Annotated in this window: 44 protein-coding genes, 2 tRNA genes, 2 rRNA genes and 4 pseudogenes (2 of these 52 cut by a window edge); 28 read left to right on the top strand and 24 right to left on the bottom strand. The window is 60.2% G+C overall.

Annotated features, from left to right (window positions below):
* The 8 genes from R1T40_RS19685 to R1T40_RS19650 form a co-directional block, all read right to left on the bottom strand.
* Nucleotides 1–298, bottom strand: partial view of a TRAP transporter substrate-binding protein gene (locus R1T40_RS19685; protein ID WP_317385351.1) — the 5' portion only. It extends 680 nt beyond the left edge of the window; the window shows 298 of its 978 coding nt (coding positions 1–298); its start codon is at nt 296–298; its stop codon lies beyond the left edge, outside the window.
* 36 nt (nt 299–334) lie between these two features.
* A complete protein-coding gene (locus tag R1T40_RS19680; RefSeq protein WP_317385350.1) occupies nt 335–1,582 on the bottom strand; it encodes an NAD(P)/FAD-dependent oxidoreductase in 1,248 nt (415 codons plus the stop codon).
* 233 nt (nt 1,583–1,815) lie between these two features.
* Nucleotides 1,816–2,730 carry an energy transducer TonB family protein gene (locus R1T40_RS19675; protein ID WP_317385349.1) on the bottom strand — a complete coding sequence of 305 codons (915 nt, stop codon included), beginning with the start codon at nt 2,728–2,730 and terminating at the stop codon, nt 1,816–1,818.
* On the bottom strand, nt 2,727–3,122 hold the full coding sequence (locus R1T40_RS19670) for an ExbD/TolR family protein (protein WP_317385348.1): 396 nt from the start codon (nt 3,120–3,122) through the stop codon (nt 2,727–2,729). Before R1T40_RS19670 ends, R1T40_RS19675 begins: the two co-directional genes overlap by 4 nt.
* A gap of 4 nt (nt 3,123–3,126) precedes the next feature.
* The gene (locus R1T40_RS19665) at nt 3,127–3,519 is read right to left on the bottom strand and encodes an ExbD/TolR family protein (protein WP_317385347.1); all 393 of its coding nucleotides are present in this window, start codon (nt 3,517–3,519) and stop codon (nt 3,127–3,129) included.
* Nucleotides 3,519–4,199 carry a MotA/TolQ/ExbB proton channel family protein gene (locus R1T40_RS19660; protein WP_317385346.1) on the bottom strand — a complete coding sequence of 227 codons (681 nt, stop codon included), beginning with the start codon at nt 4,197–4,199 and terminating at the stop codon, nt 3,519–3,521. Before R1T40_RS19660 ends, R1T40_RS19665 begins: the two co-directional genes overlap by 1 nt.
* On the bottom strand, nt 4,196–4,642 hold the full coding sequence (locus R1T40_RS19655; RefSeq protein WP_317385345.1) for a hypothetical protein: 447 nt from the start codon (nt 4,640–4,642) through the stop codon (nt 4,196–4,198). Before R1T40_RS19655 ends, R1T40_RS19660 begins: the two co-directional genes overlap by 4 nt.
* 13 nt (nt 4,643–4,655) lie before the next feature.
* Complete coding sequence (locus R1T40_RS19650; protein WP_317385344.1) at nt 4,656–6,647, bottom strand: TonB-dependent receptor domain-containing protein; 1,992 nt, start codon at nt 6,645–6,647, stop codon at nt 4,656–4,658.
* A gap of 254 nt (nt 6,648–6,901) precedes the next feature.
* On the opposite strand from R1T40_RS19650, the gene R1T40_RS19645 reads away from it, so the two are divergent.
* The 4 genes from R1T40_RS19645 to R1T40_RS19630 are packed head-to-tail and all read left to right on the top strand — an operon-like array spanning nt 6,902 to nt 10,676.
* Nucleotides 6,902–7,957: a hemin-degrading factor gene (locus R1T40_RS19645; RefSeq protein WP_317385343.1), complete on the top strand. Its 1,056-nt coding sequence runs from the start codon at nt 6,902–6,904 to the stop codon at nt 7,955–7,957.
* Nucleotides 7,957–8,805, top strand: coding sequence for a heme/hemin ABC transporter substrate-binding protein (locus tag R1T40_RS19640; protein WP_317385342.1), 849 nt, complete (start codon nt 7,957–7,959; stop codon nt 8,803–8,805). Before R1T40_RS19645 ends, R1T40_RS19640 begins: the two co-directional genes overlap by 1 nt.
* Nucleotides 8,806–8,808: 3 nt before the next feature.
* Complete coding sequence (locus R1T40_RS19635; protein ID WP_317385341.1) at nt 8,809–9,897, top strand: FecCD family ABC transporter permease; 1,089 nt, start codon at nt 8,809–8,811, stop codon at nt 9,895–9,897.
* The gene (locus R1T40_RS19630; protein ID WP_317385340.1) at nt 9,894–10,676 is read left to right on the top strand and encodes a heme ABC transporter ATP-binding protein; all 783 of its coding nucleotides are present in this window, start codon (nt 9,894–9,896) and stop codon (nt 10,674–10,676) included. Before R1T40_RS19635 ends, R1T40_RS19630 begins: the two co-directional genes overlap by 4 nt.
* Before the next feature lie 88 nt (nt 10,677–10,764).
* Here R1T40_RS19630 and R1T40_RS19625 read toward each other — a convergent pair whose 3' ends face one another.
* The 5 genes from R1T40_RS19625 to R1T40_RS19605 all read right to left on the bottom strand — a co-directional run bounded on the left by R1T40_RS19625 (nt 10,765) and on the right by R1T40_RS19605 (nt 17,434).
* Nucleotides 10,765–13,209 (bottom strand): ATP-binding protein, encoded by a 2,445-nt coding sequence (locus tag R1T40_RS19625; protein ID WP_394805003.1) that lies wholly within the window; start codon nt 13,207–13,209, stop codon nt 10,765–10,767.
* 265 nt (nt 13,210–13,474) lie between these two features.
* Complete coding sequence (locus tag R1T40_RS19620) at nt 13,475–14,293, bottom strand: ABC transporter ATP-binding protein (protein WP_394805002.1); 819 nt, start codon at nt 14,291–14,293, stop codon at nt 13,475–13,477.
* Entirely contained in the window at nt 14,290–15,339 is a 1,050-nt protein-coding gene (locus R1T40_RS19615) for a FecCD family ABC transporter permease (protein ID WP_317385339.1), read from the bottom strand. The genes R1T40_RS19620 and R1T40_RS19615 overlap by 4 nt, the downstream gene beginning before the upstream one ends.
* Nucleotides 15,336–16,313 carry a FecCD family ABC transporter permease gene (locus R1T40_RS19610; RefSeq protein ID WP_317387006.1) on the bottom strand — a complete coding sequence of 326 codons (978 nt, stop codon included), beginning with the start codon at nt 16,311–16,313 and terminating at the stop codon, nt 15,336–15,338. The genes R1T40_RS19615 and R1T40_RS19610 overlap by 4 nt, the downstream gene beginning before the upstream one ends.
* 83 nt (nt 16,314–16,396) lie before the next feature.
* Nucleotides 16,397–17,434: an iron-siderophore ABC transporter substrate-binding protein gene (locus tag R1T40_RS19605; protein ID WP_394805001.1), complete on the bottom strand. Its 1,038-nt coding sequence runs from the start codon at nt 17,432–17,434 to the stop codon at nt 16,397–16,399.
* Nucleotides 17,435–17,777: 343 nt separating this feature from the next.
* Between R1T40_RS19605 and R1T40_RS19600 the strand changes: the two genes are divergently transcribed.
* Entirely contained in the window at nt 17,778–19,877 is a 2,100-nt protein-coding gene (locus R1T40_RS19600; RefSeq protein ID WP_317385338.1) for a TonB-dependent siderophore receptor, read from the top strand.
* 40 nt (nt 19,878–19,917) lie between these two features.
* Here R1T40_RS19600 and R1T40_RS19595 read toward each other — a convergent pair whose 3' ends face one another.
* On the bottom strand, nt 19,918–20,661 hold the full coding sequence (locus tag R1T40_RS19595; protein ID WP_317385337.1) for a helix-turn-helix domain-containing protein: 744 nt from the start codon (nt 20,659–20,661) through the stop codon (nt 19,918–19,920).
* Between the two features lie 630 nt (nt 20,662–21,291).
* Here R1T40_RS19595 and R1T40_RS19590 point away from each other — a divergent pair.
* A complete protein-coding gene (locus R1T40_RS19590; protein ID WP_317384545.1) occupies nt 21,292–21,519 on the top strand; it encodes a transposase in 228 nt (75 codons plus the stop codon).
* A gap of 96 nt (nt 21,520–21,615) precedes the next feature.
* Complete coding sequence (locus tag R1T40_RS19585) at nt 21,616–22,215, top strand: IS5 family transposase (protein WP_317387004.1); 600 nt, start codon at nt 21,616–21,618, stop codon at nt 22,213–22,215.
* Here R1T40_RS19585 and R1T40_RS19580 read toward each other — a convergent pair.
* The 3 genes from R1T40_RS19580 to R1T40_RS19570 form a co-directional block, all read right to left on the bottom strand.
* The gene (locus R1T40_RS19580) at nt 22,120–22,686 is read right to left on the bottom strand and encodes a 3-hydroxyanthranilate 3,4-dioxygenase (protein ID WP_317385336.1); all 567 of its coding nucleotides are present in this window, start codon (nt 22,684–22,686) and stop codon (nt 22,120–22,122) included. The genes R1T40_RS19585 and R1T40_RS19580 overlap by 96 nt on opposite strands.
* 45 nt (nt 22,687–22,731) lie before the next feature.
* A complete protein-coding gene (locus R1T40_RS19575; protein WP_317385335.1) occupies nt 22,732–24,162 on the bottom strand; it encodes an NAD-dependent succinate-semialdehyde dehydrogenase in 1,431 nt (476 codons plus the stop codon).
* Nucleotides 24,163–24,289: 127 nt separating this feature from the next.
* Complete coding sequence (locus R1T40_RS19570) at nt 24,290–25,000, bottom strand: GntR family transcriptional regulator (protein WP_317385334.1); 711 nt, start codon at nt 24,998–25,000, stop codon at nt 24,290–24,292.
* Between the two features lie 107 nt (nt 25,001–25,107).
* On the opposite strand from R1T40_RS19570, the gene kynU reads away from it, so the two are divergent.
* The 7 genes from kynU to R1T40_RS19535 all read left to right on the top strand — a co-directional run bounded on the left by kynU (nt 25,108) and on the right by R1T40_RS19535 (nt 32,509).
* Nucleotides 25,108–26,358, top strand: coding sequence for a kynureninase (gene kynU / locus R1T40_RS19565; RefSeq protein WP_317385333.1), 1,251 nt, complete (start codon nt 25,108–25,110; stop codon nt 26,356–26,358).
* Nucleotides 26,359–26,548: 190 nt separating this feature from the next.
* On the top strand, nt 26,549–27,496 hold the full coding sequence (locus R1T40_RS19560; protein WP_317385332.1) for a tripartite tricarboxylate transporter substrate binding protein: 948 nt from the start codon (nt 26,549–26,551) through the stop codon (nt 27,494–27,496).
* Between the two features lie 61 nt (nt 27,497–27,557).
* A complete protein-coding gene (locus tag R1T40_RS19555; RefSeq protein ID WP_317385331.1) occupies nt 27,558–27,980 on the top strand; it encodes a tripartite tricarboxylate transporter TctB family protein in 423 nt (140 codons plus the stop codon).
* 12 nt (nt 27,981–27,992) lie between these two features.
* Nucleotides 27,993–29,498 carry a tripartite tricarboxylate transporter permease gene (locus R1T40_RS19550; RefSeq protein WP_317385330.1) on the top strand — a complete coding sequence of 502 codons (1,506 nt, stop codon included), beginning with the start codon at nt 27,993–27,995 and terminating at the stop codon, nt 29,496–29,498.
* A 143-nt stretch (nt 29,499–29,641) separates the two neighbouring features.
* Nucleotides 29,642–30,622 carry a TRAP transporter substrate-binding protein gene (locus R1T40_RS19545; protein WP_106165589.1) on the top strand — a complete coding sequence of 327 codons (981 nt, stop codon included), beginning with the start codon at nt 29,642–29,644 and terminating at the stop codon, nt 30,620–30,622.
* Between the two features lie 94 nt (nt 30,623–30,716).
* The gene (locus tag R1T40_RS19540) at nt 30,717–31,250 is read left to right on the top strand and encodes a TRAP transporter small permease (RefSeq protein ID WP_317385329.1); all 534 of its coding nucleotides are present in this window, start codon (nt 30,717–30,719) and stop codon (nt 31,248–31,250) included.
* Nucleotides 31,250–32,509, top strand: a complete 1,260-nt coding sequence (locus tag R1T40_RS19535) for a TRAP transporter large permease (protein ID WP_317385328.1) — start codon at nt 31,250–31,252, stop codon at nt 32,507–32,509. Before R1T40_RS19540 ends, R1T40_RS19535 begins: the two co-directional genes overlap by 1 nt.
* On the opposite strand, the gene R1T40_RS19530 is transcribed toward R1T40_RS19535, so the two are convergent.
* Both R1T40_RS19530 and R1T40_RS19525 read right to left on the bottom strand, forming a co-directional pair.
* Nucleotides 32,504–33,451 (bottom strand): LysR substrate-binding domain-containing protein, encoded by a 948-nt coding sequence (locus R1T40_RS19530; protein ID WP_317385327.1) that lies wholly within the window; start codon nt 33,449–33,451, stop codon nt 32,504–32,506. The two genes, R1T40_RS19535 and R1T40_RS19530, sit on opposite strands and share 6 nt — an antisense overlap.
* Before the next feature lie 19 nt (nt 33,452–33,470).
* The gene (locus R1T40_RS19525) at nt 33,471–34,265 is read right to left on the bottom strand and encodes an aspartate dehydrogenase (protein ID WP_317385326.1); all 795 of its coding nucleotides are present in this window, start codon (nt 34,263–34,265) and stop codon (nt 33,471–33,473) included.
* 186 nt (nt 34,266–34,451) lie between these two features.
* On the opposite strand from R1T40_RS19525, the gene R1T40_RS19520 reads away from it, so the two are divergent.
* The 14 genes and pseudogenes from R1T40_RS19520 (at nt 34,452) to R1T40_RS19455 (ending at nt 52,446) form a co-directional block, all read left to right on the top strand.
* Nucleotides 34,452–35,405: a dihydrodipicolinate synthase family protein gene (locus tag R1T40_RS19520; RefSeq protein ID WP_317385325.1), complete on the top strand. Its 954-nt coding sequence runs from the start codon at nt 34,452–34,454 to the stop codon at nt 35,403–35,405.
* 133 nt (nt 35,406–35,538) lie between these two features.
* Nucleotides 35,539–36,420: a DMT family transporter gene (locus tag R1T40_RS19515; RefSeq protein ID WP_317385324.1), complete on the top strand. Its 882-nt coding sequence runs from the start codon at nt 35,539–35,541 to the stop codon at nt 36,418–36,420.
* Between the two features lie 214 nt (nt 36,421–36,634).
* A complete protein-coding gene (locus tag R1T40_RS19510; RefSeq protein WP_317385323.1) occupies nt 36,635–38,386 on the top strand; it encodes an LVIVD repeat-containing protein in 1,752 nt (583 codons plus the stop codon).
* A 430-nt stretch (nt 38,387–38,816) separates the two neighbouring features.
* Nucleotides 38,817–39,050, top strand: a pseudogene (locus R1T40_RS19505) (transposase); the annotation flags it as partial.
* 455 nt (nt 39,051–39,505) lie between these two features.
* Nucleotides 39,506–39,616, top strand: a pseudogene (locus tag R1T40_RS19500) (IS110 family transposase); the annotation flags it as partial.
* A 268-nt stretch (nt 39,617–39,884) separates the two neighbouring features.
* Entirely contained in the window at nt 39,885–41,096 is a 1,212-nt protein-coding gene (locus R1T40_RS19495; RefSeq protein WP_317385322.1) for an ABC transporter substrate-binding protein, read from the top strand.
* Nucleotides 41,093–43,045, top strand: coding sequence for an ATP-binding protein (locus tag R1T40_RS19490; RefSeq protein WP_317385321.1), 1,953 nt, complete (start codon nt 41,093–41,095; stop codon nt 43,043–43,045). The genes R1T40_RS19495 and R1T40_RS19490 overlap by 4 nt, the downstream gene beginning before the upstream one ends.
* On the top strand, nt 43,042–44,292 hold the full coding sequence (locus R1T40_RS19485; protein ID WP_317385320.1) for a sigma-54-dependent transcriptional regulator: 1,251 nt from the start codon (nt 43,042–43,044) through the stop codon (nt 44,290–44,292). Before R1T40_RS19490 ends, R1T40_RS19485 begins: the two co-directional genes overlap by 4 nt.
* A gap of 159 nt (nt 44,293–44,451) precedes the next feature.
* Complete coding sequence (locus R1T40_RS19480; RefSeq protein WP_317385319.1) at nt 44,452–45,750, top strand: ABC transporter substrate-binding protein; 1,299 nt, start codon at nt 44,452–44,454, stop codon at nt 45,748–45,750.
* A gap of 85 nt (nt 45,751–45,835) precedes the next feature.
* The gene (locus R1T40_RS19475) at nt 45,836–47,590 is read left to right on the top strand and encodes an ABC transporter permease (RefSeq protein WP_317385318.1); all 1,755 of its coding nucleotides are present in this window, start codon (nt 45,836–45,838) and stop codon (nt 47,588–47,590) included.
* A 21-nt stretch (nt 47,591–47,611) separates the two neighbouring features.
* The gene (locus R1T40_RS19470; protein WP_317385317.1) at nt 47,612–48,664 is read left to right on the top strand and encodes an ABC transporter ATP-binding protein; all 1,053 of its coding nucleotides are present in this window, start codon (nt 47,612–47,614) and stop codon (nt 48,662–48,664) included.
* 22 nt (nt 48,665–48,686) lie between these two features.
* Nucleotides 48,687–49,307 carry a histidine phosphatase family protein gene (locus R1T40_RS19465; protein ID WP_317385316.1) on the top strand — a complete coding sequence of 207 codons (621 nt, stop codon included), beginning with the start codon at nt 48,687–48,689 and terminating at the stop codon, nt 49,305–49,307.
* Nucleotides 49,308–49,535: 228 nt separating this feature from the next.
* Complete coding sequence (locus tag R1T40_RS19460) at nt 49,536–50,411, top strand: IS110 family RNA-guided transposase (protein ID WP_317385315.1); 876 nt, start codon at nt 49,536–49,538, stop codon at nt 50,409–50,411.
* A 660-nt stretch (nt 50,412–51,071) separates the two neighbouring features.
* Nucleotides 51,072–52,446, top strand: a pseudogene (locus R1T40_RS19455) (IS1182 family transposase).
* Between the two features lie 241 nt (nt 52,447–52,687).
* Here the strand turns inward: R1T40_RS19455 and R1T40_RS19450 are convergent.
* From R1T40_RS19450 to R1T40_RS19430, 5 genes and pseudogenes are all read right to left on the bottom strand, one after another.
* A pseudogene (locus R1T40_RS19450) lies at nt 52,688–53,451 on the bottom strand (IS5 family transposase).
* A 537-nt stretch (nt 53,452–53,988) separates the two neighbouring features.
* Nucleotides 53,989–54,065 (bottom strand) — tRNA-Met (locus R1T40_RS19445).
* 48 nt (nt 54,066–54,113) lie between these two features.
* Nucleotides 54,114–54,228, bottom strand: a 5S ribosomal RNA gene (gene rrf / locus R1T40_RS19440).
* Nucleotides 54,229–54,353: 125 nt separating this feature from the next.
* Nucleotides 54,354–57,188: ribosomal RNA gene (locus R1T40_RS19435) — 23S ribosomal RNA — on the bottom strand.
* Between the two features lie 447 nt (nt 57,189–57,635).
* Nucleotides 57,636–57,671 (bottom strand) — tRNA-Ile (locus R1T40_RS19430); it runs 41 nt beyond the window's last position.

The raw sequence follows: 57,671 nt of genomic DNA, 5'->3' as shown, positions 1-57,671 counted from the left end.
GCAAAGGCACCTCATTGGCGTGCGCAGACATGAAACGTTCGCCAATTGGGGCCTGCCCGGTCTGTACCGCACGCTTGATCTCGCCCCCTTTGAAGAGGGATCCGCCGGGATGCACGGTGATGTCGATCTCACCATCGGTGTACTCACGCACCTTGTCGGCAAAGACCACGCCCATCTCGGAATGGAAGTTCGAGGACGCATAGGCCATCGGCATATCCCATGTCTCGGCCTGCGCGGCGCCAGCGGCAATGACGACCGCAAAACCGGCAACGGTGGTCCTCAAAAGTGTCTTGTTCATAGGTTCGGTTCTCCCGTGTTGAATAGTTTTTTATCGTTATGTCTTGGCAAAGCGCATCGGGTCAAAGGCGCTCACATCGGCATTGGGCCAATTGCCCGCAATCATGTCGGCCACCAGTCGGCCTGTCTTTGGGCCACCTGTCAACCCGATGTGGTGATGCCCGAAGGCGGTGTAGACGCCGCTGCCCCGCACCTCGCCAATCAGCGGCAGACTGTCCGTGGGCGCAGGCCGGAAGCCCAACCACTCTTCCTCGGTCGTATAGTCGAGGTCGGGAAAGGTCCGCGCCACCGTGCGCCGCAGCATCTCGAGCGGTTTTCTGGATTTCACATCGCTCAGGCCGCCGAATTCGACAATGCCGGCACAGCGCAGACCCTGATCCATGGGCGTGGCGACAAATTTGCCTTCGGTCAGCATCATCGGATTGTTGGGACGCTGGCTCGGGTTCTTGAAGATGATGTGATAGCCGCGCTCCGCCTCCAGCGGCACCTCAAGCCCCAGTTTCTTCATCAACGCGCCAGACCAGACCCCGGCGGAGAGAACCGCCTTATCGCACACGAGGCGTCCCTGATCGGTCGCGACAGCAGTGATCTGGCCGCCCATAAGTTCAAAATCTTTGACCTCGGCCTGCAGAAAGCGCCCGCCCATCCCCTCAAACTGTGTCACCAGATCCTGCACATAGCTGCCCGGATTGAGGATGAAGCCGTGATCCTTGTTCACGGCCAGAAGACGCATGTCCGGCGACAGGATCGGCTCGCGCTCCCGCACGGCGTCGCCTTCGATGATCTCTGGGACAAACCCGGCCTCGCGGCGCAAGGCCCATGTATAGGCATCCGCCTCAAACGCGGCCCGGTCGCGATAGACAAAATTATACTCGCTGTCCTGTATCCATTTCGCAGCGGGCATGCCGTCGGTCAGCGCCTTGTGTTGCTCGACACTGTCCCCCACGACGGTGGCCAGCCCTTTCGAAATCCGCCGGGTGTCTGCGTCATTGGCGTTTTTCAGATATTTGGCCAGCCAAGGCAGCAACCGCGGCAAATAGGACCAGCGCATGAACAGCGGAAAGTTCGGATCGAACAGGTAACGTGGCCCTTTGGGGATCAGACCTGGCGTCGTGACCGGCACGATGGCGCTGCGCGCGAGGATACAGGCATTGCCATATGAGGCCCCCATGCCCGGCGCGCCTTTGTCCACCAGCGTCACCTCCAGCCCCGCCCGACGCAACCAGATGGCGCTGGCCGCGCCCACGATCCCCGCGCCAACCACCACGATATGCTGAGTTCCCATGTCTCTATCCTATGTCCTGTTGCGGATCAGATTGTCGGGAACCACACATCATTTCAAATACAAATCATCCGCTCACCGATCACAGGAGATGATAGAGCCGACGCAGTGCCGCTTGCATCAAATCCGGGCGCTTCATGACATCCGCCGCGCTCCTGGCCTGCCGAGCACTTCCATCGCGCGCTTTCTCACATGCGATCAGGCCAGCTTGATGCACCGCAGGCAAGCCGCAGACCCTAGCGCCCTTTTATGGCAATGGTGAACCGGGTCCGCGCGCCTGCGGGGGGCGGCGGAAACGGGCCCGCCCGTCGTATTTGCTGCACCGCCAGCTGATCCAGCTCTGCAGATCCGGAACTCTTTGCCACCCGCACCGTGGTCAACTGCCCTCCGGCCCCGATGGCAAAGGCAATATGCGCCACCCCGCGCGCCGAGGTTCGTGGTTTCCGCTGACGCGAGATCTTGCGCATGACTTGGCCCGGATAATTGGATGCAGCCGCATTGCCAGCATCCGTCGACTTGCCCGCGCGCGCACTGCTTGCCCGGGCAGCACGCTGATCTTCCGCCCCGCTTTCGGTTCCCGCCCTTGCGTTGGTGGCACTGTTCCCGCGAGGCGCTGCCGTCGCCGGTTTCACAACAGGCTTTTCAGGCTGTTTGGTCGCCTCCACCGGGGGCGGCGTCGGGCGCTCGGGGGGGCGCGGACCACTGTCGGGCGCAAGGTCCGACTGCGGGACCGCAGCAACCTTCGCCACCGGCACGGACGCCACCACAGAAACGGCATCGGTGGGGGAAACTGACGTAGATGCAGCAGCCGAGAGTGCGGGCTGTTCGACGGGTGCGACCGCTTCGGGAACAGGCGTCACTGCGGTCACGTCCTGTGCAGGCGACGTCGGCGCGGCTGTCGGTTGCGATGTGGTTTGCGTCGGCGGCACCGGCTCTGTGACCTGCTGGGTGTCAGGCAACGTCTCTGCCTCCACCGGCGATGCGCGGCCCTGCGCGAGGTCGGCGAAGCTGCTGCCCAATGCCGCTGGCGCGACGCTGCCACCGCCCTCAATCTCGACAGAGGCCGCCCCCATATCCACAAGGAACGCCGCATGCGCCGCGAGCGCCACACAGACCGAAAGGCTGGCAATGAGTGGTGACCGAGGGATCATGGCATATTCCGTTCCGACAACAGCGAAATGCGGGAGGCCCCCAGTGCGCGCAGTTCCTTGGCGACACGCAACAGCTGCGCGGCAGGCAGGGCACGATCCGGAACAAGCCGCGCCGCAAAGTTCTCCTGCTCTTCCCACACGATGCGCACATAGGCCTCGGGCGAGGTCAGTTCTGCACCCCGAAAACTCAGACTGCCGTCAGCGCGGATCACCAGCGCATCTGGTGGTGGGCTGGCCTCCAGGTCAGAGGCTTCGACCAGACGCACGGCCGGATCCATCGATGGCGCAAGCGAGCCCGCAACCATGAAGAACACAAGCATCAGGAACACCACATTGATCAGGGCAATGGTCGGTTCACGATGGCTTTTGTTTGCGCGACGGCGTGACAGCATGGCCCTACCCCAGCACCGTCACGGCCAGTTTCGGCTGCTGACGCAGAACCGCCAGTACATCGACCAACCGCTGAGAGGTCACCGTGCCAGCCAGACTGACCAGTACTTGGGTTTCTTCGGCGTCACGGTCTGACCTGAGAGAAACCAACCGCGCCTCTATCGCGTCAACCGCCACCACCTCACCGTTGAGGGAAATCTGGTCTGGCGTAAGTCTGAGAAACAGCGAGCGGGTCTCGCCCGATGTGCCCTGCGCGGCCTCCGCTGCCATCAGGTCAACGGTGCCGAACCGGGAAAATGTCGACGACAGCATAAAGAACAGCAGCAACAGAAAAATCACGTCGATCAGCGAGGTCATCGACAACCGCCGCGCATGCCGTTTGCTCAGTCGCAGTGCCATCAGGCCGCCTCGCGCGGGGTGTGCTGTGCCCCGCAGTCTGCATCCGGGGCGAAGGCCTGCCGCAGCGCCGTGTTGGCAAAGACCCGGTCCCGTTCAACCGCGCCGCTGAGCCAGCCGTGGACAGCCGCCACCGGCATCGCAACCGCAAGCCCCGCCGCAGTGGTCAGCAGTGCGACCCAGATACCGCCAGCAAGTACAGTGGGATCCACCGAGGTTCCCGCAGATTGCAGCCCCTGAAACGCCTCGATCATGCCCAGCACCGTGCCAAACAGGCCAATGAGGGGCGCGAGCTGTGCGACCATATCAAGAAAGCCCAGTCCGGTCTCAAGCCGCAGGAACAGCGCTTCGGCCTCTGAATCGCAGCGATCAGATACCGCAGAGGCATCATCAGCCGTACCTCCACGCAACGCCCGCTTCACCGGCGCGACAAGGTAGCTTTGCGAGTCTGACAAGAGTGCCTCCGCAGTTTTGCAGTCGCCACGCTCATAGGCCGCGAGAGCCAATTTGACGCGACGATGCCGCCCCACACCTGCGCGGCGGAACTGCCAGAATTTATAAAGCACCGTCGCCGCACTCACCACGGACAGGGCCAGCAGGAGGACAACCACGGGTCCACCGATCGCGATCACCTCCGCGAGCGACCCCAGCAGGCCAGACCAGACATCAGACAGGTGCATCATCCCAGAAGCTCCACGTCGGTGCGGCTTTTGAGGTCTAGCCCCGTTTCGCAGAGCGCATTGCCGCCATCCGCGATGCAGCTGCTGGCACCATTGATCAGAACCCGGCCCACATCGTCGCAGGCAATATCGGGCAGATCGAACTGCCGGACCCGCGGACGCCCCGCTGGCAGGTCGCGAAAATCAAACAGGGTGAAGGTCATCACGCCTCCGGACTGGTCGAAGAGGACGGTCTCGTAGACCGCCTCCTCGATATCCGTGGCGTGGGTGTTCTGCGCGAGAAAGGACAAGCGACACGCGCTGCCTTGATCCTGAAGCGCGTTCAGTTCGATCTGAACACCCGACTGTGGCGGGGTATCCTCCGCCCCGGCTGCAGATGCCCCCCCGAGGGAGGAAAGGACAGCTGCCGCAAGAGCAAAGGCATGGACCTGGCTCAGGTTAGTCATGACATCTACTCCTTTAGAAGGCTGCAGCCAGCGAGAGCTTGATATTGCGGCCAGACGCGGCACGGGTCGCCAGATGCGGCGTGTACTGCTTGTCAAAGATGTTCTCGACGCCCAGACGCAGCTCCGCCTCTTTCAGGAACCCGGTGTCGATGGCGTAGGTGGCGCGCAGATTGTGGACCGCATAGCCGGGCGTGCTGCGGATGTCCTTGGTCAGCACTGCTTCCCACGACAGATCCAGCGTGTCGTTGAACTTCTTACCGACGGTAAGGCCAAGGCTGTTGGCGGGCATGCGGGTATAGTCGGCGGTGGTGCCGTCCACATAGGACCACTCGCCACTGGACATATTCGCATTCATATCCACGTAGGCGCCGGAGCCATGACTGTAGGACGCCTCGATCTCCACACCCTCGGTGTTTACACGGTCAACACTCGCGTAGTCGGTGCCCGACGTGTAGTCCCATAGCCGGGTCTGCCAGAGGTTCACCTTCGCCCGCAGCGTGTCGTCACCGCTGAACACCCCGACCTTGTCGTAGGAGGCGCCCAGTTCATAGGTCACGGCCTTCTCGCTCTGGGTCATGTATGTTGCGTAGGTGGCATAGTCGAAATCATCGAGGATCGGCAGGCCAGCAGTATAAGCCACGGAGCCGAACACGGCAAAACCACTGTCAAAGGCGTAGCGCGCAGAGATCCCGCCCATCAACTCGCTGTTGTCGAAGCTTTCGCCTGCGGTGACATAGCTGCCGTCCGAGCTGGACCTGATGTCCTGTGTCTCGTAGCGCATCGCCGGGGTCAGGCTGAACCCATTGCCAAAGTCGATCTCGTCGATCGCAAACAGGGCAAACCGCTTGTCAGTACCGCCCGGCGCGGAGGAGGCATCGAGACGTTCCTTGCGGATGATCTCCCCGCCTGCCCGCAGATTGTGCTCCGCACCAAAGGCATTGAAAAGCGAGGTGTTTTTCACCGTCAGCTTGGTGGTCTCATACCGATGGTCGGCGTTGAGCAAGGCAGAGCCGGTGCTGCCGACCTCATCCTGTTCGATATACTGATCAGCGTAGGACAGGGTCGCGGTCAGGTCGACCAGATCGTTGCCCAGCGGGTTGTAGGCATATTGCAGGCTGGTTGTTGTGGTCTCGGTATAGCGGTCCACATTGCCAAACGGGATGCTGGCGAAGGCGTCATAGGGCACGTCCTTCTCATCCGAAGTCGTCTGCGAATGCGAGAACGTCAGCGACTGGTTGGCGTTGTCGCCAAAGCTGTACCGCCCCTTCACCAGATAGGATGGCAGCTCGTAGCCGGTGTTGGCCACCTCGTTGCCATCGCCATCGGTATAGTTGCCCTGCTCGCGGTAGGTGTAGTTCAGCAGGAATTCCAGATTCTCGGTCGGCTGCCAGCCAAGAATGGTGGAGCTGACGCGGGTGTTGGCGTTGCCGTAATACTCAAACGTTTGCCGCCCGGAGAGGCCGATCTCGCCCTCGGTCAGATCAGCGGCGTCAATGGTCTCCAGGTTCACCACCCCACCGATCACGCCAGAGCCATACTCGTAGGACCCCACGGTGCCGCGGATCACCGAAACCTCGCGAAACAGGGCCGGGTCGGTATAGAGCTGAGTGCCGATGCGATAGAGTTCTTCGGACCCCATCGTCGCGCCATCAAGCTGGATTTGAACCTTTTGGTTCGACCCGTAGGTGCCATCGGCGCCATAGCCGCGAATGTTGATCCCCGCGCCGGTGGGCGTGCCAGCGTTCACCAGCGTCACGCCGGGAACGGAATCGATAAGTTCGGCAACACTACCCGCCTGACGGTCCTGAATTTCCGCGGCGTTGATAACGGTTTCCGGCGTCGCGGTATCTGTCTGCACATCGCGCTTGTTGTTGCCAAGCACGAGCAGGCCGAGGAACCCGTCACCGTCATCCGGATCCTGTGCCGCACTGACGGTTGCAGTCACGGCCAGCGCCATGCCTGATGCAGAGCACAACAGTGCCCGGCGCATTTTGTTGATTTTCATGTCGTCCCCATAGGTCTGATGCAAGTCGATACCGCATGCTCGCCTTGGGGCTGGCTTGGTGTCTGGCGCGTTGAGTGGCCCGATTATTCTCTGTCACCAAGCCTTCGCACTTGCGGCGCCTAATTTAATTTACTATTTCTGTCAAGAAAAATCCCGATGCGCATATGACTCTCTCGCACCGGATGTCAGCCTGATCGCCCCATCCCATGGGCGCACGCCAGCAGTATCCCCAGACACAAGAATCGAGGACCCTGATGGATCAGGACAGACCCACTTCGGCAGAAGACATTCGCACTCTGCGCGCCGAGAAAGCCTCTCTGCGCGCACGGGATTTCTGCGACACCTACGGCTTGGCAGAGGCGCAGCTTGTTGCGGCCTATACTGGCCAAGGATCGACACGACTGACGGCACATCCTGCTGAGCTGATGCCACGCATCGAACGACTGGGCGAAGTGATGGCGCTGACGCGGAACGCCTCCTGCGTGCATGAGCGCGTTGGCACCTATGGCAACTACAAAAGCGGCCCGCATGCGGCGATGATCCTGCAACCGGAGATCGACCTGCGGCTATTCCCATCCCATTGGGTCAGCGCCTTTGCGGTGGAGACCGAGACCGACGCGGGCGTAAAACGCTCGATCCAGGTCTTTGATGCGGCGGGTGATGCGGTGCACAAGATCCACCTGCGTGACACCTCAAACCACGCGGCCTGGGCAGAAGTGATCGCCGAACTGGCCAATGGCGACAGCTCCGACACGCTGGAGGTCGCGCCCCGCAAGCCGGCCGAGACCCCGAAGGTCAACCATGACAAGCTGGACCTGCTGCGCAGCGAATGGTCCAAGATGACCGACACCCATCAGTTCCTGCGCCTGACCTCGAAGCTGAAGATGAACCGTCTGGGCGCCTATCGCCACGTCGGCGCGCCCTATGTTGATCGCCTCGACACCGGCGCCGTGGACGCAGCCCTGCAGGCACTGGCGGGCAGCGGCACCGAGGTGATGCTGTTTGTCGGCAACCGCGGCTGCATCCAGATCCACGGCGGCGCAATCGAAACGCTGAAGGCGATGGGTCCTTGGCAAAACGTGATGGATCCGCGCTTCAACCTGCATCTGCGGTTGGACCATATTGCCGAGGTCTACGCGGTCAGCAAACCGACCCAGCGCGGCCCCGCCCTGTCGCTGGAGGCCTTTGATGCCGAGGGAGGCATCATCCTGCAGATCTTTGGCCGCCGCACCGAAGAACTCGACAGCCGCCCGGCGTGGCAGGAAATCCTGTCCGCCCTGCCCCGCACTCAGCAAGAGGAGCTGGTCTGATGCGTCGTACGCTCCTCGCCGCCAGCCTGTCCGCCCTGCTCTGCTCTTCCTTCGCCGCACAGGCTGCGGATCGGGTGTTGTCCATCGGCGGCTCCGTCACTGAGATCATCTACGCATTGGGCGCCGGTGACCGGCTGATTGCCCGGGACACCACCTCCACCTACCCAGAGGCCGCCAATGACCTGCCGAACGTCGGCTACATCCGCGCCCTGTCGCCCGAAGGGGTGCTGTCGGTGGACCCGGACCTTATCATCTCAGAAGCTGGCGCTGGCCCGATGGAAACGCTGGAGGTGTTGACCCGTGCAGAAATTCCGTTTGTCGAAGTGCCCGATGGGTTTGATGGCGCGGGCATCCTCGCAAAGGTCGCAGCCGTTGGCACCGCGCTCGAGCTGGAAGAGGAAGCCGCCGTTCTTGCCGAGGACCTGAGCACCGGGCTGGACGCGGTTGCCGCAAAGACCGCATCGCTGCCGGAATCAGAACGCAAACGCGTGTTGTTCATCCTTTCCACCCGCGGCGGGCGCATCATGGCCTCGGGCACGCATACCGCTGCTGATGGCATTATCCGGATGGCGGGTGGCATCAATGCGCTGAGCGATTTCGAGGGCTACAAGCTGATGACCGATGAGGCCGTATCCCGGGCAGCCCCAGAGGTTATTCTGATGATGGATCGGGGCGGCGATCATGGTGCACCCGATGCCGAATTTTTGGCTTTGCCTGCCATTGTCACCACCCCGGCGGCCAAGACCAAATCCGTTGTGCGGATGAATGGCCTCTATCTGCTAGGGTTCGGCCCACGCACAGCCGACGCCGCGATGGATCTCGCCCGCGCACTTTATGAGGGGTTGTGATCCATGGTCGCGTTAAGTGAACCCAGCCCTCACAGCCTCTCAAATCAGGCGCGCCCCCTTGACCGCCGCATCCTGGCGCGACGGCTTAGCGTCCTTCTAGTTGGCCTGCTCGCCATCGCCGTTGTGGTCAACCTCGCGCTGGGGGCTTCAGACATCTCGCTGTGGGGGGCGCTTGGCAAATTTCTCTCGGGCGAGGAGCTGACGACGCTGGAGCGCGTGGTCCTCTGGGACATTCGCCTGCCTCGGATCATCCTCTGCGTCTTGGTGGGCGCGGCGCTGGCGGTTTCGGGCGCGGTGATGCAGGGGTTGTTTCGCAACCCTCTGGCGGACCCCGGACTGGTGGGCGTCGGGGCCGGAGCGGGACTGGGGGCGATCATCTCTATTGTTCTGGGCGGACTGTTGCCCGTTGGGCTGCAAAGCCTTTTTGGCAGCTACGTCACGCCCGTCGCAGCCTTTGTCGGTGGCTGGGGCAGCACTCTGGTCCTGTACAGAGTGTCCACCAGGGGCGGGCGCACTTCGGTTGCGACCATGTTGCTGGCCGGGATCGCCCTTGGGGCACTGGCGGGCGCAGTTTCGGGTATCCTTGTCTACATGGCGGACGATCAGCAACTGCGTGACCTGACGTTCTGGTCAATGGGGTCGCTGGCGGGCGCGACCTGGGAAAAATCCATGATCGCCGGTCCCGTGATCCTGCTGGCCATCGCGGGCTCAACCTGGCTGGCGCATGGCTTGAACTGCCTTGCACTGGGAGAAGCGGCGGCAGCGCATATGGGGATACCAGTCCAACGCATGAAGAATGCTGCCATCTTCTCGGTGGCGGCGGCCACGGGTGTCGCGGTTGCTGCAACCGGCGGCATTGGCTTTGTCGGCATCGTGGTGCCGCATGTGCTGCGCCTGGCGACAGGTCCGGATCACGGCACATTGCTCCCGAATGCGGCATTGCTGGGCGGAGCACTGCTGTTGGGTGCAGACTTGATCAGCCGCACAATCATCGCGCCGGCGGAACTGCCCATCGGCATTGTCACGGCCGTCCTAGGGGCGCCGGTGTTCCTGTGGATCCTGCTAAAGCGTCGGGGGCTGGTGGATCAATGACCATGCACGCAGATCACATCAGCCTGACCATCGGCAAGAAGCAGATCCTCGACGACGTGTGCTTCACCGCACGCCCCGGAGAGGTCTCTGCCATCGTCGGCCCAAACGGATCCGGCAAGTCCACCCTGCTGAAAGCCATGGTGGGAGAGTTGCCCTGCGACGGCAAACTCACCCTGAACGGGCGCAGTTTGCAGGGTTATAAACCGTGGGAACTGTCAAGCCTACGTGGGGTACTGCCACAAGCAACCACGCTGGCCTTTCCCTTTACCGTTTTGGAGGTTGTGCGCCTCGGGCTTGCCGCCGGGATCGACGCCAACCACCCTGATCGCCCGTTTGAAGCGCTCACCCGTGTGGACCTCGCCGGCTACGCCGGGCGCCTCTATCAGGAGCTTTCCGGCGGCGAGCAGCAACGCGTTCAGCTTGCCCGCGTCCTGGCGCAGGTTGGCCAACCCCGGCGTGATGGTCATCCGTGCTGGCTGTTTCTCGACGAACCGGTCTCCAGTCTGGATATCGCACATCAGCTGACGGTGATGGATCTGGCGCGGGAGTTTGCGCAGGGCGGAGGCGGGGTGATTGCAGTGATGCACGACCTCAACCTGACCGCAATGTATGCCGACCATGTGCATGTCATGGCCGCGGGACACACCGCAGGTGCTGGCCCGGTTGCCGAGGTCCTCACCGACGCGCGGCTGTCGGATGTTTACGGCTGCCCCCTGCGCACCGGGATCGTGCCGCCAGATGTGGGCGTATTTGTCCTGCCACAAACCGCAAGAACATGATCTGAACGCCCTGACACCGATGCCAAAGGCTCGCGCTTCACCACAGCCGGCCTTTGGTTTTTCGAAGCCCCAAGACCGCGCACCGCAATCAAGCCGACGCAACCTGGGACACGGTATCGGGCCCTGCCATCACCGAAGCCATGCAGCGCAGCAGATGCTGCTTGTTGATCGGCTTGGACAGGAAGGAATTCATGCCAGCCGCCGCGCAGGCCTCCCTGTCGCTGGCAAAGGCATTGGCGGTCAGCGCTACAATGGGTGGTTGAAAGCTCTGCTCGTTGCGGATCAAACGCGTGGCCGTGAGCCCATCCATCACGGGCATGGACATGTCCATCAGCACCACATCCGGCTGACAACTCGCGCAGAGCTCAACCGCCTCCAGTCCGTTCTGTGCCTCGATCAATTCAACCGACAGGTCAGAGAGATATTTGCGGATCAACAGACGATTTGTGCGATTGTCCTCCGCCAGGAGAACCTTGCTGCCGCGAATGCGGTCTAGATCGGGTTCCAACCTGGCCGCGGGTGCCTCCAGCTCGCCCACCGGCGGTTTGCACTGGACATGGAGTGAAAAGCAGCTGCCCTCGCCCGGCCGAGAGCACACAGTGATGTCGCCTCCCATCTGACTGGCCAGATGGCGGGAAATCGTAAGACCGAGTCCGGTACCACCAAACGCACGCGTCGTCGCTGCATCCGCTTGTGAGAACCGCTCAAAAATATTGCGCAACTGAAGTTGCGACAGCCCAATCCCGGTATCGTCGACATCAATGGTCAACGCATAGGGGTTGCCCTTGGCACGCATCACGCGGACATCGATCCGCCCGGAAGAGGTGAATTTGACGGCGTTCCCGACGAGGTTCACGAGGATTTGCCGCAACCGACCATCGTCCGTGCGCACCCGGTCCGGCAGGTCGGGCGCATAGTCGACGTTCAGCAAAAGCGCCTTGTCCTGCGCGACAGGCCGCAACAAGTCGACCGCGCTTTCGACACATGTTTCAAGGTTGAAATCCACATCTGTCAGCGACAGCTTACCCGACTCGAGACGAGACAAATCAAGGATATCATTGATAATCTTCAGAAGCGCCTTGGACGACGTGCGAATGACCTGCACGTATTGCTCTTCCTCTTCCGGCAGATCGGACTCCGACAGGAGATCAGCCATCCCGATGATACCGTTCATGGGCGTGCGGATTTCATGGCTCATGTTCGCAAGGAACTCGGACTTGGCGCGGTCTGCCTTTTCGGCGGCCAGCTTTGCATCGGCAAGCTCTGCCGCATTGCGTTTGGATGCGGTGACATCGCGTTCGATCCCGATCACCATGCGCAGTTCGCCAGTTTCATCCTGCACCGGCACAAGGTTTGTATCGACCCAGATTTTCTCGCCCGACTTGGTATAGTTCAGGATTTGCCTGTGCAAACGCTCACCGCGCGCGATATGTTCGGCGATCTCCCGAACCGTGGTCAGGTCGGTCTCCGCCCCGTTCAAAAGATCGCCCGGCCGCTGCCCCTTTGCCTCTTCGATGCTGTAGCCGGTCATTCGGGTAAAGGCGGCATTGACCCAAAAGATACAGCCGTCAGCTCCGGAAAGAATGATGCTGTCGGAGGCATTCTGAGCCACGGTCGACAGTTGCTCCAGCTCCACCTGCTTGTGCTGCAACTCCTGTTCGCGCGTGCGCAGTTTCTTGATCGCGCTGCGCCGGATAGCGGACAACCGGCAGGCCATATAGGTGGGAACGATGATCAGAACGCCAGCCGTGAGCAGGATCAAGCGCATAGGCCACAGATTCTGCGGCTCACTGGACCAGCCACCGCGCGGGGTCGCTGCCATTTGCCAGGTTCCCGTCGGCAGGGCGATATCCATCAGAACGGCATCGCGCTCAAAAATCGCCCCATCTCCGTAAAAGACGTCGCCTTGCTCTCCCATGCCATCACGTCCAGCCAAGGCGATATCGAGTGTCGCGCTTGCGTCGGTCAGTCCGGCATCCGCATAGACAATCTGGGCATCCACAACCGTTGAAACGATGCCCCAGAATCGCCGTTCGTCGCCTTCATCGACAAAGATCGGAAAACGACCGATGAACCCGCGCCCCCCCTGAACCAGCTCGACAGGGCCTGCCAGCACCACATTGTCAATGTCGCGCGCACGCAGTGCGGCTTCTCTTTGGGCATCGTTTTGATTGTAGTCCAAGCCGAGGGCGGCCTTGTTGCGTTCATACGGATAGACCATCGTCACCACGAGATCTGGCGCAACCGCGATGTTCAAGATTTCTGGCATGTCGCCGACGGCGATCGAGGCGATCTCGCTGAAACGCTCCTGTGACATGGTCCGATCAAGCGCCAGAACGGCCACCAGTCCCTTGATCAGCTGGAGGTCGGCATTCAGATGCCCTTCAAGGCGAGATCGGATCAAACCGGCCTCGCTCTGCACATCCGCGCGCAGGCTTTGTTGGTGGATCGTCCGGTTCTGTTGCTCTGCGAAAATCAGCGCGACAATGACCACAAGCAATGCGATCAATGTTGGCAGATAGGTCCGATTCACCACAGCCAAACCGGCTACTCGGCCCCAATGGCGCACCGCTTATGCCTCCGTGTCATAACAGGATCCTCAACAAGATGACTGGCTACATTCTCGCAGCTAAAACTTCCCGGATCGTTAACCCACAATCATTCCAGCGCCTGCCCCGAAGACATGCGAAACTTTGAAAGATTGAAATCTATTGAGCAAGAAACGTAAGAGATTGATCGGCATCAAGCGCAATGGGGGCGCAACGCCATGCCAATGCAACCCTAGACCGCGTGGGCGTTCACTGATCCCGGAGGACGCAATGACGCCCGATCGGAAGCATCATCGGCGCACCTGAGACCGGGTCGGAAACGACCTGACACTTCAGCCCGAACACCCGGCCAACCATTTGCGGCGTCAGCACATCAGACGGGTGCCCCATTGCTTCAAGCCGACCGGCCACCATCGCCGCGAGCCAATCGCAATAGCGCGCAGCAAGGTTCAGGTCATGCAACACCATGACGATGGTCGTGCCGCGCGTGCGATTGAGATCCACGAGAAGGTCAAGAACCTCAATCTGGTGATTGATATCGAGAAACGTTGTCGGCTCGTCCAGCAGCAGTATGCCCGTTTCCTGCGCAAGTGCCATCGCGATCCAGACCCGCTGGCGCTGCCCTCCAGACAGTTCGTCGACATCGCGGTCCGCAAGGTCGGCGATGCCCATGGCCTCCAGCGCCGTGGCGACGGCAGCGTCATCCTCCGCCGACCACCTTGCCCATAACCCCTGATGCGGGTGGCGCCCACGGCCAACCAAGTCGAGCACCGAAATACCGTCCGGCGCAACCGGGCTTTGTGGCAACAGGCCCAAAGCACGTGCCAGTTCCTTTGGCGGCATGCGGTGGATCGATGCCCCGTCAAGCAGAACCTCGCCTTTGGAAGGTCGCAGCAGACGCGACAGGCTACGCAACAAGGTGGATTTGCCACAGGCGTTTGCACCGACAATTGCCGTGATCTGCCCCTCCGGCACGGTAAAGTCCAGCCCCTCGAGTACGGCGCGGTCGCCGTATCGGGTCTCCAGTCCGGTCGCGATCAGGGATTTCCGTCTCAGATGCTGGTTCAAGACAGCGCTCCTTTGCGGTGCATGCGAATGAGAAGATAGAGCAGATAGGGTGCCCCCAATGCGCCGGTGACAATCCCGACCGGATAACGCGACGGCAAGAGAAACTGCCCGGCATAATCGGCAGCGAGCACAAGCACGGCACCCGTCAGCGCAGACGTCATTAAGAGCGGGCCACTGGCGCGTGTCATCCGCGAGGCAATCGGGCGAGACAGGAACGCAACAAAGGCGATCGGGCCACAGACGGCGGTGGCAACCGCGATCACCCCTACCGCCGACAGAACGACAAGCAAGCGGGTGCGCGCCACTGAGACCCCAATGGCTGCTGCGGCCTCATCCCCCATTTGGAGCGCACCGAGCGCCCGCCCCTGCAGCAGAAGCATGCCGCCGCAAATCCCCAGTGTTACGATCACCGGCACCGCCTGCATCAGTGTCGCGCCGTTCAAGGTGCCGGTCAGCCAGCGCAAGGCTTCTTCCAGGCTCCAGGCCGGGGCTTTGGACAGCGTGTAGGCGGTGACACTCTGCAGCATCGCCGCAACGCCGATCCCGATCAGGACAAGCCGCCCGCCTGCTACACCATCGCGCCACGCCAGCAGGTAGATCACCATGGCGACCACAAGCGCGGCCAGCACGGCAAACACAGAGACCAGCCCGCCGGATGCTCCGAAAAAGACGATGGCAAAGACCGCTGCGGCACCCGCTCCAGCGGAAATTCCGATGATATCAGGACTGGCAAGCGGATTTCGCAATAAGACCTGGAACGCCGCACCCGCAAGACCGAAGCTGAGGCCGCCAACCACCCCGAGAACCGCCCGTGGCAGGCGCAGTTCACGCACCGTGAACCCGGCTCCTGGAACCTCATGCCCCCATAGCACCCGGATCACATCAAGCGGCGCAGTCACGGATTGGCCGATGGCCAGCGTAACACATACCAACGCCATCAAAAGCGCGCCCAGCAGCACGCAAAGGCGCCGCAGCTCTCGGCGACGGCGGTCGCGCTGCAGGCGGATGCTCTGGATCAATGGCGCAGACGCTGCGAGGGTTTTCATAGCTCACGTATTCTCTTGCGGCGCACGATCGCAATGAAGACCGGCGCGCCGACAAAGGCGGTGACAACGCCAGCTTCCAGCTCTCCCGGACGGGCCAGGAAACGGCCCAGCACATCCGCCAGTGTGAGCAGGACTGCGCCACCCAGAGCGCTGAGCGGCAACAGGAGACGGTGATCGACGCCCGCAATCAATCGGCAGGCATGCGGGACCACAAGACCGACAAACCCGATCGGCCCGCAGATCGCCGTGGCTGCGGCACAGAGAAGAACTGCCCCCAGCGCCGCCATGAAACGCAGCCGGGCCACCCGTGTTCCAAGCACCGCTGCGGCCTCATCCCCAAGCGCAAGCATATTGAGCCCGCGCGCGCTGAGAAGCGACAGGAGCAGGCCCGCGCCAAAGAAAGGCAACATCGGGCGGATCGCCTCGAAGGTGGCACCGCCCACACCGCCGATCTGCCAAAGCTGAATTCCCCCGGCAATATCCCCGCGCGGCAGGATGATCGCGAGTGTCAGAGATGCGAGCGCGACCGATGTGGCGGCACCCGCCAATGCAAGCTTCAACGGGGTTGCGCCCCCGCGACCAAGGCTGCCAACCGCATAGACAAAGATCGCGGCAATTGCGGCGCCTGCGCTTGCCACCCAGAGGAAGCCAGTCAGCGACTGCATGTTGAACCACGCGACCGCAATCACAACAGCCATCGCCGCGCCGGCGTTGACGCCAAGAATGCCCGGATCGGCAAGCGGGTTCCGGGTAAGCCCCTGCATGACCGCTCCGGAAACGCCCAGCGCCGCCCCGGCCAGCGCCGCAAGGAGCGTTCGCGGCAAACGCATCTGAACAACGGCCTGCCCCAACGTCTCATTCCGCCCACTCAGACCACCCAGGACATCGCCCCAGCTCACGTCTCGGGCGCCGTAGCCCAATGACAGAAATGCCGAAACGCACAGCAGCGCCAGCAGCAGAGGGACCGCCCCCATCGCGCCGAGGTAGGGGCGAGACGAGGGCGGTGCGTGTACGTTTCGCCCCGTGCAGCCAGTGGTCGCTTCTTGGGCGGTCGATGTCATTCGGCGTTCCGCGCAGCCTCAGCGAGGCGGGCAACATAGGTCTCGAGAACCCAGTCGATGGCCAGCGGCGTCGGGTTGGCTCCCGTTCCCATCGGGTCATTGGCCATCAGCACCAGCGCATCATTCTCGATCACCGGCATGCGCGCGGTCAGGGGATTGTTCCTTAGACTCTCCAAGAGGTCCTGCCCGCCGTAGGTCACTGCAATGTCGACGTCGGTGAAACTGTCGATCCGCTCCACGCTGATTTCGCCCGAGTACCGTCCCGCCTCAGTGGCATCGCGCACGCTTTGGGGGGAAATCATGCCGAGGTCTTCAAAGAACTGCACCCGCAGATCATTGGCCGAATAGAACCGAATGACGCTCAGATCACGTGCCCGCAGATGCGTGATGAACATCGCGCGTTTTCCGATGATTTCCGGGTATTTGGCGGTGATCGCGGCGATCTTGTCCTCGATTTCGGCGACAAGTGCCTCCCCTTCCTGCGCCATTCCCATGGCGGCGGAGTTGAGGCGGATCACCTCACGCCAGCTGGTCGCCCAGGGCCCGACGCTATAGGCGACCACGGGAGCAATCTTGCTCAGAGTATCGTAGTCGGACTGGCTGATGCCGGAATAGGCAGCCAGGATCAGATCGGGCTCGGTGGCGGCGACCGCTTCGAAGTCAATGCCATCGCCCTCGTCGAACAGCGGCGGCATGTCCGCATCCAGTTCGGCAAGCCTGTCTTCGACCCAAGGGAAGACACCATTGTCGTCGTCATCCCCGAAGTTGACCTTGGCAAAGCCCACGGGCACCACACCAAACGCCAACGGCACTTCGTGATTGCTCCAGCCGATCGCCGCGATACGGGTGGGTTTCTGCGCAACGACCGTGGTGCCCAGCGCGTGTTCCACAACGACCGGGAAGGTCTGCGCAGCGAAGCTGGCGTCCTCCTGTGCCATGGCCGGGACGGCGCCAATAGCCGCAAGCGCTGCAAAGGCCAGCAGGACGCCGGAACGCCCCTGTTTCATACAACGACGGAACAGCTGAGACATCATGAACCTCCTCGACGCCAATGATCTCCATTGCCATTTCGAGTTTCACGATGCCCCTCACCGGTCAACCGAAGCAGGCAGGAAAATCAGGGCCAAACCGCCACCAAGGCGGAAACAACCAGAGAAACTGACCAAAAAAGTCGATTTTTACAATACGCGCCACCCTCCCGGCGGATAGGCAGCGGCGCGAACATACGCCCGGCCACAGCCACGCAACCACTTTCCCTCGGGTGAGCGCCGCCAGTCCCCCCGTGTGCTCTGTTCCCCTCGCCCGGTGGTCCTGGCTCTTGGACCATCAGACGAAGCCTCAGAAACAGAAAAACAATAACCAAATGGGACCTCTAGGATGACCCTTGAAACGCCAAACATCAAAGGCCGACGCCTGCGCGCCTTGATGGCAGGTTGCACGGCCCTGATCGCCGTTCCGAGCCTCGCCATCGCGCAAGCCGATGACGAGTTGATCGTGCTGGAACCGATCACGGTTCAAGCTCAGGACGACACGCAAACGCTGGTGGCAAGCGAAGTGACCTCCGGTTCCGGGCTTGCGACGGATGTGATGGACACCTCCGCCACAGTCTCGGTCGTAACCGCACGCGAAATCCAACAGCGCGGCGCCCAGACCATCGAGCAGGTGCTGAACTATACTGCAAGCGTGGTGACCGACTACTACGGCGCAGACAGTCGTTTCGACTACTTTAGAATCCGTGGTTTTGATGCCTACACCTATCGGGACGGGCTGCGGGTCGGCGCCTCCTTCGGTGGGCTGCGCGAAGAGCCCTATGCGTTTGAACGGGTCGAGGTCGTGAAGGGCGGCAACTCCACCACCTTTGGCGTGTCAGATCCCGGTGGGTCGGTGAACTTTGTCACCAAGACGCCAAAACAGGGTCGCCACGGCGAGGCCTATTTGTCGTTCGGCTCATTCAACAGCAAAGAAATCGGATTTGACTTCGGCGACGATCTGAATGCAGACGGGACCCTCTCCTATCGTCTGGTTGGCCTGGTGCGCGACGCAGATGCCGAATGGGATTTTTCGCGTGATGACGAGACCTACCTGGGCGCAAGCATTGCCTGGCGTCCAACTGCGATGACCAGCCTCGTCTTTGCGGTGGATCGGCTGCACCGGGATGGCGTCCCGGGCGGTGGCGGCCATCCAATGGACACGGACTATGACGCCAGCCGCTATTTTGGCGAGCCTGATTTCAACTATCGTGGCGTTGATCGCACCACGGCCTCCCTAATGTTCAATCATGAGTTCGACAACGGGTTACAGCTGGGGGTGTCCGCGCGCTACACCGACAGCGCCTCCGACTACGGCTATATCTATCTTGATGACCGCAGGAACATCGCGCCCGGCGCCAATGTGGTGGATCGCTTTCTGTTCGCCAACGATTCATCCGGCAATGACTTTGTCATAAATGCAAATCTTCAGTATGACGCCAGCTTTGGCGCCCTCGACAGCCGCACACTGGTCGGTATCGAATATTCCGACAGCAGCGACTTCAACACGGCCTGGTGGTCCGGCGTCGACCCGATCGACCACACCAATTTCTCCTATACAGGCGGCGGCTATGACCTCGACAGCATCGCGCCCTACCAGGTGCGCCGTACAGATCAGACCACCAAAAGCGTATATCTGCAGGAAGAGCTGACCTTCAACGAGCAATGGATCGCCAACTTCGGCCTGCGCTACGACGAAGGTGAAACCACGCAGACCAACCTGCAGACCGGCTCGACGTCCAGCGGCGACTACGGCGAGACAACCTTGCGGGCGGGTCTCCTTTACAAGGTCACGCCGGACCTGTCCGTCTACGGCAGCTATTCTGAATCCGTGGTCCCGGCGGGCCTTACTGTTGAACCGGAGCGCGGTCGTCAGCTGGAAGCAGGCGTCAAATACCGTCCGGCCGGTGGGCGTGCCTTGCTGTCCGCCTCGATCTACGATCTGACCAAACACAACATGACGGTCACGAACCCGACCACCATGATGGATGAGACCATCGGCGAATCCAGCGTGCGCGGTCTCGATCTCGAAGCGAAGGTTGACCTCTACCGGAACTTCTCGATCATTGCAGGCTACTCGCACCTGGACTCCGAAATCGTCGATGACGGTGACGGCGGCAATGAAGGCAATGCACTGCAGTTTGTTCCCAGCAATGTCGGCTCGCTCTGGGTGAACTACACGCTGGAGGGCGCTGGCAATCGGGGCGACATGGTGTTCGGGCTTGGTGCGCGCTACACTGGCACAATGTGGTACGACAATGCCAACACACGCGAGGGAGACTCCTTCACAGTGGTCGATGCCTCCTTCTCCTACGACATCCGAGAGAATACCAACCTTCGCCTCAACGTCACCAACCTGTTTGACAAGAAACACGTTTCGGGTGGCATCGGCGCAAACTGGTATTCCCCCGCACGCACCATCAGCGCCACCCTGACCCGTACCTGGTAAGCGCTGCTTTGCTTCAGTCCGGCCCTGTCATGGGGCCGGGCTACACACCTTCGCGATCATTCAACAGCCGCCGCCAGCTTGCCGGCGTATGTCCGGAGACATCCCGAAACACCTTGGTGAAATGGGACTGGTCCGAAAACCCGAGCCGTGCCGCCACGTCTGCCACGCTCAAATCCGTCTCTCTCAGCAACCGTTGTGCGTTGCTCACCCGCCGGTTCTTCTGCCACCTGACAGGTGTCAGTCCAGTGGTGCTCTTGAAGACATGAGAGAACCAGCTTTCCGACAGGCCGACCAATTGCGCCATCTCAGAGATCGACATGCGCTGCCCACCGCGCTGGTCAAATCCCTGTCGCAGCTTTCGCATCTGGTGCGCAGTCAATCGTCCGGCACTGGGTTTTGCCTTGGACAGCGCCGGAGAGAGCGCTGCAATCACCATCGCGCAGGACAGGCTTTCAAAGTAGAATTCATCATGCGCCGGATCGGAAATCTCCGACATCAACAGATGCGCAAGGGCCTCGACCTGAGGAGAGCCTTCGGTGCTGATCGTGCGGCTGAACATGTCATCAACCACATGCTCCCCCAGCGAGGGCGTCAACAATTGACGCAACCAGGCCGCTTCAAAATGCAGGTCCAGATGGCGGAATTCATGCGTCTTGCTGAAATAGCTGCTCAGTGACTGCCCCGCCGGAACGAACAGCGCCGTCGACAGCGATTGGCCACTCCGCGCTGCAGTGTCGTGACCCTCACTGATGCGCACGCAGGACATGTCATCGAGAAAGATCATCAATCGGGGCACATCCGACCAATACGACCCATGGGCCCCCACATCACTTCTGGCCTCCCAGTGTATCCCCAGCATCCGCGCACAGCATCGCCAACGGGCCGGAACCGTGACCTCAATCCCTTCGGTCTTCCCTTCGAAATTTTGCAGCAACCCCACCGCGGTCTCTCCACGCTCTGTCCAGATTGTCTGATGGCGAGGCTGTAGCAGGGGCTCGAAACCGATTGCTATCGATCAAACCGTCCTCTGGGCATGGCGGGCTTTCAGGTAGATTTGATCCGCTGAATACATCTCACCAATGCAACTGTCCATCGGCCACCCGGCATTCATGCCGCCTGCGCATCGCAAGGCAGCCTACCCGCAGATATGCGCCCGCCTGAACACGCGGGCAAAACGCGCCGCTCATTGGCTTCGTTCATCGTAGAGCCACTGAGAAAACGCCCGGACCCTGTTCAAACAAACCCAACCACCTCGGTCTGTTGACGCGGCTCACGCGCAACAAGAGTTTTTTCACAGTTTTCAGCTAGTGGTGATGGGAATGAGCGGAGTGAGAGAACCTTGGCTGATTTAGGGTCAGGACCCATTGATTTCCGTCTTGTGGCTTGAGTCAGCGTTCGAAAAACGAGCGGTGACATGTCTGATCTGTTCTGGTTGAACGACGCGCAGATGGCGCGTCTTGAGCCCTACTTCCCAAAGTCCCACGGCAAGCCACGCGTCGATGATCGGCGTGTGTTGAGCGGCATTATCTTCATCAACCGCAATGGGTTGCGCTGGAGGGACGCACAAGACCCTGTACAACCGCTGAAAACGATGGAGCGACAAGGGCATCTTCGCTCAGATGATGGTTGGATTGTCGGCTGAACACAGCGAAGAGAAGACCGTCATGATCGACGCGACCTACCTGAAGGCACACCGCACCGCGACCAGCATGGGCGTCAAAAAGGGGGGCGCGGACACCTGATCGGTCGCACCAAGGGTGGGATGAACACAAAGTTGCACGCCATCTGCGACAGCCAGGGACGCCCAATCAACCTGTTCGTAACTGCCGGACAGGTCAGCGACTACATCGGAGCACGGGCATTGGTAAGCAGCCTGCCGGATGCCGAATGGTTGCTCGGGGATCGCGGTTATGACGCTGATTGGTTCCGAGAAGCTTTGGAAGACAAGGGGATACGCGCCTGCATCCCAGGGAGAAAGCAACGTAAAACACCCGTCAAGTATGACAAACGGCGATACAAACGCCGCAACCGAACCGAGATCATGTTCGGAAGGCTCAAGGACTGGCGACGCTTCGCAACTCGCTACGACAGGTGTCCGAAGGTCTTCCTGTCCGCCATCGCGCTCGCTGCCACCGTCATTTTCTGGCTATGTGTCCTGACCCTAAGCTTCGCATACGCTCAGCACAGCAAAACAGCGCCCCCCGATGCGGGGCGCGCTGTCAGTCTGACTTTTGTAGTGAATTCAGAGCTGTACCCAGCCCTCCGGGGGTTTGCCCTTGCCGGGGTGAACCTCGCCGCAGGATTTGCAGGTGCGCGCGTCGAGATCGGCGTGGAATGACTCGTAGATCTTGGGCAGCGCCGAGACGATGCCGTCGGTCCCTTCCAACGTGACCTCCTCGCGGTGGACGAGCGCCTCGCATTTGAAGCAGAACCACTCGAAGCCCTCGGTCATGCCGGGCTGGCGCGGCGCTTCAACGACGATGCCGATAGAGCCCTCCTGTGGGCGCTGCGGTGCGTGGCGTACATGCGGCGGCAGCATGAACACCTCGCCCTCGCGCACCGGAACATCATAGATTTTGCCGCCGTCGGCGATCTTGATCATCATGTCGCCCTTCTGCTGAAAGAACCATTCCTCCACCGGGTCGTCATGAAAATCGCAACGGGTGTTGGGGCCGCCGACCACCATGACGATCATGCCGTCGCCGTCCTTGTGCAGCAGCTGGTTGCCAACCGGCGGCTTCAGTTTGTCGGCGTTATCCGCCAGCCATTTCTGGAAATTGAAGGGCTTCAGCGTGGGGTGGTTGGACATTTGTGACCTCCTTGGGACTGTAACTGTTGCCTTGCGTGCGGTGCGTCAGGTGATGGACCGGGAATGCCAGACGTTCTTGACTGTCAGATAGCTGTCCAGGCCATCGGCGCCGCCTTCGCGGCCCTGGCCGCTGGCCTTGACCCCGCCAAAGGGAGTTTCCGGCAGCGAGGCCTCCAGCGTGTTGATAGACAGGTTGCCGACCTCGACCTCGTCAATCATCCGGTCGATGTAATCGGCGCGGTTGGTCATGCCATAGCCTGCCAGCCCATAAGGCACCGCGTTGGCGGCAGTGATGGCCGCATCCAGATCCGCCACCGGGTTCAGCACCGCAATCGGGCCAAAGGGTTCTTCCTGCATGATCTGTGCCTCAGGCGGCACGTTGGCCAGCACCGTCGGCTGGAAGAAATACCCGCGGTCTCCCAGCCGCGCGCCGCCGGTCAGGAGTTCAGCACCCTTGGCGACAGCATCCTCCACCAGCGCCGTCAGAACCGGGATACGGCGTTCGTTGGCGGTCGGCCCCATCTCGACGCCCGGTTCCATACCGTTGCCCACAACGGTGGCGGCGGCGCGTTTGGTGAAGCGGGTCTTGAATTCCTCAAAGATACTGTGATGCACAAAGAACCGTGTTGGCGAGGTGCAAACCTGGCCGGTGTTGCGCATCTTGCGGATAGCGCCACTGAGCGCGGCCTTTTCCACATCTGCGTCCTCGCAGATGATGACCGGTGCGTGGCCGCCCAGCTCCATCAGCGCGCGGGTGTCATGGCGCGCCGCCAGCGCCGTCAGCTGGCGCCCCACCGCGGTGGAGCCCGTCAGCGCCACCAGCTTTACCGCTGGCTGCGGGATCAGAAATTCGGAGATCTCCGCAGGCACCCCGAACACCAGGTTCAGCACCCCGGCTGGCAGGCCCGCATCCTCGAATGCGCGCACGATGTGCACCGCGCCACCGGGCGTTTCCTCGGCCGCCTTCAGGATGATCGAACAGCCCGATGCCAGTGCCCCTGCGACCTTGCGAGCGGGTTGGCTCATAGGGAAGTTCCAGGGCGAGAACGCCGCCACCACCCCGATCGGATAATGATGAACCGATAGCTTGGAGCCCGCTGCCGCCGGGATGACACGGCCATAGGCGCGCATCGCCTCGCCCGCGTCCCATTCAAAGAACTCGGCACCGCGGATCACTTCCAGCCGGGCCTGCGCCAACGGCTTGCCATGCTCGGCAGTGATGGTCAGGGCGATCTCCTCTTGCCGTTCGCGCATCAGCGCGGCGGCGCGCAGGATGATATCGGCGCGATCCCGCGGCGCGGTGCGGCTCCAGATGGCCAGCCCTTTTTCCGCCGCCGCCAGTGCATCCTGCAGATCCGCGCGCCCGGCGCAGGGCAGCTGCCCCAATTCTTCTTCGGTTGCCGGGTTGACGACAGCGATGCTGCGCTCCGCCTTGCGCCAATGGCCATCGATAAAGAGGTTGAGATCGGGATACATATGCCTGCGCCTCCTGCATTGAACGGCCCGATTAGGCGCAGGCCCGGCACACGCGTTCAACTGATATCCGGGAAAGCTGATATGCCGTTTACTGATAGCCAGACCGCAGACTCGCCCAAGAGATGCGCTAGGCCTGATCCTCTACCCGGTCAAAGAAGCGACGTGTAAAGCCCGCGTGTTCTTCCAGCAGACGCACCGCCTGCTCCTCGTCGCGTGCCAGAACAGCCTCCATGAGCTTGGTGTGGTGGGCAATGCCAAGGGCGGCGCGACTATGGGCGATCAACTCCGGGCTGCCCAGAAACTTGTCGCGGTTGTCCCCCGTGAACATGCTGAAAAAATGCCGGTCAAGATGGTTGGAAATCTGCGCGTAGAACAGGTTCAGCCACTGCGAGCGCGACGCCGCAAGCAGCGCCCTGTGAAAGCCCCGGTGACGGTCCGACCACACCCACAGCTCATCCAGATCGCTGGTCTCCGCCGGTTCGGTCGCTTTGGCCAGCAGGTGGTGGCTGGACAGAATCGCCGCCTCCCAAGCGTCGTCGCCATGCGCAATCGCCTCGCGCAGCAGCGCGGTTTCGATCACCAGGCGACAGCCTTCCAGATCCATGAGTTCTGCCTGGGTCACCGCCGCAGCGCGGAAGCCGCGGTTGTTCTCCATCACCACGAATCGCTCGCTCTCCAAGCGCCTCAGCGCCTCGCGCATCGGCGTCACGCCCAGGCCGCTTTCTTTGCCCAGCGCCGGGATCCGCAGCGGCGCCTCGGGTGGAATTTTCGCCTCAATCAACTGCTTGAGCAGGAATTGATAGGCCATTTCCGATTTTGACGACGCGGGTAAATCCATTGATTGACCTTCAGAAGTATAATCGTATACGATAAATCAAATCATATACGATTGAAGTGTGCATATTGGTTTTATCAGTTGCACACCCAGCCCGAGAAGGAAAGCCAATGGCCCTTACCCCCACCCGCAGCACCGCCGAGGCTTTGGACAGTCAGGACCCGTTGGCGCACAAGCGTGACGAGTTTTTCGTCGAGGAAGGCACCATATATCTGGACGGCAACTCGCTGGGTCCGGCGCCCAAAGCAGTATTCGACAGCATCGACCGCACCATGCGCGAAGAATGGGCCAAGGGGCTGATCCGCAGCCACAACACCGCCGGCTGGTTCATGCTCACCGACACTCTGGGCAACCGCCTCGCCCGGCTGCTGGGCGCCGGCGAGGGCGAGATCGTGGTCTGCGACACCACCTCGCTCAATATCTACAAGACCCTGCACGCTGCACTTTCGATGCAGCCCGGCCGTCGCAAGATCGTGGCAGAGGGCAGCTCATTTCCGACCAATCTCTACATGGCGGAAGGTGTGCAATCGACACTGGAGGGCGCCACCCTGGCGCTGGAAGGCCGGGACGGCGGCCGGATCGAGGATATGATCGACGCCGACACCGCGGTGGTGATGCTGAACCACGTGGACTACCGCTCTGGCGTGATCCGCGATGTGAAGGCGCTGACCAAGCTCGCGCATGAGCGCGGCGCGCTGGTAATGGTGGATATGTGCCATTCTGCCGGGGTGATCCCGGTTGATCTACACGACCTGAACGTCGATTTCGCCGTCGGCTGCACCTACAAATACCTCAACGGCGGGCCGGGTTCGCCTGCCTATGCCTATGCAGCCAAGCGCCACCACGGCAAATTCACCCAGCCGCTCTCAGGCTGGCACGGCCATGCTGCCCCCTTCAAGTTCGAGCAGAGCTACCGCCAGGGCGAGGGCGCCCGAGCGCTGCTGTGCGGCACCCAGCACACCCTGTCGATGCGCGCGCTGCAGTCTGGGCTGGCGGTCTTTGACGATGTCGAGGTCGTCGACCTCTATGCCAAGGGTCGGGCGCTGTCGGACCTGTTCATCCAGCTGGTCGAGAGCTTTGCCGAAGACTTCGGCATTGGCTTTTACAGCCCCAAGGACGGCACGCTGCGGAACGGTCAGGTCTCGCTGACCCACACCGAAGGCGGCTATGCCATCGTGCAGGCGCTGATTGCGCGTGGCGTGATCGGCGATTTCCGCCAGCCCAACGTGATGCGCTTTGGCTTCACGCCACTGTACCTGCGGTTTGCCGATGCCTGGGACGCCGCCAACCACCTCTACGAGGTGATGAAGACCGAGGAGTGGAAAGAGGACCGCTTCAACGTCGTCAACACGGTGACCTGACCGGTTGCCGCGCCCAGCGCGCGGCATTTCCCCATACCTTGACATAACGGGACCAACCGCCTTGGCGGCGTCTCCCGTGATGCCCCCTGCCCTGCGCCTGAAGCTGCACCCCAAGAATGCAGAAGGGTGCCCCTTAGCCCCCACGAGCGCGCAGAGGCCAATAATTTTTCAAACCCAACGGGAGGACCACATGAAACTCAACACCCTGCTGAAGACCGCTGTCTTTGCGGCTGTCGCCGCGCTCAGCCTGCCGCAGACGGCTGCCGCCTGGACGCCGGAAAACCCCATCCTGCTGCGCATCGGTTTTGGAGCCGGCGGCGAGACGGACACTATGGGCCGCGTACTGGCCGCCACCATCGAACGCCAGACCGGCTGGGATGTGGTGGTGGAAAACCGCCCCGGCGGCGGCGGCGTCGCGATGCTCAGCGCCCTGGTTGCAGAAGATCCCGACGGGCTGGTCATGGGCATGGCGGTCAACATCCCGCCACTGATGGCGCTCAGTCAGCGTCCCGACTCGGTGCCCTTTACGCTGGACAGCTTTGACTACATCGGCACCGTCACCGTGGCGGAGACCGCACTGATCGCGGGCGGTGAGGCGGCGTTCTCCTCGATTGGGGAACTGGTGGAATTTGCCCGTACGGAAGGCTCTGCCAAAATTGCTTGGGACGCGCCGGACGCAAAGGCAATCCTGCAGAAGATCGGCCAGCAGGAAGGCGTTAGCTTCCGCATGGTCAAGGCCGAGAGTGGCGCGGAAATGAACAAGCTGCTGCTGGGCGGCCAGGTCGATGCCGCCTTTGGCACCGGCGCCCATCTGCCCTTCGTCGAAGAGGGCCAGATGAAGACCATCGCCAGCCTGTCGGACAAGCGGCTCAGCTCGGCGCCCGATGTGCCGACGCTGATCGAATCCGGTCATGATTTCTTCATTGCGCCCTATTTCTATATCGCGGCCCCCGGCGGCCTGCCCGCCGAGGTGAAAACCGCGCTGGCTGATGCCATGGACAAGGCGGTGGCAGATGACGCGGTGCAGACGGTCGTGCAGAACGCGGTCAGCGCCCCTGCGCTCAACCTCGGAGCTGAGGGCACCCGACAAATGATGCACGACTCGCTGGCACCCGTCGGTGCCCTGTTTGACCAGTAAATCCCAGACCCGACCTCGCGGCTGCAACTCGCGCCGCGGGGTTTTGCGACAGGAGAAAACCATGACGCTGCACCGCCTAACGGGTGTCTTCTTTGTCATTTTTGCAGTGGCGATGATCTGGGGCGTCATCCCGGCGCAAACTGAATCCGTCTACCCCGATGGCTCGATCCCGCCCGAGGTTCTGCCCATGTTCTATGCCGCGATGATCGGCCTGTTCGGCGTTGCGCTGGCTTGCCAGCGCGCGGAAGCAACCGCGCTGGACCTGCGCCAGGGGGCAAAGACTGCCGGTTTTTTCCTGCTCGCACTGGTCGGGGTGCTGGCGATGCAGCACGTCGGCTTTCTGCTGGCCGCTCCGGCGCTGGCGCTGGTGCTCTTGTGGCTGGTCGGCGAGCGCCGGCCGCTGTGGCTGGCCCTGGGCGGTCTTGGCGGGCCACTGCTGATCTGGACCGTTTTCGAAGTCCTGCTGGGACGTCTCTTGCCCTGAGGAGGGGGTGCGATGGTGCCGTTTGATGTAATTCTGGCAGGGCTGGCGGGGACATTCACCCCGGTGGTGCTGCTTTATGTGTTGGCTGGCGTGGTGATCGGCCAGTTTGTCGGGGCGGTTCCCGGCATTGGGCCGGTCATGGCGATTGCCATTGCCATTCCTTTCACCTTTGTCATGGACCCGCTCGTGGGAATTTCCTTCCTGGTCGGCATCGGCAAGGGCGGGCTTGTTGGCGGTGCGGTGCCTGCGGTGCTGATCAACACCCCCGGCACGCCCGATGCTGCGGCAACCGCATTCGACGGTTTTCCGCTGGCACGGCAAGGCAAGCCGGTGAAGGCGATGCGCATGGCGCTCTATTCCTCCGTCACTGGCGACACCGCCAGCGATATCATCCTGATTACCGTCTCCGCGCCGCTGGCCATCGTGGCCCTGAAACTGGGACCGGTGGAGATCCTGTTCCTGCTGCTCTTTGCCTTTACCGTGATCGTCTGCCTCGTCGGCGGCACAATCGCGCGCGGCGGTGTTGCGCTGTTCCTCGGGCTGCTGCTTGCCACGATCGGGCTGGATCCCGAATACGCCACGCCGCGACTGATATTTAGCCAGACCGAGCTTTATGACGGCATTCCGCTGGAAGCCATCGCCCTTGGTATCCTCGTACTGCCGGAAGTGCTGCGCCGCCTGGCACAGGGCAGCGGTCTGTCGCACCCCGCGATCGAGATCCCGGCAGGCCAGCCTGCCGCCGACCGCCGCATCAGCTGGCGCGAGTACTGGTCCTGCCGCTTTGCGATGCTACGCGGTGCCTCGATCGGCACCGTGCTGGGGGCACTGCCCGGCATCGGCTCCACCGCGGCGGCCTTCATCGCCTATGCCGCCACTCGCGCAAGCGCCAAGGATCCCGAAAGCTTCGGCAAGGGCAACATCCAGGGCATTGCGGCGGCGGAATCGGCGAACTCCGCCGTAGTTGGCGCCAATCTGATACCGCTGCTAACGCTGGGCATTCCCGGAAGCGTCGGCGCCGCCCTGCTGATCGGCGCATTCAAGATCCATGGCATCCAGCCGGGGCCACTGTTGTTCGACCAGCAGGCAGAGCTGATTTACGGGCTATTCGGGGCGATGATCGCGGCCAACTTCATGAACTTTTGGGTCGGTCAGGCTGGCATGCGGCTGTGGGCCACGGTGGTCAAAGCGCCGGAACTGGTAATCTTTACCCTCGCATTGCTGCTCTGCATCACCGGCGTCTATCTGGGCGCGGGTGGCATGTTCGGTCTTTATACCATGCTGGCCTGCACGTTGTTGGGGCTGTTGCTGAGCGCGCTGGGAATCTCGGTCATCGTGTTCATCATCGCCTTCTTTCTGGGCAGCCGGTTCGAGACCACCTTGTCGCAAAGCTACAGCCTCACCGGCGGATCGCTGCAGGAGCTGGCGAACTACCCCGTGGCGCTGGCCCTTCTGGTGGTGAACCTGGCCTTCATCGCCCTTTTCACCCGCAATCGGCATCGCCGCGCGCTGCCCGACTGAGCGCCGCCCCAAAGGGGCGCTGGCATAGCGCCAAGCGCCCCTCTTGGTATATCATTAATTAATATCAGATTGCCGTGTTCCAAGTTGCTGAACTATCAGCTGCTTCCCCATGCTGGGCCAAGCTCGCAAAAGGGAGACCACACATGGCATATCTGAAGTCACTCAAGACCGCAGCAGCGGCGGCAACGGCCTGCTGCCTTGCCCTCGGCGCACAGGCGGCGGAGTTCCGGCTGGGTCTGTTGACCCCGCCACCGCACATCTGGACCAAGGCGGCAGAGGCCTTTGCCGCCGATCTCAACAGCGCCTCGGACGGTGCGCACAGCGTACAGGTGTTCCCCGCACGCCAGCTGGGCAACGAAGCGCAGATGATGCAGCAGCTGCAGACCGGCGCGTTGGACATGGCGTTCCTGACCGTGGCAGAAGTGTCCAACCGCGTGCCGGATCTGGGCGCCTTCTATGCCCCCTACCTCGCCACCGACATCGACCATGCCGGCCGCATACTGCGCTCCGACACCGCTCGCGAAATGCTGAAGCCGCTGCCGGCAAAGGCCGGTGTTGTCGGGCTCGGCCTCGGCATGGCGGGTCTGCGCCAGATCGTCTCACGCGAGGAGGTGACCAGCGCCGAAGACCTCAGCGGGCTGAAGCTGCGGATCACGCCATTTGCGCCGATTTTTGACTTTTACGAAGAGCTCGGTGCGGCGCCAACCCCGATGCCACTGCCCAGCGTCTATGATGCGCTGGCCAATGGTCAGGTCGACGCCATCGACATGGACGCAGAACTGATCTGGGTACTGAAGTACCATGAGCACGCCAAAACCATCGTGCAAAGCGATCACATGATGTTCCCGGTGGTCGGGCTGGTCTCGGCCCGCGTCTGGAAGGACTTGGGCGAAGAAGACCGCGCGATGATCGCAGAGCTGATGGCCAGGCATCTGGACAGCACCATCGACACCTACGCCACCAAGGAACCGGAGTGGCTGGACAATCTGAAGGCGCTGGACCTGACGATGACCAAGGCCGGGCCAGAGTTCTTTGCGGATGTCATCGCCGAATGGGACAGCAAATGGGCCGCCAAATCGCCTTCGCTGCCCGCCATCCGCGCCGCGGCTGAGGCGACCCGCTGACCGTGCACCGCCCCGCCGTTACGGCATGGGCGGATGCCCCGTGCGCCTCCGCCCATGCCCTGATATTCCTCACCCAACCCATGGTTTCACCCTGATGCTTCAGACTTTTTCCCGGCGGTGGGCGCGGGCGGAACTGGCCTGTGCCGCCGCCCTCGCCGCCGCGATCACCGCGCTGATCCTGCTGAACGTGCTGACCCGCAGCGTTGGCTTTGCGCTCTACTGGGTCGATGAGCTTGCGGTCTATGCCATGATCTGGATGACGCTGCTGGCGGCCTCGGCGGCGGTCCACCACAAGGACGCGGTCGCCGTCACCATCGCCACCGACGCCCTGCCGCAGGATGCCGCGCGTGTCCTTTCACGCCTCGTCGACGCGGTGATTTTTGCGCTGGCGCTGCTGACAGCCTGGTTCTGCTGGCGCTGGTTCCTGCCGCTGGAATTTGCGCGCGCGGGCTTTGACGTCGAGACCTTTCAGGGCGCCACCTTCAACTTCATCTATTCTGAGCCCACCAACACGCTGGGCCTGCGCAAGGTCTGGGTCTGGTCCATCATGTGGGTGTTTGCCTTCGGCCTGATCCTGCACAGCCTCAGCAATCTCACCACCGCAACCGACCGCAAGGGCACATCCTGATGACAATCGCCGTTTTCATTCTTTGCATGTTTTGCGCGGTGCCGGTCGCCTTTGTGCTGATCCTGACTGCAATCACCTATGTGCAGGCCAGCGGCAACGCGGTGCTGCTCGACAGTTTCGCCCAGCAGCTGTTTTCCGGGCTTGAAAACTACGGCCTGCTGGCGATCCCGCTGTTCATGATGACTGGCGAGCTGATGAATGAGGGCGGCATGACCCGGCGGCTGGTTCAGGCGGCGCGGGTATTTGTCGGCGGTTTTCGTGGGGGTCTTGCCTATATCAACCTTCTGGCCAACATGTTCATGGCGGCGATCATCGGCTCTGCAGCCAGTCAAATCGCAGTGATGAGTCGCGCCATGGTGCCCGAGATGAAGCAGGAAGGCTACCGTCCCGGTTTTGCCGCGGCCACCACCGCTGCGGGTGGCCTGCTGGCGCCGGTGGTGCCACCTTCGATGATGTTCGTCATCTACGGCGTGCTGGCGCAGCTGCCGATCGGCGATATGTTCATCGCTGGCATCCTGCCGGGGCTATTGCTGTTTGGCGCCTTTGTTATTGTCATCACCCTCATCGGGGTCGCACAGGGCTTCCCGCAGGGGCAATGGATGTCGCGATCAGAAGCTGCACAGGCCCTGCTGGGCTGCCTGCCCGCCAGCCTGATACCGGTAACCATCATCGGCGGCATTCTGTTCGGCATCGCCACGCCCACTGAATCTGCTGCCGTCGCCTCGCTGGCGGCCTTTACCATGGCCTGGTTCTCCGGCCAGCGGCTGACTTTGCCGCGGCTATTTCGCCTGTTCCGCCGCACCGCCGTTAACTCTGGCATGGTGGTCTTCATGATCGCGGCGGCCAATGTGTTCGGCTGGGTAGTGGTCTACGAGGCGCTGCCGCAGAAGCTGGCCGCATCGATCACTGCGATCACCAGCGACCCGTTCCTGTTCCTGCTGATCGTCAACGCGCTGCTGCTGTTCGTGGGGATGCTGATCGACGGCATCGCGGCGGTGATCTTGGTCACTCCGATCCTGCTGCCGATCGCCACCGGGTCCTATGATATCGACCCGTTCCAATTCGGCGTGGTGATGTGCCTGAACCTGGTGCTGGGGCTGCTGACGCCGCCCGTCGGCGTGGGGCTGTTCATCACCTCGTCTATGACCGGCATCCGGGTGGCCGAGATCCTGTCCGCGCTGTGGCCGTTCCTGCTGTCGGTGGCGGTGGTTCTCGTGGCGCTCAGCTACTGGCCGCTGCTGTCCACGGCGCTGCTATAACTGCTCGGCAGCGGCCTGCTCAAGATAGCCGATCAGCGCCTCGGCGGCCGGCGACAGCCGCGCCTTGGCGTTCAGTGAAATGCCGACCGGCCCGGCACCAAAGGGCACCTGCCAGTCCAGCCTGGCCAGGCTACCCCAGGCGATGTCCTGCTCCGGCACATGGCGTGGCATCAGGCAGATTAGCGGACGCCGCTGCAGCAAGCTGCGATTGATCAGAAAGGAGACCGAGTCCACGTAAGACGCAGGCGCATACATGCCCTGGCCGCCAAAAAACATGTCGACCTGCCGCCGCAGACTGGTTTCCGGCGGGGGCAGAATCCATCCGAAGGGCTTGAGATCCTCGAAACTCAGCCCACTTTGGCCCGCCAGCGGATGATCCGGGCCGGTCACCGCCACGATAGTTTCATCGAACAGCTTGCTCTGCGCGATCTCGTCGCGGTGGCGATGGGTAGGCAGCCGCCCAACCACCATGTCGATCGCGCCGCGTCGCAGAGCGGGCATCAGCGCGTCATTGGTGCCTTCAACCACCTTCACCGCCACATGCGGCCGCTCGTGCATCAGCTGGTCGATCGCTTGCGGCAGCAGCCCTGAAGAGGCCGCCAGCAGCGAGCCGATCACCACCCGGCCACTGCTGCCGTCGTTCAGATCATCCAACTCCTGCGCCGCGTTTGACACCTGCGCCAGGATCAGCTGCCCCTGCCGGATCAAGGCCTCTCCATAGGCGGTGGGGATCACGCCGCGGTTGGTGCGGTCAAAAAGCTGGACTTCAAAGTCCAGCTCCAGGTCCTTGATCATCTTGGTGGCTGCCGGCTGCGAGACGTTCAGCTCCCGCGCCGCGCCCTGAATGTTCTGATGCTGCCCCACCGCAACCAGCAGCCGCAGCTGCCGGAACTTCAGCCGGGTCTGTACCTTTTCAACGATCCGGGTGTGGCGGCTGACCATGTGGCATCTTCCTAGCGTTTCAGAATTTCATGCGCTCGGCATATTGATTGATGCTTGCTATCACGCTCATAGCAGCAAGCGAAGAGGTGCGCGGGTTCAACGGCAGCGGGTTGCCCTCGATGGAAAAACGGAAAGAGCCGAAATCACCCTCCGCCTCGATCTCGTGGATGTTGCGACTGATGCCGGGGTCCGCCAGCAGCTCTACCTGCGTGTCGTCAAAACCGATGCCTGCCAGGGCCACCGCCGCGGCGACATTGGCGTTCTTGGGGTACTGCAGCGCGGCCTCGCGGGCGCTGCCGCGGAAATGCACCTGCGCCGCACCGGTCAGCGCGCCAAGGTCCAGCACTGCCTCGGCCGGAGAGCCAACCCAGCCCTGCGGCGGCTTGCGGCCGATGTAACGTACCGCTTGCAGCGTTCCAATCCGGCCCGCGCGCAGCGCATCCAACGCGCCAATCGCACCGGAGACCAGACGGATACTGCCGCCGCCCTCCTCTGCGGCGCGGTCCAGCTCCTGCAGCAGCGCCGCATCCGCCAGCGCCCCGATCGACACCGTCAGCAGATCATGCCCCGCCCGAAGGATCTTCACCCCGTGCTGCAGCAGCGCGCCATGGCCCGCGCAATCCACGAAGAGATCGATGCCCTCCCCGGCGTCTGCGGCCTCGGTTACAAAGTTGAACTGGGTGCCGAATTCACCTCGCCGCGGCACGATTTGATTCTCCGGCACAATGACCGCAGCAATGTCTGTCTGGCTGCCTGCCAACTGGTCCACAACATACTGCGCCATGGCGCCAAACCCGATGAGAGCAATTTTCATTCCGCAGTCCCCTTGCATTTGCCACTGTGATAACTGCAGTTCAGGATGGCCTGATGCTAATTCTGGTTATACCAAGATCACTTCTTTGGATTTGTTTTCTGCCCGGCTGATCGGGATGCTCCGCACTGACCCAATGATGGCCCCGCGCGGCGCGCGCCCGGCCATTCAGCGAACAAGGATCGGCGCATGAAATACTCAAGACACGAAGCCAAGGATTATGCCCGCGAACATATGCAGGGGATCTGGGCCGCAGCCCTCAACCCGTTCAACGCGGATCTGAGCCTGAATGAGGTCGGGCTGCGCAGCAACATCCGCCACTGGATCGACGATCTGGCCATCCAGGGCCTGTTTATCGCCGGCAAACAGGGCGAGTTCTTCTCGATGAGCCTGGAGGAGCGCAAGCGCAACTTTGAAATCGCGGTCGACGAATGCGGCAGCAAGGCGGGCACCATCATGTCGGTGTCAGACCAGAACTTCAACACCGTGCTGGAGTTAGCCAAACACGCCGAAAACTGCGGTGCGGATTACATCGTGGTGCATGCCCCGGTGCTGAGCTTTGTGCAGGACAAGGGTGAGGTTCTGTATCAGTATTTCAAGGCGCTCTGCGATCAGCTGAACATCGGCATCGCCATGTGGAGCCACCCTGACAGCGGCTACCTGATGCAGCCCGAGGAATGCGCCCGCATCGCCGAGCTGCCCAATATCGTCGCCATCAAATACTCGGTCCCGCGCGAGATGTACGTGCGCCTGTCGCATATGGTGGGGGACAAGATCCATGTCTCCACCGCCTCGGAGGATGAATGGCTGGACAATATCGAGGAGCTGAACTGGAAGCTCTATCTCTGCTCCTCGCCGCCCTATCAGCTGCAAACCCGCAATGACCGGCGCATGCACGATTACACCCAGCTCGCTTTCCAGGGCAAATTCGACGAGGCCCGCACCCTGCGCGACAGCCTGAACCCCGTGCGCGAGGCGATCGCCAGCAGCCGCCCGGCGGACAAGCCGCAGGCCTTCGGCAAATACTGGCAGGAGCTGCTGGGTCAGGTCGGCGGCCCGGTGCGCCATCCGATGCTGAACCTGACCGAGACGGAAAAAGCCACCATCCGCGAGGCGTTCGAGGGCTGCGGGCTGAAGCTCTGAACGGCAGCGCCCGCCGGGCGGCGGCCTTTCTGCCCTGATCTCCCGGCCCTGCACTGATCAGGCCGCGCGGACATACACCCGCGCGGCCTGATCATTCCCCCTGCCCCTTGATTTTCAGCCAGCTGAGGTCCCTTTGGGAGAGCTCTTTGCCCTGTGTTCTGCCGCCTGCTACGGGATGGCCGGCGTCACCATCGCCCGCAGCCGCAACCAGCGGCGCGGCGATGGCGGGGTGTTCCTGTCGGTGCTGGTGACTGCACTGCTGACCGGGGCGCTGTGGCTGCTGGCTGGTAGCGCACCGGTGCTTCCAGCGGATGGCACCCACTGGCGGGCGCTTGGCCTGTTTGCCGTGGCCGGTGTCTGTGCGACAGTTCTGGGGCGATTGTTTATGTACCGGTCGACCGAAATCCTGGGTCCGGTCGGTGCCGCCATGTTGCGCCGCCTGATCCCGCTCTTTGCCATACCGCTTGCCATCCTGCTGATCGGCGACTGGCCTGGTCCTGCCGAACTGGTGGGCGGGGGGCTGGTGGTGGCTGGGGTGTTCGCTTTCTCCGGCAGCGCGGCTCCAGTGGGAGCGCTGGCGGGCGTGTCGCTGGGGCTGCTGTCGGCGGCCAGCTACGCACTGTCCTACGGCCTGCGCAAATTGGGACTGATGCAGCTACCCGACCCGCTGCTGGCGACCTGCGCCGGCGCAAGTGCAGGCTGCCTGTGCTATCTTGGTTGGGCATTTCTGTACGGCAGCAGCGACAGCAGACTTACAAGGCTGCACTATCTGCTGGTCGACCGCAGCGCCGGATTTCTTGGCACAGCGCTGCTGCTGTCCGCAGGGCAGACGCTGCAGCTGGCGGCCCTGCTGCACACTTCTGTCACCAGCGTGGCGCTGATCGGGGCTCTGGATGTGCTGTTCAGCGCCCTGTTTGCCACGCTGCTGCTGCGCCAGCGGATGCAACTGACTCCACGCGGGCTGATCGCGGCTTTGCTGGTCGGACTGGGTAGCGCGCTGCTGCTTCTGAACTGACCCCCGCGCGGGCTGGGCATGAAACTCCCCCTACGGACCGGCCTGTGGCTCAGAGCAGAGCGCAACTCCGCAGTCCCAGCTATTCGATTATTGGCTATCCAGTTTCCCGGAATGCGAATTGAGCAAGGCCGGGCATGACGTAGGCTTTCGAGCAATCACAACAAGCTGACGGAACCGCAACAGCCTCACGTCAGCGTCAAAACAGGGGGCCTATATGCCTGAGTTTCACCATCTGCCCGTATCTCTGACCCTCGCCGCGAGCCTGCTTGCATCTGCAGCATACGCCGCGGGTGGCGGCGGCGGAGAACCCGGTGTCATCGACATCCGCGACCCGATCGTCCAGCGCTGGTTCGAGGCCACACCGCACAACCCGCCTGCCCTGCCAGAGCCGGGACGCGACTACGGCCTGATCGGCGAAGGCGGTGCCTTTGTTGCGCCAGACGCCGCACCGCTGTCGTCCTGGGCGCCAAATTTCCCCGGTCAGCTGGACGGCTGGGACCAGAACTCCTATGCGAAAAACGTCGATGTGCTGGCTTTCTACCCCACGGTCACCTCGCCCTGGCATGCCTGGGCCAATGCCGTCGATATGGATGGCAAACGCTATCTCTACACCCATGACCGCGACTACATGCGGGTGCTGGACATTACGGATCCGGCCAATGCGGTCGAGGTCTACAGCGATGGCGGCGTTTGGGGGCCGGAGGGCTCCAGCGAAGAATTCGACAGCAAGAGCGTCACCGAGTATTTCGGCGGATTGACGATCGTCTGGCACGCAGGGCTGCAAAAGCACGTTGCTGTCGCCTCATATGAGATCGGCCGCTTTGGCGTCATGGGGCGCAAATCCGAAGACCCCGAGGGCATTGCCCTGGTGCGCAACTATACCTCGCTGAAGGGCTTTCGGGTCTACGAGATGAACGGTCCCACCCCGGACGACTGGACGATGATCGCCGAGCGCACCACCGACCGTGCCAACCCGGACGCGCCCATCGGTGCACAGCAGGGGTCTGGATCTCTGGATGCCCCGGCCTGGACCGGCGGGCGCTACATGGTTCTGTCCGCAGCCCCCGACGATAGCTTTGCGCTGACGGAATACCCCGACTATGTGCATTCTCCCGGCTACCAAATCTGGGACATGAGAGATCCGGCCGACCCTGTGTTCGTCAGCCAGCTGTCGGTACCGGGACAGGACATCGACAACGCCGCGGACCTCGCCGCTTATCTAGAGAATCCGCGAGCAGGCAATCGCACCTCCTGGATGGGATCACGCAACCCGCTGGCCCTGCCCGTCCCGATAGAGGACGGCGGCACGCTTGGCTTTGGTGGCATGGGCGGACTGGGCTTCTGGACCTTCGATGTCAGCGACCCGGCCAACCCCACACCGCTGGGCGACCTGCAGGTCGCACCCAGCTATGCGGGCACAGAGTTCGACAATGTTGACGTCAGCCAGTACGCCCGCACCGGGCATGTATTCTCAAACGGCTACCCGATGAATTCGAACTGCTATGAGCCCTACAAGGACATCTTCTCCATCGACGTGTCCGATCCGACCAAGCCCGCTGTTGCCGCGACCTTCCCGCGTCCACAGCCACCGGCAGAGGCCGGTTTCACGGACTACTGCCAGCGCGGTGGCAGCTTCGGGCCGAAACGCTCCGGCGGAATCGACCAGCCGGGCGGCGGACGCGACGGCGTGGTGGTCTATGCCTTCTACAATGCCGGCATCCAGATTTTTGACGTAGAAGATCCCACCAAGCCGGAGATCTCCGGCTACTACGTGCCCGCCTTTCCTACCGCGGATGAGGTGCCAGACTGGACCTTTGACAATGCGGTCTTTGCGGTATTCGTGGAATATGACCGCAATATCATCTGGGCCTTTGCCGTGAATGGCGTCTATGCGCTGACGTCACCGCTGCTGGGAGAGCCGCTGACCAGACTGCCCGACGCGCCCTGGCCGCCGCGCGAACGCTGATGCCGGGGGGGGGGGGGCGACTGCCCTGGTCGCGCGCCCCTCCTTCAACAAGAGGTCGCGCTCTCTCCTCTACCGGCAGGCTTACCGATCACGAAGGCTGAGCCTCCCGACACATTCCGCCTATGCGGCTGGAGCCTGGCGAACTCCACACCGTGATCTGCATACTCGTCACTTTGACGAACGACGCAGACGCCGCTTCCCCTCGACGCCGGGCATGAGTTTAGCCTCCGCACCAGCGGCGGCGCAGGTGATAAGGACCTGATGGAGTTGATGGATATCAGCCATCTTTGAATTAATCTGAACGCCGCAGAGTACGATGTCCCCCCCCGATCAAGATGGACCAAAGAGCCGATGCGCGCCTTGAGGTGGCTTTGCTGCGCAAAGACGAAGAGGGATTCATGTCGTGAAACCGGCATGTTAGTTGGACTGTATGAGCAGATCCATCCCGCCGAGCTACAAGACTAAGAACTGGCCGGCCTACAAAGAAGCCATCAAGCAGCGTGGGTCCCTGACGATCTGGTTCGATCCGGAACTGGTCTGGGTGCCGCTACCGAACGGCAAGCGCGGCCGGCAGCCGCAGTATAGCGACGCCGCGATCCAGACGTGCCCGACCATGAAGGTCCTCTTCGGCATGGCGCTCGGACAGACGACCGGTTTCGTCGAGTGAACCGCGCCAGGTTTGCCGGAGGCTCCAACTCATGAGTAGGATGGATGCCAACGTACTATAAGCTTGCGCGTTTCGTGCGGTTTCCATGCTCCCCCCCTGTCGAGGGTTTTTTGTGCCGCTGGACAATGTGGCTCGGTTTTTTTGTTGTCGACTAGGCAGAATGACTTGGAAGCAAGAAGCTGACCTACGTGCTCTGTGCAGCTCAAGTCTCACTTGAGCTCATGGCTACGACCCTTCGCTGCAGGTGCAATCGGCGGCTCCCAGCCCAATCACGACATTCATGCAGGGTGCAGCGAAATCTCTGCTGTATGTGCGACGGGTTTCCCGAAAGCATGCGTAATTGGGCAGAATCGGAACTGAGGTCGAGCTCCAGATAGGATCACAATAGATCTGTTACGAACCAAGGCGGGCACTCAGATCAAATCATGGGGATGCGGTTGATGCGCACCAAGGGTCGTCGCCGCGCTGTCGTGACTGTCGCCCGCAAACTGGCCGTTCTGTTCCATCGCATGTGGGTAGATGGCACCGAGTTCCGTTCAGGGACGGTGGAGGGCATGGCATGACCCAATGGTCCAATACCAGAACTGAACGCGATCACCCTCACCGGACGAGGTTCGTGGAAGAAGCCGAAAATGTCTGCTGTGCAACGAGAAGCGCGCTTGAAAGCAAGGCTCACTGTGTGAGAGTTCGGGTGGCACGCATCCCAATAGCTTTAATCTCAACTAATGGGTCAAAAGTGACGCAACCCCCGCCCCCAACAATCCTTTGTTTGCGGACCAGCTCAGAGCAGCTAACTTGAACTGCATGAGACGTCTTTGGATTTTGCTACTGATGGTCTTGTTTGGCACGCCGCTAGGAGCCAAGGACCTCACGATCCTTACATCATTTCCGTCGGACATGACGGATGTGTTCGAGAGCCTCTGGCAGGACGCCAAACCGCGAACTCGGATCCAGGTTCTCAATAAGAATACGATCTCAGCGATGGAGGAAATCCAGCAAGGAAATGCGCGTGCTTTCGACCTGTTCTGGGCGTCCTCGCCGGAGGCGTTTGTTCTCTTGGGTCGGGATGATCGCTTTGCAGATGCGACAGTGTGCAGCCCCAATGGTCCCGCCCCAATCGAAGCGTTCGCGGTCTCCTCGGTCGGCTGGTCACGGCGCAGCGACAGCACCCTTTTCATGCCGGGCAGCTGGAATGATCTTCTGCTGCCCATTTATCGCGATCGCATTGCCATGGCGCGCCCCGCGCGATCCGGCACCATGCACCTATTGGTCGAGCAGCTGTTGCAGGTGCGCGGATGGGACGAAGGCTGGACCTATCTGCTCGAGCTTGCCGGAAATCTCTCTACTCTGACCGCCCGCAGCCACGGGGTGCCGGACGGGCTGATCAACCGCCGCTTCGATATCGGGCTCATGATCGACTTTTTGTCCACCTCCCGCGGTGAAGCGCTGCAGTTCAGGTACGGACGCCCCATGACGACGTTCTCGGCGCAGATCGGCATCCTGAAGGGCGGCATCAACCCCGACCTCGCTTGCGCCTTCGTAGAAATGCTGCTGTCGCGCTCAGGCCAGCTGGCATTGCGTCACCCCAACGTCAGCCGCATCCCGATTGACGCACCGATCCGCGCTGAGATAAGCGCGACGATCCCGCCGGAAATAACCGCGGACTTGAAACTGCCTTGGCTTGAATACGACCCAGAACTTTCGGCAGACCGTTACTGGGCGGTCAATGCGCTGTTTGATCTCATGATTGCAGATGTCCTAGTCGAACGGCGCGCGCTCTGGCGGAGATATCACGCGCTCAAAAAACAGGGATTTGGGGCCGAACTGGATCGGGTGCATCAGCTGCTGACCAAAGTGCCCATTTCCGAACGCGCCGCCACAGACGTCTCTCATTCCGCCGCGACGGGATTGCGGCCCTCCGTGCAACCCGCAACAGGATCTGACGAACGCAAACTCCTTGACGGCTGGCGCGAAGAAGTTCGTGCGCTTCTCGCACTCGCCGCGGCGGATTTGGAAGCGTTAGAGACAAGCCGCGACGAATGAAACGCTTCTTGGAAAGAACGATCCCACGTATCTGGACGCGACTGTTTATTCTAACAGTGTTGGCCGTCCTGCTAACATGGATCGTCATCGCACTTGCGATACAAGCCTTGCAGGATGCGCGGTCGGTGGTCTCCGAAATAAGCACGACACATGTGCCGGACCTGACGCAAACCTCGCAACTCTCTGCACAAATTGCCGATTTAGCGATCCTGAGCAACGAACTGCTGTTTGCAACCAGCATCCAGAGCAGCCCAATCAGAACCGCCACCACCGATTTGTCACGCTTTTTGGTCGAGCGCCTGGAAAAACCTGAGATCGAAGGGGAGACACGCGAAATTGTCGCGCAGTTAGATGTGATTGCACAGCGTCTGGACCGGATGCAGCGGTTGGAGCAGGCAATCCGGGAGGATATGTCGCGCCTGCGTTGGCTCGGAGTGGAGCTGGAGGAGGAAACCTCCGCGTTGGTCGCGGATTTCTCGTTCAACATCCAATCGCAAACACGAAAAATCGTGACCGAGAACAACGAAAACAGGCGCGCAGCAAAGGCTCGTTTTCTTGCGCAGGATATCCAGTCCCGCGATCAGTTTTCAGCGCTGGCGTCAGAGCTTAGCCGCCTGATTTCAGTGGTTTTCCAGATCGCAGACGCGAGCTCGCACGATCAGATGAAACAACTGGAAGACATCTACGCAGATTCGGTGTCGCGCGTCTTTTCAATGCTGCGCCAGGATTCTGACCGCACAGAGTTTCTCACCATCCAGCAATCGCTGAGTGCGCTTGAAGCGGTCACCATCGGGCCAGAGGGATTGGCCCGGCACCGGCAGGAATGGCTCAGCCAACGCAATGAGGTGCAGGCGCAGTTGGAACATTCATTTAACGCGCTGTCTCGCCTACAGAAAAGCCTTCAAAACGACGCTCGCGATCAACGCCAAGCGCTCGCCGCGACGGTTCAGGCGTTTTCACTCCAGTCTGATCGCCGCCAGTCCGTGTTGCTGATCGCAACAGTGCTGGCGCTTGCTGGTGGTTTTGGCATCCTGTTCCTCTATGTGCGTCCTGTCATCATCCGCCCGATGCAAAATCTCACAGGCGCGATGCATGCAATCGCGAGCGGACAGGCCGCCCGGATTGACGATTTTGACCAGCGACACGACGAAATTGGTCAGCTCACCCGCGCGGTTCACGCGTTTCAGACCTCTGTCCACGAGCGCGATCAAGCCATTGCACAGCTTCAGGCGACACAGAACGAGCTTGTGCAAGCGGGAAAAATGGCCGCGCTTGGCAACCTTTCGGCTGGGATCAGCCACGAACTCAATCAGCCTCTGGGTGCCATCAAGCAACGTTTGCACATGCTACAGGCCGCGATCGCCGCAGCCGACACGCAGGCGCAGGCACGACAGACCGCGAAAATATCCGATCTTACCGACCGGATGGAACGCATCATCCAACATTTGAGGAAGTTTGCTCGCCGATCAGAGTACCTCAGAGAAAGGGTGCAGCTTCAACCATTGGTACAATCCGCAATGGGCCTTATGTCCCCGCAGTTCACCGAGCATGGCGCGACGCCGATGATTGACTCCACGTTGAGCACGATCTCTTTCATCGGTGACCCGGTGCTTGTGGAGCAAGTTATCGTCAACCTTTTGAGCAATGCGAGCGATGCCATCGCGCAAACCGGTAAAGCTGGCGAAATTCGAATTGAGTCCCATCCTGCAGCAGAGGGAAACAGTGCTTTCTCGGTCGTGGACACCGGGGCCGGGTTGGGCGACCTGGAACCCCACGACATCATCGAACCCTTCGTGACCAGTAAACCCCCCGGCGCGGGTCTCGGGCTGGGCCTGTCGATTTCCTATAACATTCTCAAAGGGCTTGGTGGTGATCTCGTGATTTGCAGCCGTCGCGATCAGGGCGTTCGCGCCACTGTCACACTCCCATCAGGAGATTTGAGCACATGAAACAGAGTTCGCAAGTCTATCTGGTTGATGACGACACCGATTTTCGCGAAGCCACCTGCGAATTATTGGAAGGTGCGGGCCTGACGGTAGAGCCATTTTGCAACGGAGCAGAGATGCTCCAAAAGCTCGACCCAGAGTGGTCTGGTGTCATTTTATGCGACGTGCGGATGGCTGATATGGATGGGTTTGGCGTCCTGAAGGCGACACAAGATATCGCCTCGGATATTCCGTTTGTGATGATTACAGGGCACGGCGACGTACGGATGGCCATCTCGTCGATCAAAGCAGGGGCTTATGACTTCATCGAAAAACCGCCCCAGCCCGACATGCTGATCAGCACCATCAGCCGTGCCGTAGGAGCGCGCAAACTGCTGGTAGAAAACAAGCGACTGCGGCGACGTACGCAAAACAAAAGCGGCCTCTCGGCAACGCTTGTGGGGCAGTCTCAAGCCATCCGCGAAATTCGCGCGCAGGTGCTGCGGTTGGCGACGCTGCCGATGACCGTTTGCATCTTCGGCGAACCGGGCTCTGGGAAATCTGTTGCGGCACGCGCGCTGCATGACTACGGCGAAGGCAAAGGCGAGTTTGAAATGATCGGATGCGCGGCGACCTCACCGGAAGGGTTTCGGTCAGACCTTGCCGCCATCGCACCAGAAACCGCGACGCTCTATCTGCGAGCCGTCGACCGCCTTGATCCAAAGGCCCAGGCGATCCTGGTCGAATATTTGAAAACCCCTGGCATTCCACGGGTTATCGTCTCCATGTCAGCCGAAGCCGCAAAAGCGCCTGAAGAAAACCTGGCGGACGATCTTTATTTCCTGGCCAATGTCGCCCGTCTTGATATGCCGGCAATCCGCGAGCGCGGCCGGGACGTCTTTTTCCTACTCGAAGTGTTTTTGCGCTCCGCATCGCAGAGATTTAGCCAGCGCCTGCCCAGAGTGACCAAGGACATGATCCGCCAGTTTGAGCGCCATGCCTGGCCGGGCAATGCGCGTGAATTGCAAAACGTCGCGGAGCGAATGGTGATGGGCCTACCGATTGGACTGGACCCACGGACGCGACAACGCAGCGACGCGCTTTTGCCCTATGAGGAAGCCATGCGCCAATTCGAACGCACGCTTTTATCGCAAAGTCTGCGAGAATCCGGAGGTCGGAAGGGCGAAGCGGCCGAACTGTTGTCGATTCCGAGGAAGCGGCTCTATCTGCGCATGAAGGCGGTCGGCCTCTCCGATGTGAGTCAGGAGTGACCCAATTCAGGTGTCAAAACCGTCTCAAGACGTCATCCGAAGGGGGGATTCAGGTAAAAATTTGTCGATTTCGGTATCTGTCGCAGCATCTGGATGTGCGCGGAGGAGCGCATCTCAATTCAGGGAGGACACTCCATGCGGGGTACCATTCTATCGTCAGTGGCAACATTGGCGCTTATGACGACGGCCGCCGTCGCCGGCGGCAAAGTTACCGTTATCACATCTTTCCCAGACTCAATGACTGGGCCAATCGAAGCTGCTTTTGAGGCGGCTCATCCCGAGTTTGATCTGGAAATCTTGAACAAGAAGACCTCGGCTGGCGTGAAATACATCCAGGAGCTCGCCGGAGACAACACCGCTGATATCTTCTGGGCGTCGGCACCTGACGCGTTTGAAGTGCTGAAGGGAGATCAGCTCCTCTCCAAGGTCACAATCACGTCCGAAGGCATTCCGGACCGGATCGGCGCCTATCCTCTGAACGATCCCGAAGGCTATTACTTTGGCTTCGCAGGCGCTGGATATGGCATCATGTGGAACGAGCGGTACCTCAAGGCAAACGATCTTGCACCAGCGAAAGAATGGATGGATCTCGCCGGGGCCGAGTACCACGGGCACGTGGGCATGTCAGCGCCGTCGCGCTCCGGCACCACACACCTTACCGTTGAAACGCTGCTGCAAGGCGAGGGCTGGGATCAGGGCTGGTCACGCTGGAAGCGCATTGCAGGCAACTTCAGAACCGTGACCGAGCGCAGCTTTGGCGTCCCGGACGGTGTGAACACTGGCAACTTTGGCCTTGGAATTGTCATCGACTTCTTTGGATTTTCGTCCAAAGCATCGGGCTTTCCGGTTGATTTCGCCTATCCCACCGTCACCGCACTTGTTCCCGCGAATGTTGCAGTGGTCGCGAATTCTCCCAACGAAGACGGCGCAGTTACCTTCATCAACTATATGCTAACCCCAGAGGGCCAGTCGGTCTTGTTGGACCCGGCGATCATGCGTTTACCAATCAATCCAGCCACCTACGCCGAAGCGCCGGAGGGTTTTCCCAATCCATTTGAGAACAGCACCATCGAGGCCAGCGTGAAATTCGACGTTGAGAAATCCGGCGCACGCTACAACCTCGTCAATTCCATGTTTGACGTGATGATTACCTATCGCCTCGACGACCTGCGCTCGGCGGTCGGCGCTCTGCATGAAGCCGAAGCGCGCTACAGCGAGACAGGCAATGAGGAGGCACAAGCACTCATCGACGAGGCTTGGGCGCTCATTGACGCGAACCCGATTGATGAGGCGCAGAGCCTGGATTCAGAGTTTGCCGGCATCTTCACGAAAAAGCGCCGCCAGGCCACCGACGAGGTTGGTGAGCGCCAGGCTGAAATCGAACAGCGTTGGGATGCCTTCGTCGTCGAGAACTACGCACGCGCCACGGAATTGGCGAATAAAGCAGCCGCGATGTAGCGCGCGGCTCCCGGTCCCCGAAACATAGACCTAACTGCCATCGTGCTCTGCACGGTGGCAGGACATCTCCAAGGACGCTCCCCATATGTCAAGCTCATCCTCTTCGTCGGGCGCACAGGCCGCCGGGCTCTCTGATCGTGTGCCCAACTGGCTGGTCCCGAACCTCTCCGGCCTGCATGTCACCGCCGTGCTCATCGCGCTTTTGCTGATCGGCCTGCTTCTGGTGCCCGTGGCACAGGTCATGATCGTCGCCTTCCAAGACCCGGCAACGGGCGCAGCGACACTTCAGAACTTTATCGATTTCTTCCGTACGTCGTTGTTCAGAGAGAGCTTTTGGAACTCTTTTTATGTGTCGGCCATGTCCGTGGTCGTCGCCACCGCGATCGCCCTGCCCTTGGCCTATATCACGACACGGTTTCACTTTTCAGGGTCGATCCTCATTCAAAGCCTCGGGTTCATCCCTCTGATCATGCCACCCTTCGTGGGCGCCGTGGCGATGCAGCTGATCTTTGGCCGCAACGGAACTGTCAACCTGCTGTTGCAAGACTGGTTTGGCATCTCAATCCCCTTCATGGAGGGGTTGAATGGCGTCATCCTGGTGCAATCGATCCACTACTTTCCCTTCATTCTGATCAACCTCTCCGCGTCCTTGCGCAATATCGACCGCTCGATGGAAGAAGCGGCGCAGAACCTTGGAAGCCATGGCATGCGCTTGTTTCGCCGGATCGTTTTTCCGCTTGCGATGCCAGGTTACATTGCCGGTGCCGCATTGGTCTTTATCAAGGTGTTTGACGATCTAGGCACGCCGCTCCTCTTGAACGTCAACAACATGCTCGCACCACAGGCGTTCCTGCGCATTTCCTCTATCGGGATCAGCGACCCGATGGGCTACGTGATCTCCGTCATCCTTGTCGTGTTCTCAATCCTGTCGCTGTGGGCCTCTTTCCTGTTCATGCGTGGCAAGGATTACGCGACGGTGCAGAAAGGCGGCGGCGGCATGGCCAAACGATCACTTAAGCCGCTGGAGAAGACGCTGGCCTACGGCACGGTCATATTGATCCTGCTGGTGGTCCTGAGCCCACACCTCGGCCTGCTGTTGCTGTCTTTTGGAACAATATGGTCATTTGCGCCGCTTCCAGATGGCTACACCCTGCAAAACTACATCACCATGTGGCAAGGCTCTAAGACCTTCATTTTGAACACTGTCCTCTACGCCGGGATCGCAGCCACACTGGATGTCATCATCGGCACCGCGATCGCCTATATTGTGCTACGCACAGGAATATTCGGGCGCAAGGCGCTTGATTACCTGGCCACCGCCGCGCTGGCTGTTCCGGGCGTCGTGCTCGGGATCGGGTACCTCAGGACCTTTCACCAGATCGACGTTCCGTTCACCGGCGAACCTATGGCGAACTGGTGGGTCATCATCGCAATCGCCCTGATGATCCGGCGCCTGCCTTATGCGTTGCGCGCCTGCACGGCCGCGCTGCAACAGGTGAGCCTTGCGCTGGAAGAGGCCGCAGAAAGCCTTGGTGCGACCAAGCGGCGGACCATCCAAAAAGTCGTGATCCCTCTGATGACAGGTGGCATTCTGGCAGGCTTTGTGACCAGCTTTGCAACCGCCGCAGTGGAGCTTTCGGCCACCATCATGCTGGTCAGTTCAAACAATGACGCGCCGCTGGCCTATGGGATCTACCTGTTCATGCAAACCCCATCGGGGCGTGGCGCTGGGGCTGCACTTGGAATCGTCGCTGTCATTGTCGTCGCGATCGGCACCATCGCCTCTCAAATCATCATTGAAAGAGAAAAAAAGCTCAAAGCGTCCAGCGACGCGCACTGAAGCCTTGGAAGGAATGCAAACATGACAAAAACTGGTATCAAAATCGAAGATGTCCACCTGTCCTTTGGCGAGACCGAAGTGCTCAAGGGCGTCAACCTGGACATTAAACCGGGAGAGTTCTTTGCCTTTCTCGGCCCCTCGGGCTCAGGTAAGTCCACGTTGTTGCGCGCGATTGCAGGCTTTGGCCCCGATCCGCGCGGTCGCATCCTCATTGGGGACCGAAACGTCGTTGGACAAAGCCCATGGAAACGCAATGTCGGTATGGTGTTTCAGTCCTATGCGCTTTGGCCGCATATGTCGGTGCGCGAGAACGTCGGCTTTGGCCTGAAGGAGCGCAAGCTCCCAAACGCCCAGATCCGTCCCAAGGTTGACGCAGCGCTCGACCTTGTGGGCCTTGCGCATCTCGCAGACCGAATGCCGAACCAACTGTCGGGTGGGCAGCAACAACGTATTGCGCTGGCGCGAACCATCGTCGTCGAGCCTGAGGTCTTGCTGTTGGATGAACCGCTCTCCAATCTCGACGCCTCCCTGCGCGTGCAGATGCGGCGGGAACTCCTGAAACTACAACGCAAGCTCGGTCTCACGACGATTTTTGTGACTCACGACCAAGAAGAGGCAAACACGACCTCTGATCGGATGGCCGTGCTTGATGGCGGGGTTATCCAGCAAATCGGCACGCCGCAAGAATTGTACGACACGCCGGCGAACCTCTTTGTGGCCAACTTCCTCGGCACGGCAAACATTCTAAAAGGCCGTGTAGAAGCCGATGGCGCAGCTGCGCGCTTTGTGACCGAAACCGGCGATCATCTCAGCTTGCCCGCGGGAATGCGCTCGTCAGGATCAAACATCGTACTGCGACCTCAGAATATCACCCTACTGCGTGATGAAGCGCCCAACACGCTCACGGGCACAATCAGCCACAAGGAGTTTCTCGGCAGTCAGATCCGATATCTGGTCAACGCGGGCGGCACCGAAATGGTCGTCGACCAAAGCCACAGCGCAGGTCTGGACTGGTTCGAAACCGGAACTCAGGTCTTTTTGCAGACCAACACCAGCAGCGCCGTCGTGCTTTGACGCCTCACATTGGATAGACGAGATGAAGAAAGCCCCTTCTAGTACGGTTGCTGCGCACGCGGTGGATACCAAGACGCGCGATCCGCAGTTTCTCTACCTGCGTCACGGTCAGACAGACTGGAACCTAGAGCAACGCCTTCAGGGGCGTTGCGATCCGCCCCTGAATGAGACGGGCATCGACCAGGCCCGCCACGCCGCTCGCGCTGTGGCGTCTGGTGGCGTGGATGTCATCATCACCAGCCCTCTCAAGCGCGCCCGCCAAACTGCGCAGATCATAGCCGAACACACGTCGGCGCGGATCATCGAAGCCCCTGACCTCGTAGAGCGCAACTTTGGCGCTTTGGAAGGCAAACGGCTGGTGGACATCGCCGGAGAAGGCCCAAGCAGCTATGACATAGCATTTCGGGATGATCTGCCGGGCCATGCAGAACCCTGGGACACCCTCTGCGCAAGGGCCGAGCACGTCGTAACCAAGTGGCAGCATGAAATGGCGCGTCACGACATCCTGTTCGTGAGCCACCTCGCCGTGATGACTGCATTGTGCGACGCCCTGAGCGTCCCCCGGATCGACGTGAAAAATGCTCATCCCTACCGTTTTCAGAAACTCAAGGATCGCTGGGATCTAAACTACGCTTTCCGGTGACAATTTGTTTTCTCTCCTCGCTGCGCCTCTTCTATCTTTCGTTCATAGCGGCAGCCAGCAACCAGTAGCACGGTTCGCAAGGGACTCTACTTTGCGGTGTCCTCACCATGTGACCTGCGCCCTAGTCGAATGACAGGGAAGCGCAGATAGCATGCGTAATTGGGCTGCCTTTGTTGTGAGGTCGAGCTCCCAGTATGATCACAGGATAGCTGTGAACAAGGGAGAGAGATGATGGATTACTTTGTTGGACTTGATGTGTCGTTCCGGTCGTGCGCGCTTTGCGTTGTTGATACGAAGGGCAAGGTCGTTCTCGAACGCGAGCTGGTTTGCGAGGTCAACGACATTGCAGCATGCCTCTGTGATTTTGAGTTCCCGATAGAACGTATAGGTTTGGAAGCTGGGACGATGAGCCAACACCTTTACTTTGGACTGCAGGCCGCAGGTTTTGATGTGGTTTGCATGGAGGCGCGTCAAGTAAAGGCAGCCCTGTCTGCGATGCGAAACAAGACTGACAAAAATGATGCCAAAGGCATTGCGCATGTTTTGCGCACTGGCTGGTTCAGCCCTGTCCACATGAAGAGCCGTGGGGCCCATGGTCTCAGAGCGCTACTCAGCACACGCAAGGCATTGCTCAAGAAGACGATGGATCTGGCAAATGAAACCCATGGATTGCTGAAGATATTCGGCATTCGCCTGCCCAAAACCGTCTCGCATGGAAGTTTTGATGGCATCGTACGTTCTATGATCGAAATGGATGATATTCGGGCGCATGCCCTTTTGCCGCTGCTCGACGCAAGGGTGACCCTGTATCAGCAGTATCTGGAGCTTGATCGACGGGTCAAACGGGCCGCTCGCCATGATGAGGTCTGCCTGAGACTTATGACCGTTCCCGGCGTTGGGCCCATTGCAGCACTGACGTTTAAGGCGGCTGTCGATGATCCCACTCGGTTCAAAAAGTCCAGAACCGTTGGCGCGCATTTTGGACTTACGCCCAGACGTTTCCAATCAGGGGAGCACGACAAACCCTGGCCGAATATCAAAGGCTGGGGACAGTGGTGTCCGCGCTGCGCTTTATGCAGCGAGCAATGCGTTGCTCATGCGTAGTATGGCCCAATCCCAAATCAAATCTTGGGGCATGCGCTTGATGCCTACCAAAGGTCGACGCCGCGCTGTCGTTGCGGTGGCGCGAACGTTGGCCGTTTCACTGCATCGCATGTGGGGCGACTGCACTGAATTCCGTCAGGAACAGGTGGGGAGCACGGCATGACATAAATCGCCAAGCGCCCAACCCCTGGCAGGGTCGTCCTCGCCAGACGAGGTTTGTGGAAAAAGCCGAAAAATTTCGCTGCGCATCCTGAAGCGCGCCAGATAGCGGGGCTATCCACAACCGATCCAACTCATGCGTGCAGCGGTGCCAACAGAGTATCAACCAGACTGCGGAGAGAAGCGTGACCCGAATGAGAGACAATGATCCTGAAGAAAGAAGGAAAATGAGCTTGACCCAAACACCCAATTAGAGAAGCGAGATTTGCAAAGTCAGGGCCTGACCGGCCGTCTGGGGCGCGAACGGCCCAATGTATGTACCGGTTGCTGTTCGCAACTTTGCAGCGGCAGCTTCCTGCGCTTCACTGACATCCGTGCAAGATGCAGCGTGAGGTGGCGCTCCGAAAGGAGGGGCGTATTTTGTTGAAAAGCTCGCCCTTGATTGCAGGGCTCTCGGCTGATTCAATTCCCTCAATAGGTGGGAGGATCGGTGATGATGGAATGCGGCAGGAGGCGCAACCGGCGCTGTTCTATGAGTTCTCGCTTGAGACTCGTTCCGCAAAACCACCTGCTGCGGTCCATCGACCGGTTTGTGGATTTGTCCGAGATCCGCACCTACCTCGCCGATTTCTACAGCCACACCGGGCGCCCATCCGTTGACCCAGAGCTGCTGATCCGCATGCTTCTGCTCGGCTACTGCTTCGGTATCCGGTCGGAACGGCGGCTGTGTGAAGAGGTTCATTTGAACTTGGCGTATCGCTGGTTTTGCCGCCTGGATTTGAGCGACCATGTTCCGGATCACTCTACGTTCTCCAAGAACCGGCACGGGCGTTTCCGCGACAGCGAATTGCTGCGCCACCTGTTCGAGTCGACCGTCGCTCGGTGCATCAAGGAAGGCTTGGTCAGCGGGCAGCGCATGGCCATCGACGCCAGTCTGATCGAAGCTGATGCCAACAAGCAGAACTCGACCCCGAAGGAGGATTGGGACCCGGCGCAGGTCAATCCTGCCGACGCGCCCCGCGCCGTTCGCGAGTATCTCGAGACCCTGGACGAAGCCGCCTTTGGCGCGGCCAGCGAGGTGCGGCCCAAGTTTACCTCCCATTCCGATCCGGCCAGCCAGTGGACTGCGGCGCGCAAGGGGCCGGCATTCTTCAGCTATTCCGACAACTACCTGATCGATACGGACCATGGCGTGATTGTGGACGTGGAGGCCACAAGGTCGATCCGTCAGGCCGAGGTCGGATCGACGAAGACCATGCTTGAGCGGGTGAAGGCCAAGTTCGACTTGCACCCAGAGCGCCTGATCGCGGACACGGCTTATGGCACCGCGCCGATGTTAGGATGGCTGGTTGACCGCAAAATTGCCCCGCACATCCCTGTCTTCGACAAGTCGGGGCGCAGCGACGGGACCTGGACCCCGGCCGACTTTGAGTGGGATGCCGAGAACAATCAATACATCTGCCCGGAAGGCCAAGAGCTGAAGCAATTCCGCCGGAACTACTCCGATCTGAACCGCGGGCCGACCGGCAAGGGCGTCGCCAAATACCGGTGCCTGAAGCACACATGCCAGGCCTGCCCGTCGAAGTCGCGTTGCTGCCCCAACATGGACTTCCGGTCGATCACCCGCGAGGAACATGAAGACGCCCGCCAGGTTGCCCGCGACATTGCAAAAACCGAGCAATACGTGATCTCGATGAAGCTGAGGAAGAAGGTCGAAATGCTCTTCGCCCACCTCAAGCGCATCCTCGGTCTGAACAGGCTCAGATTACGAGGTCCATGCGGGGCAAAGGACGAATTCCTACTCGCCGCCACCGCCCAAAACCTTCGCAAACTGGCCAAGATCCTTCCTGCACCGCAGCAAACGCGAAACGCCTGACGAGAAAGGCGCTCGCGCCATGTTCTGGCGTCGGCATTCTGCGCTCGCTAACGAGTGTTTTTCCACAGAAGGGGCGGACAGCCGCCATTCGCCGCATTCGCCGCCAAGGTCAGGTATGGGGTAAGCCGCTCACCGCCGCGCTCTGCCACAGAGTTTGTTGAATAGACCTTGCGGCCTTTTGTTACGAGCCGTTCCCGGCTTTCAACAACGCGAACGCCTTAGGGTCAGGACTCGTTATCCTTCATAGCCAGAAGATGACGAGAGCGGCGAGAGCGATAGCTGACAGGAACACTGTTGGTGATCTGTCGTATCGTGTTGCGACCCTTCTCCAGTCTTTCAGCCTGCCGAACATGATCTCGATCTGGTTGCGGCGTTTGTAACGGCGCTTATCGTACTTGACAGGGGTTTTACGCTGTTTGCGCCCAGGGATGCACGCCTTCCTTGTCTTCCAACGCTTCTCTGAACCAGTCAGCGTCATAGCCCCGGTCGCCCAGCAGCCATCCGACCGTCGGCAGGCTGCTGCACAGAGCCCGTGCTCCGACGCAATCGCTGACTTGGCCGGCAGTGATGAACAAGTTGAGCGGGCGACCACGGCTGTCGCAGATCGCATGCAGCTTCGTGTTCATCCCGCCTTTTGTGCGACCGATCACCCGCCCGCGCTTGTCTCCAGGTCCCCTTTTTCGCCCGTAGGCTGGAAGCCGTACGGTGCGCTTTGAGATACGTCGCATCGATCATGACAGTTTGTTCTTCGCGATGATCTGCGGCCAGACCGACCAGCATTTGTGCGAAAATGCCCTTATCGCTCCACCGCTTCCAGCGGTTGTACAACGTTTTGTGTGGGCCGTATTCCTTCGGTGCATCACGCCACCGCAAGCCATTGCGATTGATGAAGATAATGCCACTTAGGACCCGCCGGTCATCAACTCGCGGCTTGCCGTGAGACTTGGGAAAGAAGCGCTCAAGACGCGCCATCTGCGCATCGCTCAACCAGAAAAGATCAGACATCGTCACCGCCCATTTTTGATGCGGTGAATCACGCAGCCAACCGAAAATCAATGGATCCTGACCCTAATGCACATCGCTCCCACATACAGATGTGCCGAACTGTCCTCTGTATCGGATGATGGGACCGTTGGTTGTGCAGAAGGATCCGCTGGTGCTGAAACTGCCACCTGAGCGAAGGCTGGGCCTTCGACCGCGATCTTTTCACCACGATTGCGACGGTCCGCAACCCACCACTTCCGTACAAGGCACTCATGAGCACCTATTTCAGCAGCAACTTCACTTGGAGAGGTGTCCTCTTCCCGAAGTCGCCTCGTTGCCTCGCGTTTGAGCTCATTCGGCCAGATCTTTTTGCCCGCAGGGGATCTCTCGATTTTGAAACCCCAGACTTCTTGGTCCGCCATTTTTGCCTCCGATATTGATTTGGAAGCATAGTAATCGAGATCTCGGGCGCCGGTTTAGAGGGCAAATAGGGGGTCAGATGCAACGCTTACGATGCAACGAAGCCCCCGCGTTTTGCGAGGGCTTCGTCGGGAACGATGGTTGCGGGAGTAGGATTTGAACCTACGACCTTCAGGTTATGAGCCTGACGAGCTACCTGGCTGCTCCATCCCGCGGTGTTTGTTTTTTTGTTTTCGTTTTGAGAGTATTGGGGTTCTTATTAGGTTTGGCGGTGCCCTACTCTCCCACACCTTAAGATGCAGTACCATCGGCGCAACAGCGCTTAACTTCCGGGTTCGGGAAGGGACCGGGTGTTTCGCTTGTGCTTTGGCCACCAAACCGAATAAGAACCCCGCTAGACTTTTTTTGTCTAGCAAATCAACGTTTTGACCTTGTTTTTAGGAGGTCAACGAGTTGTCCAAGTTTTGTGTATGCGTTTTTGGTGTGGCTGTCTTTTACTGGATCAGATCAAGCCAATCGGGCGATTAGTACCGGTCAACTGAATGCATTGCTGCACTTACATCTCCGGCCTATTGACGTGGTGGTCTTCCACGGCCCTCAGGGATACCTTGTTTTGAGGGGGGCTTCCCGCTTAGATGCCTTCAGCGGTTATCCTTTCCGAACATAGCTACCCAGCACTACCGTTGGCACGATAACTGGTCCACCAGTGGTTCGTTCACCCCGGTCCTCTCGTACTAGGGGCAACTCCTCTCAAGTATCCTACACCCACGGCAGATAGGGACCGAACTGTCTCACGACGTTCTAAACCCAGCTCACGTACCTCTTTAAACGGCGAACAGCCGTACCCTTGGGACCTGCTCCAGCCCCAGGATGAGATGAGCCGACATCGAGGTGCCAAACACTGCCGTCGATATGGACTCTTGGGCAGTATCAGCCTGTTATCCCCGGCGTACCTTTTATCCGTTGAGCGATGGCCCTTCCACTCGGGACCACCGGATCACTATGGCCGACTTTCGTCTCTGCTCGACTTGTCAGTCTCGCAGTCAGGCTGGCTTTTGCCATTGCACTCAACGAGCGATTTCCGACCGCTCTGAGCCAACCTTCGCGCGCCTCCGTTACGCTTTAGGAGGCGACCGCCCCAGTCAAACTACCCGCCACGCAGGGTCCCGGATCCAGATAATGGACCGCGGTTAGACATCAAGAGTGCGAAGGGTGGTATCTCAAGGATGGCTCCACAGGAACTAGCGTTCCTGCTTCAATGCCTACCACCTATCCTGCACATCACAATCCTGATGCCAGTGCGAAGCTGTAGTAAAGGTGCACGGGGTCTTTCCGTCTAACCGCGGGAAGCCTGCATCTTGACAGGCAATTCAATTTCGCTGAGTCGATGTTGGAGACAGCGGGGAAGTCGTTACGCCATTCGTGCAGGTCGGAACTTACCCGACAAGGAATTTCGCTACCTTAGGACCGTTATAGTTACGGCCGCCGTTTACCTGGGCTTCAATTCGGAGCTCTCACCCCTCCTTTTAACCTTCAGGCACCGGGCAGGCGTCAGACCCTATACGTCGTCTTGCGACTTCGCAGAGCCCTGTGTTTTTAATAAACAGTCGCCACCCCCTGGTTTGTGCCCCCGGATTCCACTTGCGTAGGACCCGGGCCTCCTTCTCGCGAACTTACGGAGGTATTTTGCCGAGTTCCTTCAACATCGTTCTCTCAAGCGCCTTGGTATTCTCTACCAGTCCACCTGTGTCGGTTTAGGGTACGGTCTGATGGAGGGCTATTTCCAGGGACTACTTAGCAGCCCGCCCAATCCGATAAGGGCAAACTACCTTCGCAATCCGTCACATCCTCCTGGCCTAGGAATATTAACCTAGTTCCCATCGCCTACGCCTTTCGGCCTCGGCTTAGGGGCCGGCTTACCCTGCTCAGATTAGCTTTAAGCAGGAACCCTTGGACTTTCGGCGAGAGTGTCTCTCACACTCTTTGTCGCTACTCATGTCATCATTCTCGCTAGTGATCTCTCCACGGGATCGCTCACGCGCCCGCTTCATCGAAAGCTCCTTGCGTCCAATCCTTCCCGAAAGAAGGTAAGGACGCATGGAACTATGTCACACTACGCTCTGCTACCATGCACTATGTGCATCCTCGGCTTCGGCTCATGGCTTGAGCCCCGTTACATCTTCGCCGCAGGACGTCTTATTTAGACCAGTGAGCTGTTACGCTATCTTTAAAAGATGGCTGCTTCTAAGCCAACTTCCTGGTTGTTTTGGACATCCCACCTGCTTTCCCACTTAGCCATGAATTAGGGGCCTTAGCCGGAGGTCAGGGTTGTTTCCCTCTCCACTACGGACGTTAGCATCCGCAGTGTGTCTGCCATCTAGTACTCCCGGGTATTCGGAGTTTGGTTAGGATCAGTAAGCCTGTGGGGCCCCATTACCCATCCAGTGCTCTACCCCCCGGGGTATTCGGATGACGCTCTACCTAAATAGATTTCGCAGAGAACCAGCTATCTCCGAGTTTGATTGGCCTTTCACCCCTAGGCACAACTCATCCCGACCTTTTTCAACAGGTGTGGGTTCGGACCTCCAGTGCGTGTTACCGCACCTTCATCCTGGTCATGCCTAGATCACTCGGTTTCGGGTCTGATCCCACGAACTCATTCGCCCTATTAAGACTCGCTTTCGCTGCGCCTACACCTAACGGCTTAAGCTTGCTCGTGAGACCAAGTCGATGACCCATTATACAAAAGGTACGCTGTCAGCCCTCAAGGGGCCTCCAACTGATTGTAGGCGTTCGGTTTCAGGTACTGTTTCACTCCCCTCGTCGGGGTGCTTTTCACCTTTCCCTCACGGTACTGGTTCGCTATCGGTCAGTAAGGAGTACTTAGCCTTCGGGGGTGGTCCCCCGATCTTCAGACAGAATTTCACGTGTTCCGCCCTACTTAATACGTCCTTCAGAGCTTCCCATACGGGGCTGTCACCCGCTATGGCCATGCTTCCCAACATGTTCTGGTCACTCATCAGGCTCGGCTGGTCCGCGTTCGCTCGCCGCTACTAACAGAGTCTCTATTGATGTCCTTTCCTCCGGGTACTTAGATGTTTCAGTTCCCCGGGTTTGCTCTTATAAACCTATGTATTCAGTCTATAAGTACCTGATTAAGCCGGATATAAGCAGCAACCGAAGTCGCTATTATATCAAACTTTCAGGTGGGTTGCCCCATTCGGAAATTCATGGGTCAAAGCCTATTCTCGGCTCACCATGACTTATCGCAGAGTATCACGTCCTTCATCGCCTCTTACTGCCAAGGCATCCACCAAACGCCCTTCTCGCGCTTGATCTGATCCAGAAAGAGACAGCCATGCGGCTATCGTGACCTGACAGCTGGTAAGTAGCCAGGTCTCTGTTTCTGAACCAAAAAGCATACTTTCCCGCTCTTCCCTTCAGTGCCTGTGATGTCGATCTCAGGCGAAGAGAAGAACAATGCATGATCGGGTAGATCATGCGGGTTAGTGTACTTGACTTGGACAACTACTGTCGTTTCAGGCAGGCATACATCCGGGCGTCTGAGGAAACATGACGGATCCGGTGCTGTCCACGAGCAAGCTCGCTTCACCTATCTGAGGTCGTTCCCACACTCGGGAGGACCAACAGTGTTGTTGATTTTTCTCTCTAAACGATATCAAGGCAATCAGATGATTGCCGCAGTGTCCGATTGGACGTTTGAACCACCTGCGCTGAGGTGTCTCAAAGGTCTAATCGAACTCTTTGATTATTTGGATGAAGAATGGTGGGTCGAGGAGGACTTGAACCTCCGACCTCAC

Origin of the sequence: Tritonibacter scottomollicae, from assembly GCF_032924845.1 — a bacterium.
Classification (GTDB): domain Bacteria; phylum Pseudomonadota; class Alphaproteobacteria; order Rhodobacterales; family Rhodobacteraceae; genus Epibacterium; species Epibacterium scottomollicae.
This window is presented reverse-complemented; position numbering and strand designations above follow the sequence as displayed.

What these genes read in the sequence shown, in the direction of transcription:
- R1T40_RS19680 (WP_317385350.1), bottom strand. Translation starts at nt 1,582, where the DNA reads ATGGGAACTCAGCATATCGTGGTGGTTGGCGCGGGGATCGTGGGCGCG.
- R1T40_RS19675 (WP_317385349.1), bottom strand. Translation starts at nt 2,730, where the DNA reads ATGATCCCTCGGTCACCACTCATTGCCAGCCTTTCGGTCTGTGTGGCG.
- R1T40_RS19670 (WP_317385348.1), bottom strand. Translation starts at nt 3,122, where the DNA reads ATGCTGTCACGCCGTCGCGCAAACAAAAGCCATCGTGAACCGACCATT.
- R1T40_RS19665 (WP_317385347.1), bottom strand. Translation starts at nt 3,519, where the DNA reads ATGGCACTGCGACTGAGCAAACGGCATGCGCGGCGGTTGTCGATGACC.
- R1T40_RS19660 (WP_317385346.1), bottom strand. Translation starts at nt 4,199, where the DNA reads ATGATGCACCTGTCTGATGTCTGGTCTGGCCTGCTGGGGTCGCTCGCG.
- R1T40_RS19655 (WP_317385345.1), bottom strand. Translation starts at nt 4,642, where the DNA reads ATGACTAACCTGAGCCAGGTCCATGCCTTTGCTCTTGCGGCAGCTGTC.
- R1T40_RS19650 (WP_317385344.1), bottom strand. Translation starts at nt 6,647, where the DNA reads ATGAAAATCAACAAAATGCGCCGGGCACTGTTGTGCTCTGCATCAGGC.
- R1T40_RS19645 (WP_317385343.1), top strand. Translation starts at nt 6,902, where the DNA reads ATGGATCAGGACAGACCCACTTCGGCAGAAGACATTCGCACTCTGCGC.
- R1T40_RS19640 (WP_317385342.1), top strand. Translation starts at nt 7,957, where the DNA reads ATGCGTCGTACGCTCCTCGCCGCCAGCCTGTCCGCCCTGCTCTGCTCT.
- R1T40_RS19635 (WP_317385341.1), top strand. Translation starts at nt 8,809, where the DNA reads ATGGTCGCGTTAAGTGAACCCAGCCCTCACAGCCTCTCAAATCAGGCG.
- R1T40_RS19630 (WP_317385340.1), top strand. Translation starts at nt 9,894, where the DNA reads ATGACCATGCACGCAGATCACATCAGCCTGACCATCGGCAAGAAGCAG.
- R1T40_RS19615 (WP_317385339.1), bottom strand. Translation starts at nt 15,339, where the DNA reads ATGAAAACCCTCGCAGCGTCTGCGCCATTGATCCAGAGCATCCGCCTG.
- R1T40_RS19610 (WP_317387006.1), bottom strand. Translation starts at nt 16,313, where the DNA reads ATGGGGGCGGTCCCTCTGCTGCTGGCGCTGCTGTGCGTTTCGGCATTT.
- R1T40_RS19605 (WP_394805001.1), bottom strand. Translation starts at nt 17,434, where the DNA reads ATGATGTCTCAGCTGTTCCGTCGTTGTATGAAACAGGGGCGTTCCGGC.
- R1T40_RS19600 (WP_317385338.1), top strand. Translation starts at nt 17,778, where the DNA reads ATGACCCTTGAAACGCCAAACATCAAAGGCCGACGCCTGCGCGCCTTG.
- R1T40_RS19595 (WP_317385337.1), bottom strand. Translation starts at nt 20,661, where the DNA reads ATGATCTTTCTCGATGACATGTCCTGCGTGCGCATCAGTGAGGGTCAC.
- R1T40_RS19590 (WP_317384545.1), top strand. Translation starts at nt 21,292, where the DNA reads ATGTCTGATCTGTTCTGGTTGAACGACGCGCAGATGGCGCGTCTTGAG.
- R1T40_RS19580 (WP_317385336.1), bottom strand. Translation starts at nt 22,686, where the DNA reads ATGTCCAACCACCCCACGCTGAAGCCCTTCAATTTCCAGAAATGGCTG.
- R1T40_RS19575 (WP_317385335.1), bottom strand. Translation starts at nt 24,162, where the DNA reads ATGTATCCCGATCTCAACCTCTTTATCGATGGCCATTGGCGCAAGGCG.
- R1T40_RS19570 (WP_317385334.1), bottom strand. Translation starts at nt 25,000, where the DNA reads ATGGATTTACCCGCGTCGTCAAAATCGGAAATGGCCTATCAATTCCTG.
- kynU (WP_317385333.1), top strand. Translation starts at nt 25,108, where the DNA reads ATGGCCCTTACCCCCACCCGCAGCACCGCCGAGGCTTTGGACAGTCAG.
- R1T40_RS19560 (WP_317385332.1), top strand. Translation starts at nt 26,549, where the DNA reads ATGAAACTCAACACCCTGCTGAAGACCGCTGTCTTTGCGGCTGTCGCC.
- R1T40_RS19555 (WP_317385331.1), top strand. Translation starts at nt 27,558, where the DNA reads ATGACGCTGCACCGCCTAACGGGTGTCTTCTTTGTCATTTTTGCAGTG.
- R1T40_RS19550 (WP_317385330.1), top strand. Translation starts at nt 27,993, where the DNA reads ATGGTGCCGTTTGATGTAATTCTGGCAGGGCTGGCGGGGACATTCACC.
- R1T40_RS19545 (WP_106165589.1), top strand. Translation starts at nt 29,642, where the DNA reads ATGGCATATCTGAAGTCACTCAAGACCGCAGCAGCGGCGGCAACGGCC.
- R1T40_RS19540 (WP_317385329.1), top strand. Translation starts at nt 30,717, where the DNA reads ATGCTTCAGACTTTTTCCCGGCGGTGGGCGCGGGCGGAACTGGCCTGT.
- R1T40_RS19535 (WP_317385328.1), top strand. Translation starts at nt 31,250, where the DNA reads ATGACAATCGCCGTTTTCATTCTTTGCATGTTTTGCGCGGTGCCGGTC.
- R1T40_RS19530 (WP_317385327.1), bottom strand. Translation starts at nt 33,451, where the DNA reads ATGGTCAGCCGCCACACCCGGATCGTTGAAAAGGTACAGACCCGGCTG.
- R1T40_RS19525 (WP_317385326.1), bottom strand. Translation starts at nt 34,265, where the DNA reads ATGAAAATTGCTCTCATCGGGTTTGGCGCCATGGCGCAGTATGTTGTG.
- R1T40_RS19520 (WP_317385325.1), top strand. Translation starts at nt 34,452, where the DNA reads ATGAAATACTCAAGACACGAAGCCAAGGATTATGCCCGCGAACATATG.
- R1T40_RS19510 (WP_317385323.1), top strand. Translation starts at nt 36,635, where the DNA reads ATGCCTGAGTTTCACCATCTGCCCGTATCTCTGACCCTCGCCGCGAGC.
- R1T40_RS19495 (WP_317385322.1), top strand. Translation starts at nt 39,885, where the DNA reads ATGGTCTTGTTTGGCACGCCGCTAGGAGCCAAGGACCTCACGATCCTT.
- R1T40_RS19490 (WP_317385321.1), top strand. Translation starts at nt 41,093, where the DNA reads ATGAAACGCTTCTTGGAAAGAACGATCCCACGTATCTGGACGCGACTG.
- R1T40_RS19485 (WP_317385320.1), top strand. Translation starts at nt 43,042, where the DNA reads ATGAAACAGAGTTCGCAAGTCTATCTGGTTGATGACGACACCGATTTT.
- R1T40_RS19475 (WP_317385318.1), top strand. Translation starts at nt 45,836, where the DNA reads ATGTCAAGCTCATCCTCTTCGTCGGGCGCACAGGCCGCCGGGCTCTCT.
- R1T40_RS19470 (WP_317385317.1), top strand. Translation starts at nt 47,612, where the DNA reads ATGACAAAAACTGGTATCAAAATCGAAGATGTCCACCTGTCCTTTGGC.
- R1T40_RS19465 (WP_317385316.1), top strand. Translation starts at nt 48,687, where the DNA reads ATGAAGAAAGCCCCTTCTAGTACGGTTGCTGCGCACGCGGTGGATACC.
- R1T40_RS19460 (WP_317385315.1), top strand. Translation starts at nt 49,536, where the DNA reads ATGATGGATTACTTTGTTGGACTTGATGTGTCGTTCCGGTCGTGCGCG.